The organism is Nocardia sp. NPDC050718, from assembly GCF_040654235.1.
Lineage (GTDB): Bacteria > Actinomycetota > Actinomycetes > Mycobacteriales > Mycobacteriaceae > Nocardia.
The window spans coordinates 70647-127757 of record NZ_JBFAHQ010000007.1 but is presented as its reverse complement, the minus strand read 5'-3'; the positions used below and the strand labels follow the sequence as shown (position 1 = coordinate 127757).

Genomic DNA, 57111 nt, shown 5'->3' with positions numbered 1-57111 from the left:
TTCAAGTCGTACTCCAGCGCCGACGTGGAAGCCGGATTCTCGCTGGGGGAGTGAGGCTTTCGCTCGCTCAGGCCTCGTCGAGAACCTGGGTGAGCTCGGCCCAGCTCTGCAGCAGCTTCGCCGCCGCGCCGCTGTCCACCGCGGCGGCGGCGCGCTCGAGCCCGCCGGTCAGGGCGGCGTCCAGATCCAGGTCGACGTCGCCCACGCCGCGCGAGAGGTCGTAGGCCACGATCGCCGCGGCCGAGTTGAGCAGCACCGCGTCGCGCACCGCGCCCGGCGTGCCCGCGAACATCTCGCGCGCGATGCCCGCGTTGACCACGGCGTCACCGCCGCGCAGCGCGTCCAGCTCGACGCGCGGGATCCCGAGCCGGGTCGGATCGAGCACGGTCTGCCGGATCCGTCCGCCGCTGACCACCCACACATCGGTGACGTCGGACGTCGTGATCTCGTCGAGCCCGTCGCGCCCGCGCACCACCAGGGCACTGGCGCCACGCTCGGCGAACACTCCCGCGATGACCGGGGCCAGGTCGACGAACGCGCAGCCGATCAGCCCCGCGCGCGGCTGGGCGGGGTTGGTGAGCGGGCCGAGCACGTTGAACACGGTCGGGATGCCGATCTCCTTGCGCGCCGGACCGGCGAAGCGCAGCCCCGAGTGGAACAGCGGCGCGAAACAGAAGCCGATCCCGGCCTCGCGCACCGACCGCGCCACCGACTCCGGGCCCAGCGCCAGCTTCACGCCCAGCGCCTCGAGCACGTCGGCGCCACCGGCCTTGGACGACGCGGCCCGGTTGCCGTGCTTGACCACCGGCACCCCGGCGGCCGCGACGACCACCGAGGACATGGTGGAGATGTTGACCGACCCGGAGCGGTCGCCGCCGGTGCCGACGATGTCGACCGCGTCGCCGTCGACATGCACCAGGCGGGCGTGCCCGAGCATGCCCGCGACCATGCCCGCCAGCTCGGTGGGGGTGGGGCCCTTGATCTTCATGGCGACACCGAAGGCCGCGATCTGGGCCGCGGTGGCGTTGTCGGTGAAGATCTCGTCGATCACCCAGGTGGTGTCGTCCGCGGCCAGGTCGCCGCCGTCGGCGAGGGTTCCGAGCACCTGGGGCCAGCTGCGCACGCTCATCTGCTCCGCATCTCCGTTCGACATCGCCATCGCGCAACTCTGATCGGGCGCGGCGGGGTAGCGCAAGCCTATTGCGCCGTTGGCAGAGTTTACGGCGCGGGACGGGGTGGTTGCAGCGCGTCCCAGCCGTCGGCGACGCCGTCGTGGCGCTGCGCGAGCCCGGCCATCCTGGATCGCTCCTGCGAACAGGTCAGCGGATCGAGGCGCTGCACCCGCTGCAGGACCACCGGCACCAGTTCGTCCACGGCGGTGTCCACGGCCTCGGCGCGCGTGTAGCCGTCGTATCCGGCGATCTCGGCGGCCGCGTCGATCCGGTCCGCGGGCAGGCGCAGATGGTGGCGCAGCACGGCGTCGGCGTCGCGGTCGAGGTCACCGGCGCGGTCCAGCGCCGCCGAGCAGGCCTCGGCGTCGTCGAAGCTCGACGCGACCACGACCAGATCGGTCCGCGCCGGGTCGAGCGACTCGCTCTGTCCGCCGAACAACCGCCGCCACATCCGCACCACGGCCATCGCCGCCTCCTCGTCTCAGGTTATCCACATCCAACGCTGTCACAATCGGTTGTCACGTGATCGTCGCCAACACGCCGACAGAGGTCGTAGACCCCCTCTGTGCGTGGGTTTTCCGACTCCCACGACAAACTTTCGTACCCGGGTACAGCTGTCGTACTACGAAGAGTCATACTTACCCCGTGACGACCGCAGTAGGCACCCCAGGATCGGCCATTACTCAGCGTGTGCATTCGCTGAACCGGCCCAACATGGTCAGCGTCGGAACCATCATCTGGCTGTCGAGCGAGCTGATGTTCTTCGCCGGCCTCTTCGCCATGTACTTCGTTGCGCGCGCGCAGGCGCACGGCAACTGGCCCCCGGAGCCGACCGAGCTCAATATGACGCTCGCCGTCCCGGTGACGGCCGTGCTGGTCGCTTCGTCGTTCACCTGCCAGATGGGTGTGTTCGCCGCGGAGAAGGGCGACGTGTTCGGCCTGCGCCGCTGGTACGTGATCACCCTGCTGATGGGCGCGTTCTTCGTCTTCGGCCAGGGCTACGAGTACTACCACCTCGTGCACGAGGGCACCACCATCTCCGGCAGCTCGTACGGCTCGGTCTTCTACATCACCACCGGCTTCCACGGTCTGCACGTGATCGGCGGTCTGATCGCCTTCGTGTTCCTGCTGATCCGCACCAAGATGAGCAAGTTCACGCCCGCGCAGGCCACCGCCGCGATCGTGGTGTCCTACTACTGGCACTTCGTCGACATCGTCTGGATCGGGCTGTTCGCCACGATCTACTTCGTCCGCTAGGCGCGGGCGCACAGCATTTGCACAAGTCGGTTCCGTCTACTCCAAAGGGACACAGATGAGTTCATCTCCCCCGTCGGCCCCCGAGCCCGCCGGCCCTGACAACGGTCAGGCCACCAAGGCGCGTAAGCAGCGTCGCGTTCGCCGTCGTATCGCGGGTGGCCTCGCGTTGCTGGTTGGTCTGGTCGGAGCCGGCTTCCTCGCCGCGGCGCTCACCCCCGCGCCCCAGGTCGCCACCGCGCACGAGGACCAGTCCGCGCTGATCCGCGAGGGCAAGCAGCTCTACGAGACCTCGTGCATCACCTGCCACGGCGCGAACCTGCAGGGTGTCGAGGACCGCGGCCCCAGCCTGATCGGCGTCGGCGAGGCCGCCGTCTACTTCCAGGTGTCCTCCGGCCGCATGCCGATGGTGCGCAACGAGGCCCAGGCCATGCGCAAGCCCGAGAAGTTCGACGCGCATCAGACCGACGCGCTCGGCGCGTTCGTCGCCGCCAACGGCGGTGGCCCCTCGGTGATCCGCGACGCCAACGGTGAGATCGCGCAGGAATCGCTGCGTGGCGACGACATCGCCCGTGGTTCGGAGCTGTTCCGCATGAACTGCGCCTCCTGCCACAACTTCACCGCCCGCGGTGGCGCGCTGTCCGGCGGCAAGTTCGCCCCGCCGCTGGCCGAGGCCAACGAGCAGCAGATCTACGACGCCATGATCACCGGCCCGCAGAACATGCCGAAGTTCTCCGACCGGCAGCTGACGCCGGAGGAGAAGCGCGACATCGTCGCCTACGTCAAGAACGCCGCGGAAGAGAAGTCGCCCGGCGGCTGGGACCTCGGCGGTTTCGGCCCGGCGACCGAAGGTCTGGCGATCTGGGTTATCGGCATCACCGCCGTGGTGGGTGCCGCGATGTGGATCGGATCTCGCACATGAGTGGACAGGAGCACAACGACATGGGTCGGGAACCGACCGAAGCCGAACTGGACGCGATGACGCGTGACGAGCTGGTCGAGCTCGGTACCGCGCGCGACGGCGTCGATGTCGCGTACCGCGGCGAGCGCTGGCCGGTGCCCGGCACCCGCGCGGAGAAGCGCGCCGAGCGCGCGGTCACCTTCTGGTTCGCCATCTCGGGTCTGGCCGCCGCCGCGCTGATCGGCGTCTTCCTGTTCTGGCCGTGGGAGTGGAAGGGCTACGGCGACGAGGGCCATGCCGCCTACTCGCTGTTCACCCCGCTGGTCGGTCTGACCTTCGGCATCTCGGTGCTGGTCATCGGTATCGCGGTCGTGCTGATCCGCAAGCGGTTCATCCCCGCCGAGATCTCGATCCAGCAGCGCCACGACGGCCCGTCCGACGAGGTCGAGCGGCGCACCCTGGCGGCCGAGCTGCAGGACGCGCTCGACACCTCCACCCTGGGTCGCCGCAAGATGATGCTCGGTACCGCGGGCGCCGGCGTCGGCGTGCTGGGTATCGGCGCGCTGCTGGTGTTCGTCGGCGGCATGGTGAAGAACCCGTGGGCCAAGGGCGACAAGTCGCCGCTGTGGGTCTCGGGCTGGACCCCGGACTACCCGGGCGAGACCATCTACATCCGCCGCGACACCGGTCGTCCGCAGGATGTCGTGCTGGTGCGCCCGGAGGATCTGGACGCGGGCGCCATGGAGACCGTCTTCCCGTGGAAGGAGAAGTGGCGCGGCAACGAGCACGAGACGCTGCAGTCGCTGCGCGGCATCCGTAACTCGGTCATGCTGATCCGTCTGCGCACCGCGGACGCGGAGAAGGCGATCAAGCGCAAGGGCCAGGAGAGCTTCAACTACGGCGACTACTTCGCCTACTCGAAGATCTGCACCCACCTGGGCTGCCCCACCTCGCTGTTCGAGCAGCAGACCAACCGCATCCTGTGCCCCTGCCACCAGTCGCAGTTCTCGGCGACCGAGTGGGGTAAGCCGGTCTTCGGTCCGGCCGCCCGCGCGCTCCCGCAGCTGCCGATCACCGTCAACTCCGAGGGCTTCCTGGTCGCCAACGGCGACTTCATCGAGCCGCTCGGCCCGGCCTTCTGGGAGCGTCGTTCATGAGCACTCTGGTGGCGAACCAAGCCAACGAGATGGACGAGCGGTATCGCGCCGCCGCGTTCATGAAGCGGTCGATCAACAAGGTCTTCCCGACCCACTGGTCGTTCCTGCTCGGTGAGATCGCGCTGTACGCGTTCATCATCCTGCTGCTGTCGGGTGTCTACCTGACCCTGTACTTCGACCCGTCGATGGCGCACGTCACCTACGACGGCGCCTACCAGCCGCTGCGCGGCGTCGGCATGTCGCGGGCCTACGAGACCGCGCTCAACATCTCCTTCGAGGTGCGCGGCGGTCTGTTCGTCCGGCAGATCCACCACTGGGCGGCCCTGCTGTTCGCGGCGTCGATCATCATCCACCTGTTCCGCATCTTCTTCACCGGCGCGTTCCGCAAGCCGCGTGAGGCGAACTGGGTGATCGGCTCGCTGCTGCTGATCCTGGCGATGTTCGAGGGCTTCTTCGGCTACTCGCTGCCCGACGACCTGCTCTCGGGCACCGGCCTCCGTGCCGCGTTCTCGGGTATCACCATCGGTGTCCCGGTCGTCGGTACCTGGCTGCACTGGCTGATGTTCGGCGGCGACTTCCCCGGCGACATCATCATCCCGCGCCTCTACATCGCGCACGTGCTGCTGCTGCCCGGCATCATCCTGGCGCTGATCGGCGCGCACGTCGCGCTGGTCTGGTACCAGAAGCACACCCAGTTCCCCGGCCCCGGCCGGACCGAGAACAACGTGGTCGGCGCGCGCATCGTGCCGGTGTTCGCCGCGGACCAGGGCGCGTTCTTCGCGTTCACCCTCGGCATCGTCGGCATCATGGGCGGCATCCTGCAGATCAACCCGATCTGGAACCTGGGTCCGTACAACCCGTCCCAGGTCTCGGCGGGTTCACAGCCCGACTTCTACATGATGTGGACCGACGGCATGGCGCGTCTGATGCCGCCGTGGGAGCTCTACCTGGGTCGCTACACGATCCCGGCGGTGTTCTGGGTCGCCCTCGTCATGGGCCTGGTGTTCACCCTGCTGATCGCCTACCCGTGGATCGAGAAGCGTCTCACCGGCGACACCACCGCGCACCACAACCTGCTGCAGCGTCCGCGCGACGTGCCGGTGCGTACCGCCATCGGTGCCATGGCCATCGCGTTCTACGTGGTGCTCACGCTGTCGTGTGTCAACGACATCATCGCGCTGAAGTTCGACATCTCGCTGAACGCGACCACCTGGATCGGTCGTATCGGCGTGCTGCTGCTGCCGCCGCTGGCCTACTTCGTGGCCTACCGGTTCTGCATCGGCCTGCAGCGCGGTGACCGCGCGGTGCTCGAGCACGGCATCGAGACCGGTGTCATCAAGCGCCTGCCGCACGGTGAGTACATCGAGGTGCACCAGCCGCTGGGCCCGGTCGACGACCACGGCCACGCGATCCCGCTGGAGTACCAGGGCGCCCCGGTGCCCAAGAAGATGAACAAGCTGGGTTCGGCCGGCAAGCCGGGCACGGGTAGCTTCCTGCGCCCCGACCCGACGGCCGAGTCGGACGCCTACTTCGCGAACGAGCACGCCGAGGAGCACAAGATGCTCACGGCCCTCGCCGAGGAGCAGGCCCGCGCCCACGGTGACGAGCCGCACGGTCACTGACCGCGCACCACGCACACGGGAAAGGCCCCGAGTCGACACGACTCGGGGCCTTTCCCGTTGTCCGGCAGCTCAGAGCCGCGGGGTGCGCCGGTAGGCCTCGATCGCCTCGAACTTGGCGAGGTTGTGCCTGGCGTCGGCCAGCGCGTCGTGCGCGTCGTCGGGGATCGGCGGCAGGTCGGGGCTGCCGTGCGCGGCCCAGTGCTGGCGCAGCTCGTTGGTGAAGCGCGGCATGCCCTTGGGCAGCGCGGTCATGTCACCCCAGAGCTGGCACAGCGCGACGTGGTCGTAGGCCGAGACCCAGGCCCACAGCTCCGGCTGCACGCTGGGGCGGGGCAGGAAGAACTTGAACAGGTCGTCACGGATCTGTTCCCTGGTGCGATACAGCGGCGATCCCGCGGGCGGCAACTTCGGCAGCACATGTTTGCGCACCCACGGACCGGCCCGTCCCGCGTCGAATTCGGTGGAGACCGCGTAGTACTCGCGACCGTCCTCGCAGACGACGCCGATCGAGATCAGATCGATCGTGGTGCCGTCCTCGATGAATTCCGAGTCGTAGAAATATCGCAGGGAGATCGCCTCTTCGTGCCGGTGGGCGGCCGAGCCCGTCCGGGGAGGACGACGCGGTCCGTGACCCACGATGGGTCGGGAGAAACCCTATGACGATGGTTCGGGCGCGCGACGAACGGGTAGCCGGTACGCCGGATATTCGCCCGGCGGCGAAAGCCGTATTCTGATCTGGTGACCTGGACCGTCGACGTACCCATTGACCGCCTGCCGGAACTGCCGCCGCTGCCCTCGGAGCTGCGTAGCCGACTCGACGCCGCCCTGGCCCGGCCCGCGCTGCAGCAGCCGTCCTGGGACGCCGACGAGGCCGCGACGATGCGCACCGTGCTGGAGAGCGTGCCGCCGATCTGCCTGCCCGCCGAGGTGGAGGAGCTCAAGACCCAGCTCGCCGCCGTCGCGCGCGGCGAGGCCTTCCTCATGCAGGGCGGTGACTGCGCGGAGACCTTCGCCGACAACACCGAGCCGCACATCCGCGGCAACATCCGCACCCTGCTGCAGATGGCCGTCGTGCTCACCTACGGCGCGAGCCTGCCGGTGGTGAAGGTGGCGCGCATCGCCGGGCAGTACGCCAAGCCGCGCTCCTCCGATGTCGACTCGCTCGGCCTGAAGTCCTACCGCGGCGACATGGTCAACTCCCTGGTCGCCGACGAGGCGCTGCGCCGCCACGATCCCTCGCGCCTGGTCCGCGCGTACGCCAACGCCAGCGCCGCGATGAACCTGGTCCGCGCGCTGACCACCGCGGGCATGGCCGACCTGCACCAGGTGCACGACTGGAACCGTGACTTCGTCGCCCAGTCGCCCGCGGGCGCCCGCTACGAGGCACTGGCCGAGGAGATCGACCGCGGCCTGCGCTTCATGACCGCCTGTCAGGTGAACGACCCGAGCCTGAAGTCGGCCCGCATCTACGCCTCGCACGAGGCGCTGGTGCTCGACTACGAGCGCGCGATGCTGCGGCTGAGCGAGTCCGAGACCGGTGAGCCGCTGCTCTACGACCTCTCGGCGCACTTCCTGTGGATCGGCGAGCGCACCCGTCAGCTCGACGGCGCGCACATCGCGCTGGCCGAGCTGCTGGCCAACCCGATCGGCCTCAAGATCGGCCCGACCACCACGCCCGATCAGGCGGTGGAGTACGTCGAGCGGCTCGACCCGCACAACGAGCCCGGCCGGCTCACCCTGGTCGCCCGGATGGGCAACGGCAAGGTGCGCGACGTGCTGCCGCCCATCATCGAGAAGGTGCAGGCCACCGGTCACCAGGTGATCTGGCAGTGCGACCCGATGCACGGCAACACCCACGAGTCGTCCACCGGCTTCAAGACCCGCCACTTCGACCGCATCGTCGACGAGGTGCAGGGCTTCTTCGAGGTGCACCACGCGCTGGGCACCCACCCCGGCGGCCTGCACATCGAGCTGACAGGCGAGAACGTCACCGAGTGCCTGGGCGGCGCGCAGGACATCTCCGACCTCGACCTCGAGGACCGCTACGAGACCGCCTGCGACCCGCGCCTGAACACCCAGCAGTCGCTGGAGCTGTCGTTCCTGGTCGCCGAGATGCTGCGCTGAGTGTCAGGACGAGCCCGGGGCGGTCAGCGATGACCGCGCCCGGGCTTCTCTTTGTCCTTGTCCGGGGCCGGATCCCTTCAAGGCAGGGCGGTGAGCGTCACGACGCTGCCCGCCTCCACATTCGAGTTGAAGCCCGGCACCTGGCCGATCACCAGTGAGCTGTCGGAGTCGGTGATGGACTTGACCTCCACCCGCAGGCCCAGCTGCTGGAGCTTGCTGCGGGCGTTGCCGACGGTCTGACCCATCACATTGGGCACCTTCACCGCGTTCGACACGATCAGCGTGACGCTGTCGCCGGACTGCAGGGTGGTGCCGACGGCCGGGTCGGTGCCGATCGCCTTGTCGCCCTCTACGCTCTTGTCGTACTGCACGCGGGTCTCGCGCACGGTCAGCCCGGCGCTGGTCAGTGCCCTGGCCGCCTCCTCGGCGGTCTTGCCGCGCACGTCCGGCACATTGACCGGCTGCGAGCCCTTGCTGCGGTACACCTTCACCTGGGCGCCCATCGGCAGGACGGTGCCCGGGGCGGGCTCCACCTTGGCCACCGAACCCTTCGGCGCGGTGCTGGGCGCTTCGCCGCTGTCGATCGGCTGCAAACCGGCGTCGCGGATCGCCTGGTTGGTGGTGCTGATCTGGTCGCCGGGCTTGATGTCGGGCACGCGCGGCTTGCCGTTGGAGATCAGCACCGCGACGGTGGAGTTCTTGGTGACCCGCGAACCGGCCGACGGATCGGTGCCGACCACCCCGCCCACCGGGATGGTGTCGGAGGACTTGTTGCGCAGCACCGTCTCGAAGCCCGCCTCCTGCAGCACCGCGACAGCGCGCTCGGAGTCCATGCCCGCGATCGGCGGCACGGCGGTGTAGCGGCCCACCCCGAGCCACCAGCCGCCGATGCCGACCAGCAGGGTCAGCGCGGTGACGATCGCCGCCCAGACCACGCCGGTCCGGCGCGAGGTGTTCTCGGTGGACGCGAACGGGTTGTGCTGCGGCGCGGGGGAGTGCGCGGACTGGTAGTCGTCAGGGCGCGGCCGGGGCGCGGTGACCACCCGGGTGTGCTGTGGCTGGGCGTGCGGCATCGGATGCGCGGCAACGGGATTCGGGGTGAGTGGACGCTCGCCGGGGTGGTGCGCGTCGCCGGTGCGGTAGCTCTCGCTGAGGTGCTCGGCCGAATCGCGGGGCGCGGGCACCCGGTACGGCGGCAGGTTCAGCTCCATGGCGATCATCTGCAGCTGCGCGGCCATCTCGTTGGCGTCGGCGTAGCGGCGTTCGGGATCGCGGGAGGTGGCCTTGGCGACCAGCGCGTCGAGTTCCGGCGGCACGCCACCGATGAACTGGCTCGGCGGCGGCACGTCGTTCTCGACCCGCTGATAGGCGACCGAGAGCGAGTTGTCGCCGGTGAACGGCACCCGGCCGGTGAGCAGCTCGAAGATCAGGATGCCGAAGGAGTACACATCGCTGCGGGCGTCGGCGGTGCCGGTGGTGACCTGCTCGGGCGCCAGGTAGGCGGCGGTGCCGAGGATGACGCTGGCCGAGGTGGTGTTGGCGGCGGCGACGGCGCGGACCAGGCCGAAGTCGGCGATCTTCACCTCGCCGGCGTCGGAGATCAGCACGTTCTCCGGCTTGATGTCGCGGTGCACCAGCCCGGCGTCGTGGGCGGTGCCGATGGCGCGCAGCACCGGCTCGGCGACGGCGCGCACCGCGTGCGGCGGCATCGGGCCGCGCTCGCGCAGCAGCTCGCGCAGGGTGCCGCCCTCGACCAGCTCCATGATCAGGAACGGGTACTCGCCGTCGACACCCTGGTCGTACACGGCCACCAGCGAGGGATGCTTGAGCTTGGCCACCGCCCGCGCCTCGAATTCGAAGCGGGTGAGGAACTGGGGGTCGCCGGCGAACTTCGGATCCATCACCTTGATCGCCACCGGACGATCCAGCCGGGTGTCGGTGCCCCGGAACACCATCGACATTCCGCCGCGAGCGATCGGCGCATCGATCCGATAGCGCCCTTCCAGCATCTGGCCGATCAAGTGATGTCCTCCGGCTTTCACAAACTTCGCACCCCTCGCGACACTGCGACAAGCGACCAGGCCACCGTGTGCGGCCCCCACGATCGTAACCGGGTCATGATGGCATGCCAGCCGATGCGCGCGAGGTCGCACGTACTACGGTTGTGCGGGTGAGTGCCTTCCCTTGCAGCGACGATGTGCTGCCCGACACCGAAACCATCGTCTCGCTCCCCGAGGCCGCCGACATACTCGGTGTTCCGGTCACCGCCGTGCACCAGCTGCTGCGTGACCACCAGCTCCTCGCGATCCGCCGCAACGGTGTCGCAGGCATTCCCTCCCGCTTCTTCGACGACAACGACGAGATCGTCCGGATGCTGCCCGGCCTCATCACCGTGATGCGCGACGGCAAGTACACCGACGAGGACATCCTGCGCTGGATCTACACCGAGGACGACTCGCTGCCCGGCCGCCCCGTCGACGCCCTGCACGGTCCGCTGGCCCGCGAGGTCGTCCGCCGCGCCGCCGCCGAGCCCTTCTGATCCCGCGGTCCTAGCGGCGCCCGGTCGCCTGCTCGTGTGCCCGGCGCCAGGCGGACGAGCGCAGCAGCCGCAGGCCGTTGAGGCCGACGATGACGGTCGAACCCTCGTGCCCGAGGACGCCGAGCGGCAGCGGCAGGTGCCCGATCAGGTCCCACAGGACCAGGACGCCGAGGAAGCCTGCCGCGATGGCCAGGTTGGCCAGCACCACCCGGCGTGCGCGCCGCGACAGCGCGATCACGGTGGGGATGGTGGTCAGTTCGTCGCGGACGACGATGGCGTCGGCGGTCTGCACCGTCAGGTCCGAGCCCGCGCCGCCCATCGCGATCCCCACGTGCGCGGCGGCCAGGGCGGGCGCGTCGTTGATCCCGTCACCCACCATGGTCACCCGGGACCCGTCGGCGGCCAGCTCGCGCACCGCCGTGACCTTGTCGTGCGGCAGCAACCCGGCCCGCACCGCACCGATGCCGAGCTGCCGGGCGAGCCGGTCCGCGGTGGCGTGATTGTCGCCGGTCAGCAGGACCGGCGCCCCGCCGGTGGACGCGGTGAGCGCGGCGACGGTGTCCGCCGCCTCGGGGCGGACCTGATCGGTGAAGCCGAGCACCGCCACCGGTTCGTCGTCGCGCAGCACGACCACCGCCGTGTGGCCACGGGACTGCGTCATCGCGACGATGTCCGCGGCGGTCGACGGTGGCGGCTTGACGGCATCGTGGCCGGCGGGTGCCGCCGCGGCGCGGGGATCGCCGTCGGCGAGCACGGCCGGTGAGCTCACGCGCACGAGGCTGCCGTCGACCAGCCCGGACACGCCGCGGCCGGGGTAGGCGGTGAAGTCGCGGACGGCCGGGAAGACCAGCCCGCGCTGTCTGGCGGCGCGCACGATCGCCGCGGCCAGCGGATGTTCGCTCGGGTGCTCGACCGCGGCGGCCAGTCGCAGGACCTGCTCCTCGGTGACCGCGCTGCCCGGCAGCGGCTGGATCGCCACCAGCTCCGGGGTGCCGCGGGTGAGGGTGCCGGTCTTGTCGAAGGCGACGACGGTCGTCGCGCCCAGCTGCTCCATCACCACCGCCGACTTCACCAGCACGCCGTGGCGGCCCGCGGTGGCGATGGCGGCCAGCAGCGGCGGCATGGTGGCCAGAACCACCGCGCACGGTGAGGCCACGATCATGAAGGTCATGGCGCGCAGCAGCGAATCCCGCAGCGCCGCACCGAGGATCAGCGGAACGGTGAACACGGCGAGGGTGGCGACGACCATGCCGATCGAATAGCGCTGCTCGATCTTCTCGATGAACAGCTGGGTCCTGGCCTTGGTGCGGCCCGCCTCCTCGACCAGCGCCGCGATCCGGGCGACCACCGAGTCCGCGGCCCGGCGCTCGACCCGGACCAGCAGCGCGCCGGTGCCGTTGAGCGTCCCGGCGAACACCTCGTCGCCGGTGGCCTTGTCGATCGGCAACGGTTCGCCGGTGATGGTGGCCTGGTCGACCTCGCTCGCCCCGTCGACGACCCGTCCGTCGGCGGCGATCCGGTCGCCCGGGCGGACCAGGATCACGTCACCGACCGCGAGATCGGCGGCGGCGACGGTCTGTTCGCCGTCGTCGGTGAGCCGGGTCGCGGTCTCGGGGGCGAGGGTGAGCAGGCCGCGGACCGAGTCCTCGGTGCGGGTGGTCGCCAGCGCTTCGAGCGCGCCCGAGGTGGCGAAGATGACGATGAGCAACGCCCCGTCCACGACCTGACCGATCGCCGCCGCCCCGAGCGCGGCCGCCACCATGAGCAGGTCGACGTCGAGGGTCTTGTCCCGCAACGCTTTCAGGCCCTCGAGTCCCGGTTCCCAGCCGCCGACGAGGTAGCAGGCCAGCAGCAGTGCCCACCACAGCCAGGCCGGTCCGCCGGTCAGCTTCGCGGTCAGGCCGAGCGCGAACAGCGCGATCGCCGCGGCCGCCCAGCGCATCTCGGGAATCGCGAACAGTCCGGTCCGCGCGGTCGATCCGCGCGCGGCGGTGACGGCGGGACGGGGCGGTGTGGCGGTGGACGAGACCACGGGGGCACCTCCGAGGCGGGGTAGCAGGGGACCCGAGAATAACAGATCATATGAAGAGATATTCATGTGCTAGGGTCCGCTAAACTCCACGCCATGGGACACGGTGTGGAAAGCGATCGGCCGGTGACCAGGCTGGACGCCGCGGCCGCCGCGCACGTCGCGACCACCCTGCAGGCGCTGGCCACCCCGAGCAGACTGCTGATTCTGTCCGAGCTACGCCAGGGCCCGCGCCCGGTCACCGAGCTCGCCGAGGCGGTGGGGATGGAGCAGTCCGCCGTCTCGCATCAGCTGCGGCTGCTGCGCAACCTGGGCCTGGTCACCGGGACCCGCGCCGGGCGCAGCATCGTCTACAGCCTCTACGACCAGCACGTCGCTCAGCTGCTCGACGAGGCCGTCTATCACAGCGAGCACCTGCGGCTCGGCCTCGCCGAGCGTCCCGAGATCGCGGGCTGAGCGGCGCGCGTCCGCCCGGGCGCGGAACCCTGTGTCGCGTGGGCAGACGCGATCCGGTGCGCACCCGACAAGCGTTCCACGGGCCGGTGCGGGTTCGCCAGGTCGCGGGCTCGTCGCCCGGATCAGCGTCGGACGGTGGCGAATCCCTTGGCGGCGAACAGGATTCGGCGATGAGTGGGCACCGTTGCCCGCCGGTCGAATACCTGGAAATCCGCCGCCTCGATGCGGTCGAGGATCTCGGCGTAGAGGACGGCCGCGGTACGGATCGCCGGGCGAACCCGTGGCTCGAGCAAGTCGACGCCCGGCTCGGCGCGGCGGTAGATGTCGCGATTGACCGCGATCAGATACGCCAGCGCCCGGCGCAGCGGCTGATCGACGCGACCTCGGGCGCGGCACGCGCGCAGGTGGGCTTCGTCGACGCCGAACGCGGCCAGTTCCTCGGTCGGCAGGTAGATCCGGTCGCGGTCGAGATCCTCGGCGACATCGCGCAGGAAGTTGGTGAGCTGGAACGCCTCGCCCAGCGCGGCGGCGGCCGGTTCCGCGTCGGCGACCGGGACGACCGTGCCGAGCACCGGCAGCAGTTGCAGACCGATGGCGGCCGCGGAACCGCGCATGTACGCGCGCAACTCGGTCATGGTGGCGTAGCGGGTGCGGTGGCCCGCGGTGCCCGGCACGTCCATGCGCATGGCGTCGAGGAACGTCCAGAAGTGGGTGTGCGCGATGTCGTAGCGGCCGATGGTGTCGGCGGCGGCGGTGAGGATCTGGCGGCGGCGCGGGTCGCCGCTGTCGATCTCGCCGTGTTCGAGGGCGAGGCGGAGCTGCTTCTCCACCAAGTCGAGGTGCTGGGCCGGGCTGATCGCGGCGGGGCCGTCCGGCGCCGCGACGAACGCGCCGTCGCGTGGGTCGAGCACGCGGGCCGGGTCGTCGGCGTGGTCGACGATGTCGTCCACCATGCGGGCGAAGGCGTAGAGCGCGTGCACCGCTCGTCGTCGCGGTGGGGTGAGCAGGGTGGTCGCCAGGTAGTACGTGCGACCGTGCTCGGCGGCGATGCGGCGGCAGCTCGCGTACGCCGCGTCGAGCGAGTCCACGGTGGCGTCGGGTCCGGTGGTCGGCGTGTTCTCGCCGGCCGAGCGGGTGGGACGCGCCGCCGGGTCGGCGGCAGCACCCGGACGCTGACGACTCATGCCCGGACGGTGGGCGCCGGTTCCCTGATGGCCCGGCGGGAACTGGCCGAGCGCAGGTGCAACGGGTCGACGTGGCGCAGCGACAGCGCGGCGACGACGGCGGCGAAGGTGGCCAGCGCGACGTGCCAGAAGTTGTACAGCCCGATCGACCCGTCCGGCTGGAACACCAGCATCAGCCAGGTGCACAACCCGACCAGCCACTGCAGCGTCACCGTCGACAGCGCGAAACCGGCGGCCAGCGCCAGCGGCCACGAGTAGTACCAGGGCAGCGCGGCGGGGGAGAGCAGCACGATCGCGACGAACGCGATCACGATGCCGAGCACGGCCTCGCGCTCGGAGTGCCGGAACCGCCACCAGATGGCGACCAGCAGGGCCACCAGGGCGAACTTGCAGAGTTCCCTGGTCACGCTGAGCACCGAGTCCAGCCGCAGCGGGGTCACCCAGGTGACCATGTGCGCCAGGATCGTCGGCAGCGAGAGCCAGTTGATGATCTTGTTCGAGCCCTGCAGCGCGGTGACCCAGCCGAACCCGACCCCCGCGATCGCCGAGGCGGCGCCGAACACCAGCGCGAACACGCCGACGCCGATACCGGCGATCTTGGCGAAGACGAACAGTGGGTGCGGCATGTCCGCCGACGGGCGGGCCGCGTCGGGATGCTTCTGGTCCTCGGACACTTCCGGATCGGTGACGCCCCGCTCGGCGGCGCGGCGTTCCTTCTCGTGCAGGATCCAGATCCACACCAGGAACGGCAGCGCGACGCCCGCGGTGGCCTTGATCGCGACGCCGATGGCGACCACGACGATGCCGGCCACATGGTGGCGCTCGAGTACCAGCGCGATGCCTGCGCACATCAGCCCAACCATCAGCATCTCGTTGTGCACGCCGCCGATCAGGTGCACCAGCACGAGCGGGTTGAGCACCGCCAGCCACAGCGCCACGGTGGGCTTACCGCCCAGGTGCTTGGTCAGGTACGGCACCGCCCACATCATCAGCGCCAGGCCGGGCAGCATGACGATCCGCAGCGCGATGGTGCCCGCGATGACGTTGTCGCCGGTGATCATGGTGAGCACGCGGCCGATGAGCAGGAACATCGGGCCGTACGGCGCGGTCGTTGTGGTCCAGACCGGGCTCACGTTGTCCAGCAGCACACCGGGATTGGCGACGGGACCCACCTGGTAGGGGTCGAAACCGTCGCGCAACAGCGCGCCCTGGGCGAGATAGGAGTAGGCGTCGCGGCTGAACATCGGCGCCGCGAACAGCAGCGGCGTGATCCAGATGCCGACGATGGCCCGCAGCTCGTTCAGCGTGACCTGCGCGCCGTCCTTGCCGAGGGTGTTGCGGCCCAGCCGAACCCACGCCGTGATCATCATCAGCACACCGAGCCAGATGACGATCGTCGAGAGCGCGTAGCCGTGGCCGAACCGCAGCCAGGACAGGTGCAGCGCCTCGAGCAGCGGGTCGCGCTTGCGCACCGCGCCCGCGCCGAAACCGCCGAAGGTGATCATCACCGCGCCGAAGAAGCCCATGACGGCCGCGTGACCTTCGGGACTGCGGACGAAGTCGCCCGCGGTCCGTAGCCGGGACCGGACGCCGGGATCGGTCCCGGTGGGCATGTGGCGCTGCGGCTCGAGGGTGCGCGTGGTGTCCATGGGGCCTACGGTCGTCTCAGGGGGCGGCATGTTCGGTCGGTCCCCCCGGATGGTCGGCGGTCGCAACCGCGAGCTGATAAGTCGGCCGTCAGTTTACGGCTTCACCTTGGAACACTAGCCCGGTGGTCGGTGGCGTTGCGCGTCCGGCTGCCGGTGATTCGTACCGCGGCCAGCTTGCCCGACAGCAACGTGGTGGGTACACCCACCCCCGGAGTGGTGCCGCAACCTGCGAGAACGACGTTGTCCACGCCCCTTGGCAGGTTGCGCGGCCGGAACGGACCGGTCTGGCGGAACAGGTGGGCCACCGAGAACGGTGTGCCCGCGATCATGCCCCGCGCCGCCCAGGTGACCGGGGTGTCGACGTGGTCGATCCGGAAATGCTCGGCGATGCCGGTGTAGCCGCGCCGCTCCAGCTCCGCCAGCAGCTCGCGCAGATAGGCGGGGGCGAGGCGGTCCCAGTCCAGCGGCGCGGCGTCCAGATTGGGGCACGGCGCGAGCAGCGAGAACGGTTCGTGCCTGCCGTCGGCCCGGTCGACGTAGAGCCCGGGATCGGTCAGCGCGGGCCTGGTCAGCAGCAGCGACGGGTCGCTCATCACCCGGCCGCGGCCGCGGCGCGCGGAGATCTCGGTGAAGGTCGTGGCCCAGGCGGCGCCGAAATCGATCGTGTGATGCGCCTGCACCGGCCACCGCGCGGCGACCTCGGCGGGCACGGTGCCATGCGCGACCACGGCCGACGGCGACGCCCGCAGCCCGCGTCGATACCGCAGACCGAACCGGGGCAGCGACCCGAGATCGGCGGTCAGCACGACGGCGTCGCAGGCGACAGCGCGGCCGTCGGCGGTGCGCACCGCCGATGCGCGGCGGCGGCCTGCGCGAGACCGGGGACGCCCGGTGCTCGAGTCCGGAGACCGTTCGGGCGACGACCCGGCGCCGGTCGTGTAGTCGACGCCGACGACCTCGGCCCCGAGCACGAGATTGCCGCCCGCCGCGGTGAACGCGTCGGCGAGCGCGTTGGTGATGGCGCGCATGCCGCCCTCGGGGAAGTAGACGCCGAGGCAGGTATCCATGTTGGGGATCGCGCCGTAGAGCGCCAGCGCCTTGTCCGGCACCGTGCCCGCGTAGAGCGCCTGGAAGGTGAACAGCCGGGCCAGCCGCTCGTCCCGCAGATAGGACCGCACCCGCGGCCCCAGCTTGCCGAAGCCGCCGAGGCGGGCGAGCGTGGTCAGCCCGGCCCGTGCGGACGCGCTGCGCACCAGGTCCAGCGGCGAATCGAAGTTCGCGTCCATGAACTCGGTGTATTCGGCGTCGTAGATCCGCCCCAGCCAGCCGCGCAGCCGCCGGTAGTTGCGGGCCTCGGCCGGTCCGCAGGTCGCGGCCACCTCGGCGGCCATCGCCTCGGCGTCGTCGAAGACGCGGATGTCGGTGCCGTCGGCGTAGCGCGCGTGATAGGCGGGCGCGAGGCGGTGGATGCGCAGGCCCACGTCTTCCCGCGTCTGCCCGACCGCGGCCAGCGCCTCGTCGATCAGCTCCGGCAGCGTGAGCACGGTGGCCCCGTTGTCGATCTCGTAGTCGCCGAACCGGTAGCGCCCGACCCGGCCGCCCGGATGATCGGCCCGTTCGAGCACGGTCACCTCGCGGCCAGCGCCGCGCAGATGCAGCGCGGCGGCCAGCCCGGCCAGCCCCGCGCCGACCACGACGACATGATTCGTCTGTCCCACAACGCTTCTCATCGCGGGCTCAGGCGGTGCGGCGGGTGGCGGCCAGCGCCATGTCGTGCAGTAACCGCTTGGCCTGCGCGGTGGCGCTGCTCGTGGCCACCGCGCGCAGGCCGGTGTCGGTGAGCTCGGTGATCCGGCGCTCGACCTCGTCGACCGCGCCGAGCTCGGTGAGCAGCGCGCGCAGCCGGTCGACCGCCGCGTCGTCGAGATCGGTGCCGAGCCCGGTGCGGATCAGGGCCGCGGGCTCCGGCTCCGCGCGCCGCAGCGCCTCCGCGATGAGCACGGTGCGCTTGCCCTCGCGCAGGTCGTCGCCGGACGGCTTGCCGGTGACGGCGGGGTCGCCGAACACGCCGAGCAGGTCGTCGCGCAGCTGGAAGGCGATGCCGACGTCGGTGCCGTAGGTGCGCAGCGCCGCCACCAGGGCGTCGTCGGCGCCGGCCAGCGCGGCGCCCAGGTGCAGCGGGCGCTCGATGGTGTACGCGGCGGTCTTGTACCGGTTGATCCGCAGCGCGGCCTCCACCGATTCGTCGCCGCCCGCCTCGCCGTTGATGTCGAGCAGTTGCCCGCCCAGCACCTCGGTGCGCATCCGCGCCCAGACCGGGGCGAACCTGGCCAGCGCGGCGGGGGCGAGCCCGGCCTCGTGCACCAGGTCGTCTGCCCAGGCCAGGGCGAGATCGCCGATCAGGATGGCGACGGCCCGGCCGTACTCGGCGCCGTCGCCGGGCCAGCCCGCCGCGCGATGCCGGTCCTCGAACTCGATGTGCACGGTCGGGTAGCCGCGCCGGGTCTGCGAGGAATCGATGATGTCGTCGTGCACCAGCGCGCACGCCTGCACCAGTTCCAGCGCCGCGCAGGCGGTGAGCACCGCGGCCGCGTCCGGTCCGGCCGGATCGCCGCCGGCGCCCAGCCAGCCGGTCCAGGCGAAGCCCGGCCGGGTGCGCTTACCGCCCCGGATGACGAACTGTTCCAGCGCCAGGGCGGCGTCGACGAAGACCGGCCCGAGCGGCTCGACGATCTCGCGCCGCGAGGCGAAGAAATCGGCAAGCACCTGCTCGACCGCGGCGACGAACGCGGGCGTGCCCGGCGTGAGCGTGGCGAGATCGACCGTCTCCGACGTGTCGGCGACGGACCGGGACAGCGGGGTACCGATTCCGGCGGACAGGGTGGCCTCCAGGTGCGGGAGTGGGCGAGCGGATGGACGCCGATCGCACGCGGCGGCGCGATCACCGGGGTTCTGTCGCAGAATACGCGGGTGGCGCGGGGGTGTCGTCGGCGCACAGGGCCGCTGCGACCGACCCCACACCCGGCGTTTCGGCGGCGTCTGAGTGGCGCGCAGGCCACGTTCAGCGGACTTGACGGTCGAGCGGCTGGTCCGTGCCCGATTTCGGGTGGCCGCGGCCGTCGATTCCCGGTCGGCGCCGCGGCGTCGGGGCGCACCACTACACTGAACCGGTGACATTCGACGATGGACGGGGACGTTCGACCCCTGATCGACCCGCCCGGAAGCAGTCGATCGTCTCGAACACCCCCTCGGTGGTGCAGAGCCTGCGTGCCCACTCGGGCAGCGGCGTGCCCTTCTCCGTGGAGTTCAACCCGCCCCGCGACGCGGCGGGCGAGGCCCGGCTGTGGCGCGCGGTCCGCGAGTTCGAGTGCATGCACCCGGCCTATGTGTCGATGACCTACGGCGCAGGCGGCTCCACCAAGGACCGCACCGTGCGGATCACCGGTGAGCTGGCCACCGAGACCACGCTGCTCCCCGTCGCCCACCTCACCGCCGTCGGGCACAGCATCGACGAGCTGCGCGCGCTGGTCGGCTCCTACGCCGACTCCGGCATCCGCAACCTGCTCGTCCTGCGCGGCGACCCCCCGGGCGATCCGCTCGGCGAGTGGCGCAAGCATCCCGAGGGCGTCGAGTACGCCGAGGAACTGGTCCGCATCGTGCGCGACCTGGGTGATTTCCACGTCGGTGTCGCCTCGTTCCCGCAGGGGCACCACCGCTCGCCCGACCTCGACCACGACACCCGGCAGCTGGCCGCGAAACTGCGTGCGGGTGCGGAGTATTCGATCACCCAGATGTTCTTCGACGTCGAGCACTACTTGCGGCTGCGCGACCGGGTGGTGGCGATGGACCCGGTCGAGGGCGCCAAGCCGATCATCCCCGAGCTGATGCCGATCACCTCGCTGCGCACCGTGCAGCGTGCCGAGGAGCTGTGCGGTCGTCCGCTCGAGCCGTCGGTGCTGGCCCGGCTGACCCGCGCCGCGGGCACCGGCCCGGAGGAGGACAAGGCGGCCGTGCGCGCCGAGGGCATCCAGATCGCCACCGAGATGGCCCAGCGCCTGATCGACGAGGGCGCCCCCTGCCTGCACTTCATCACCCTGAACTTCGCGAAGGCGACCAGCGAGGTCCTCACCAACCTCGGCTACGGCGTGACGGCGGCCCCGCTCAGCGCGTGAGCGTCAGCTCGGTCCATACCCGCTCCCAGTTCCTGGTCATCGCCGGATAGACGATCAGGTACCGGAACGGCTTGATGAAGGCCATGTAGGCGCGCCCGAACCATCCGTTCGGTTTCACCAGCACCGCCATCTGCAGGTGGTAGCCGGGCCCGTCGTCGTCGGGCACCCACCCCAGGTGCATCACCCCGTGCATGGTGCCGTTGGCGATCTCGGCGGCGTATTCGTCGTCGAGGGTGTACAGGCTGGTGAACGGGCTGTCCGCGTCCTCGGGACGGGGCGTCTCCCGCAGGTCGGCGGGCAGCCGATCCCGCAGCGAGGCCACCCGCGTGCCCGTGCCCGCCGCCTCCCGATCCCACCCGAACACCTCACCGAGCTTCCAGCGGATCCTGAACAACACCCCGGTGACGCCGGACGACTCGGAGGCCCGTGCCGCCTGCAACGCCCGCAGCAATGCCGGAAAATCCCCGGCCCGCCCGCCCGGCGTCCGAAACCGCCACACATCCTCGACCTCGAAATCCGGCGTGATCCCGTGAATGCGCCACGCCCGCCCGCTGTGCGCCACTGTCGGAACTCGCATGAGAACCCTCTCTCCGTACGGATGCGTATGGAAAGAGCGTACCCCTGTTGTACGCCTGCGTATAGATCCGATCCGGGCAGCGGTGGAGTGTCGGCGCGTGCGGGCCGCGGACACGTTCGTGTCCGAGTCGACACGACTCCGGGCAATTCGTACAGCAACGGCGCGGCACACCAGACTCGCCGAACGCTGTTGGCGCATCACGGAATTCGTGACCTAGGGTGCCCGGCATGCCCAGTTACCTGCACGAAGGTGTCCTGGAATTGTTCCGCGCGGATCTCACCTTGGCCGCCACCCTCATCGCCGATGTCTGCGATGTCCCCGTTCCTGGCTACACCGGAGCGACCACCGAGCAATGCGACTTCTCCGATATCGGCCCCAAGGAGTTCCGTGGCGATCTCGCGCTGAGTCTGCACGACGCCGACGGTGTGGCCGTCCTCGGCATCTGCGTCGAGGTCCAGCTCTCGGAGAAGCCGCACAAGCAATGGAGCTGGCCGGTCTACCTGACCACCCTGCGCGCCCGATTGCGCTGTCCCGTAGTGCTTCTGGTCGTCGTGCCCAACACCCGCGTGGCCGCCTGGGCGGGCGCACCGATCGATATCGGCCACCCGGGTTTCGCCCTGCGCCCCCTCGTCGTCGGCCCGGACCGCGTGCCGCTGGTGACCGACCCCATGGAGGCCGCGTCCTCCCCGGAACGCGCCGTCCTCTCGGCCATGGCGCACGGCAACGGACCCCACTCCGACGAGGTCTTCACCGCCCTCCTCGTCGGCCTGACGAAGACCGACGACGAACGTGCGCGGATGTACCATGACCTGGTCGATGAGGTGTTGTCCGAGGCGGCCAGCCGACGGTTGGAGGAATTGATGACGATGACCTACGAATACCAGGGCCGGATCGCCCGCAAGTACGTCGAGCAGGGCCGACAAGAAGCCCGCGAGGAAACCACAGCCGCCAATATCCTCACCATCCTCCGTACCCGTCGAATCGCGGTCTCCGATGCGCAGCGAGCGCGGATCGAGGGTTGCCGAGACCTGGCTCAGCTCGATACCTGGCTGACCCGCGCGATCGACGCCGCCACGACCGCGGACATCCTCGACTGATCGCAGTCCCCTCCGATGCACGTCGTTCCGTGACACGAGGAGTGGTGACGATCGACTACGAGGATGAAGACTGGCTGTCCCGCGAGTGCGGTACAGCCAGGCGAATGGAAGCCCAGGCCGAAGGGTTCGCGCAAGGTGCTGCCGAAGCCACCGCGGACAGTGTGATCACTGTGCTCACGGTGCGTCGACTCGCTGTTTTCGAGGCGCAGCGAGCTCGGATCGAGCAGTGCCGAGATCTGATTCAGCTCGACCGGTGGCTGCGTCGTGCGCTCGAGATCGAATCCGCTGCCGAGATCTTCGACTGAGCGCACGCGCTCGGGGGTGCGGGCGGGCATCGAGACACCCCGGTTTGGTCAGGTGGTTGCGTTGCCACATGTTTCGCGGGCGTTGGAAGGTGGGCCGCAGCGTGTCGCGATCCCACCTTCCAACGGACTCAGGCCGCGCGGGCGGGGCGAAGGCCCCAGGCGTCGGCCAGGAGGCGGTGGGACTCCAGGCGGTCGTGGTGGTGGTGGGTGATGGTGGTGACCAGGAGTTCGGTGGCGTCGGTGAGGGTGGCGAGGGCCTGGAGGCGTTCGGTGACGGTGTCGGGGGTGCCGACGATCTGGGCGGCCAGGCGGTCCTCGACGAGGCGGAGCTGGTCGGGGGTGAGCGGGGCGGCGGTGTCGGGGTCGAGGTATTCGCTCGCGCCGGAACCGCTGCGGATGCTGTGCACCCAGTGGCCGTAGGTCCCGGCGTGGTGGCGGGCGGTGGCCTCGTCGGCGGCGACGACCACGTCGGCCGAGACGATCACGTGCGGTTCGGCGAGGGTGGCCGAGGGCCGGAAGGCCGCCCGGTACGCCTCGACCGCGTCCAGCGCGGTACCGGGAGCGACGTGGTAGGCCGCGGCGAACGGCAGCCCGAGGCGACCCGCCAGTTCGGCGCTCTCCCCGGCCGTGCTGCCGAACAACCACAGCTCCACCTCGGCGCCCTCACCCGGAACGGCGTGCAGCGCAACATCGTTGGAGCCGACGTAGCTGCCCGCCAGCAGCGCGCGCACCTCGCCGACCTGCTCGGGAAAAGCCTGCGCCTCCGCGCCCGGCTGCTGCAGTGCCGCGAGCGAGGCGATGAACTTGGACCGGTCGGTGATCCCGCGCGGATCGAACGGCGGCGGCACCACCACCCCGTCACGGATCTCGGTGCGCCCGACGAGGGCGTCGAGCACCGGCCGGCCGCCCTTGGTGGTCGAGACCTCGGCACCGAACTGACTGCGCCGATGCCCGGACCGGCCCAGCCCCAGATCCAGCCGGCCCGGGGCCACCGCGTCGACGGTGCCGAACGCCTCGACGATCGAGGCGGAGGTGTGGTGGCCCACCTGCACCGCGCCGGTGCCGACCCGGATGCGCGAGGTGGCGGCGGCGACGAGGCCGAGCAGGGTCAGCGACGACGAACTGGCCACCGACACGAAGTGGTGCTCGGCCAGCCAATACCGGTGGTAGCCCCACTGTTCGGCCCGCCGGGCCAGATCGAGGGTGTTGCGCACGGCCTGCGCGGCGGAGGACCCGGCGCTGATCGGCGAGAGGTCGAGGATCGACAGCGGAACGGTCACAGCGTCGGATCCTGTTCTCCCGCTTCGATCGCCACCCGCAGCCGGTTCTCGGCCGGCGCGACCGGGCATGTCGCGTAGTCGGTGAAGGCGCACGGCAGGTTGACCGCCCGGTTGAAGTCCAGCGTCACGATGCCGTCGGCCTCGACCGCCCCGATCGCCAGCGACCGCGCCGCCGGGTAGGTGGTGACGCCGCTGGTGGCGTCGGTGAACAGCACTTTCAGATCCGCGGGCGTGCCGAAGGCGACGAGCGTCTCGGTGGTGTCGCCGATCCGGAATTCGACGATGCCCGCGGCACGGTGGTGGTGCTCGAGCCCGTCGACGACCGCGCCGGTGGTGACGGTGCGCGCGGTGTCGAACGCGGTGAACCGTCCGGTGACGACCCAGCGCGGATCGGCGGCGTAGGCGGGGACCCCGGTGAACGCGGCCAGCGTCGGCGCGGCCGGGTCGTGCACCCGCACCGCGAACTGCCCGGAGCGGCGGATCACCTCGAAGACCCGCTCCTCGTTGAACACACTCAGTCCGGGCGCGCCCTCGGCGGGGACCAGGATCTGCACGCCGCCGATCCGCTCACCGTCGACATCGAGCCGGTCGGCGGGCTGGGCGGTGATGAACACCTTCTCGTCGGTCACCCACCAGGTGCCGGGCAGGCCGTCGATGCGGGCGGGGCTGTCGGTGAGCCAGTGCAGGCCGGCCAGGCTGAGCCAGCCCAGCGGGTCGCGCAGGCCGTCCTCGCGGGCATCGTGCCAGCGGTGCCAGTCGTCGGTGAACGTGGTTGCGGTGCTGGTGGTATCGACGGTGATCGTCATGACGCGCGTGCTCCTTCGGCGACGGTGGGGTGATGGGGATGACGCAGACCGAGGTGGTCGCGCAGCGTGGTGCCCTGGTACTCGGTGCGGAAACTGCCGCGTTCCTGCAGTTCCGGCACCACCCGGTCGACGAATTCGTCGAGCCCGGCGGGCGTGAGGTGCGGGACGAGGATGAAGCCGTCGGCCGCGTCGGACTGCACGTAGTGGTCGATCTGCTCGGCGACCTGGACCGGGGTGCCGATGAACTGCTGCCGCGCGGTGACCTCGATGATCAGTTCGCGGATGCTCAGGTTCCCGGCCTCGGCCTGCGCGCGCCACGCCTTCGCCACGGCCAGTGGATCTTTCGCGTGCCGCACCCGGCCGCGGGTGATCTCGGTCGTCGTGTCGGGCTCGAGGTCGGGCAGCGGGCCGTCGGGGTCGTAGCCGGAAAGGTCACGGCCCCACACCTGTTCGAGGAAGGCGAGGGCGGTCTGCGGGCTCACCTGCTGGTAGCGGATGTGCCTGGCCCGCTCGTGCGCCTCGGCCTCGGTGTCGCCGAGCACGAACGTCGCCGCCGGGAAGACCAGCAGTTCGTCGTGGGAGCGGCCGTATTTCGCCAGTCTGCCCTTGATGTCGGCGTAGAACGCCTGCCCGGCCTCGAGGGTGCCGTGCACGGTGAAGATGGCGTCGGCGGCCTCGGCGCCGAACTCGCGGCCCTCGTCGGAATCGCCCGCCTGCAACAGCACCGGATGCCCCTGCGGGCTCGGCGGCAGCACGAACGGCGCCTCGAGGTCGAACTGGCTGCTGCGCACGGCCGTGGCGGGCACGTCGTCGGCGAAGACGCCACGCTCCCGGTCGATCACCAGCGCGTCGGCGGGCCAGCTGTCCCACAGTGTCTTGGTCGCCTGAACCACCTCGGCGGCGCGGCGGTAGCGGTCGCGGTGCTCCAGATAGCCGCCGCGCCGGAAGTTCTCGCCGGTGAACGCGTCGGAGGAGGTGACGACGTTCCAGGCGGCGCGTCCGCCGGAGAGGTGATCGAGCGAGGCGAACTGCTTGGCCAGCTCGAACGGCTCGTTGTAGGTGCTGTTGATGGTGCCCGCGAGCCCGAGCTTCTCGGTGACCGCGGCGACCGCGTTGAGCACGGTCAGCGTGTCCGGCCTGCCCACCACGTCGAGATCGTGGATGCGGCCGCGGTGTTCGCGCAGCCGCAGGCCCTCGGCGAGGAAGAAGAAGTCGAACAGACCGCGTTCGGCGGTGCGGGCCAGGTGCTCGAAGGACGCGAAATCGACCTGCGACCTCGACGCCGGATCGGCCCAGACGGTGGTGTTGTTGACGCCGGGGAAGTGCGCGGCGAGGTGGACTTGCTTGCGTGGCTTCGTGCTCACAGCGCGGCTCCCTGCGTGCTCTGGGCGTAGCGACTGGTCGGGCGGGGGAGTCCGAGGCGCTCGCGCAGCGTGGGGCGCCGAGCTGTCGCGGTGGCCTCGGGATCGACCGCACCGGCGCCGGATCCGATCGGGCGGAGTGCGGTCAGGGTGGCGTGCAGCGCCAGTGGGCGCAGGACGACGCCGTCGGCGATGTCGTCGGCGGCGATCGCGGCGAGCAGGTCGCGCAGCTCGGCCGCGGTGCCCACCTGCCGCAGGCCGGACGGGTCGCCGGTCGTGCCCGCCCATCGGTCCAGCTCGTCGACCTCGGCACGGGCGAGCTCGGCCGAATCGGCCAGGTGCACCGGCAGATCCAGCAGGACGCGCACCGTGTCGGGATCACGGCCCGCCGCGGCGACGGCGGCGCGCAGGGCGACGCGGCGGTCGGCGGCCGTCGCCGTATCGGGCGCGCTGATCCGGAGCAGGTCGGCGCGCCGGACCGCGACATCGGTGGCCGCGGTCTCGTCGGCGCGCACCGTGACCAGGGGCTGGCCCTGCGGCGAGCGCGGGGTGATCGACGGGCCCTTGACTGAGAAGTGGTCACCGGCGAAGTCGATGTAGTGCAGGCGATCCCGGTCGATGAACCGGCCGGTGGGGACGTCGCGGATCTCGGCGTCGTCCTCCCAGCTGTCCCACAGCCGGGTCACCACCTCGACCGCGTCGTCGGCCTCGTGCCACAGGTCGGCCGCGTCCTGGACCAGCTTGCGGCCGAACGCCTTCGCCTCGGTGGCGGTGGTCGAGACACCGACTTCCCAGCCGGCCCGGCCCAGGCTCGCGAAATCGAGCGCGGCGATCGCCTTGGACACGTGGAACGGTTCGGTGTGGGTGACCGGCGCCTGCGGGATCAGCCCGATCCGGTGGGTGCGCGGCGCGACGCGGGCGGCGATGGCGACGGCGTCGAGCCTGCCGCGGGTCACCGCGGTGCCGCCGTCCTGCAGGCCGAACGCGTCGGGCAGGAACACGGCGTCGGCGCCGAGCTGTTCGGCACGCGTCACCACCTCGATCCAGTAGCCCGCCGTGAACAGGTCCTCGGCACGCGAGTCCGCGCGTCGCCAGGACGCGGGATGCGTTCCGGTGCCCGCGGTCTCGATACCGAGGAACAGGGCGTTCTCGCTCATCGGGTGAGGTCCTTTCCGTCGAGAGGGTCGATCCGCACGCCCGGCGTGGGGATCGCGGCGAGCAGTTCGCGCGTGTAGTCGTGCCGCGGATCGGTGAACAAGGTGGCGGTCGGGCCCGTCTCGACGATGCGACCGTGCCGCATCACCGCCACCCGATCGCTGATCTGCCGGACGACGGCCAGATCGTGGGAGATGAACAGATAGCCGAGCGCGAGTTCCTGCTGCAGCCCGTCGAGCAGGTCGAGGATCTGCGCCTGCACCGAGGCGTCCAGCGCCGAGACCGGCTCGTCGAGCACCAGCAGGTCCGGCCGCAGGGCCAGGGCGCGGGCGATGGCGACGCGCTGGCGCTGGCCACCGGACAGTTCGGCGGGCCTGCGCGCGGTGAACTCGCCCGACAGCGCGACCTGGTCGAGCAGTTCGCCCACCCGGCGGGCGCGCGCGGCGCGGTCGCCGACGCCGTAGGCGTGCAGCGGTTCGGCGATGATGTCGCCGACCTGCCAGCGCGGATCCAGCGACGAGTACGGGTTCTGGTACACCACCTGGAAGCGCCTGCGCAGCTCGCGCAGCCTGCGCCTGCGCGCGCTGGTGAGGTCGTGCCCGTCGAAGGTCACGGTGCCGCTGTCGGGTTCGGTCAGCCGCAGCGCGATTCGCGCGGTGGTGGACTTGCCCGAGCCGGATTCGCCGACCAGCGCGAGTGTCTCGCCCCGGTCGAGGGTGAACTCGACATCGTCGACCGCGGTGACATCGGCCGCGTGGAACCGCTTGTGCAGGGCCCGCACCGACAGCAGCGGCGAGTCGGCTCTGGTGCGCGGCGGCCGGAATTCGGCGGGCGCGAGCGCGGGGGAGGCGGCCAGCAGCCGGCGCGTGTACGGGTGCTGCGGATGGGTGAGAACCTGTGCCGCCGGGCCGGATTCGACCACCTCGCCCCTTTCGAGCACCACCAGCCGATCGGCCCGCTCGGCGGCGACGGCCAGATCATGGGTGATCAGCAGCACGGCCGTGCCGCGGGCGGCGATCCGTTCGGCCAGCCGGTCCAGCACCTGCCGGGCCACCGTCGCGTCCAGCGCGCTGGTGGGTTCGTCGGCGATGATCAGCTCCGGACCGCAGGCCAGCGCGATGGCGATCAGCACCCGCTGGCGCTGGCCGCCGGACAGCTCGTGCGGATACTGCCGGGCGCGCAGCTCGGGGCGGTCGAGGCCGACTTCCGTGAGCAGGTCCAGGGCCCGCAACCGGGCGCCGCGCCGATCGGCCAGCCGATGCACCAGCAGTGCCTCGGCCACCTGATCGCCCACGCGCAGGACCGGATTCAGCGAGAGACCTGGGTCCTGGGGCACCAGCCCGACCCGGGCGCCGCGCAGGCGTCGCAGGGCCTTCTCGTCGCTGGGGTCGACCGGCTCACCGGCGAACTCGATCCCGCCGGAGACGTAGCGCGCGGATTCGCCGAGCAGGCCGATCACCGCGTGCGCCAGGGTGGACTTGCCCGAGCCGGATTCCCCGACCAGCGCCACCACCTCGCCGCGGCCGACCTCGATCGAGGCGCCGCGCAGGGCGTCGACCGGGCCGGAACTCGCGCGGTACGCGATGCGCAACTCGTCGACCCGCAGGAGGGGACCGGTCGGTGTCGCGGAAGCGTCCGTTGTGGTGTGCGTGGCCGCCGATTCGCTCATCGGGTCTCCGCCTTTCCGACATATCGGCCGAGGCGCTGTGCCGAGAGCACGACCGCGACGATGACCAGACCCGGCAGCGTCGTCAGCCACCACGCCGAGGCGAGGAAGTTGCGACCCTCCGAGATCAGCGAACCCCATTCGGGGGTGGGTGGTTTGGTGCCGTAGCCGAGGAAGCTCAGCGAGGACACCGCCAGTACGGCCATGCCGAATTCCACGGCCGCCAGCGCCAGCACCGGCTGGAACGCATTGGGCAGCACGTGCTTGGCGAGCACCGCGTACCAGCGCACCCCGGACGCGTGTGCCGCCTCCACGTACGGCGCGTGCCGCACCCGCAGCACCTCCGAGCGCATCAGCCTGGCGAAGTTCGCGATGAGCGAGATGCCGACGGCCAGCGCGACATTGCGGGTGCCGAAGCCCAGCGCGGTCACCAGCGCCAGGGACAGCAGCAGCGCGGGGATCGAGAGCAGCACGTCGACGACCCGCATGATCGCGGTGTCGACGATCCCGCCCGCCGCGCCGGAGAGCAGCCCCAGCAGCGAGCCGACCACCAGGGCGATGCCGACGGCGGTCAGGGTCGCGGTGAGCGAGAGCCCGGCGCCGTGCACCATCCGGGTGTAGAGGTCGCGGCCGAGATTGTCGGTGCCGAACCAGTGCGCCGCGCTGGGCGCCTGGAACTTCTCGGCGGGCACGCCGGTCAGCGGGTCGCCGGGCGCGAACACCGACGGCGCCACCGCCCAGCCGATCGCGACGGCGAGCACGAGGACCGCGAGCGCCAGGCCCAGATGTCCACGGACCCAGCGCGCGAGCTCGGCGGCCCGTCGCGTCCACGCGGTGCTGTCGTCGGCCGTGCCGGGCCGCTCGGCGACCGAGCCACGGCGCACGAGGATGTCAACCATGGGTGTTCCCTTCGGTCTCGGTGGGGTCAGGCACTGTGCGCCGCCTTCGCGGCGACGTCGGCCTCGGTGTCGGGGAGCGCGCCGGAACGGGCCTTGGCACGCCTGCTCCCGGCGCCGGTGATGCGCGGATCGAGCAGGGGATAGAGCAGATCGACCGTCAGATTCACCACGACGAAGATCAGCGCCGAGAGCAGCACAACGCCCTGCACCACCGGGATGTCCTGATTGAGCACGGCGGTCTGGGTCAGCCTGCCCACCCCCGCGCGGGCGAACACCGACTCCACCACCACCGAGCCGGCCAGCATGGTGCCGACCAGCACGCCGGCGATGGTGAACGCGGGAACGGCGGCGAGCCGGGCGACGTGGCGCCGCTGCACCCACCAGCGCGACGCGCCCTTGGCCAGCGCCACCTCGGTGAACGGCTGCCGCCAGGTCTGCTGCAAGCCGGCCGCGAGGACCTGGGTGATCACCGCGCCGATCGGCAGCGCCAGGGTCAGCGCGGGCAGCAGGGTGCCGCGCAGCCCGGTCCCACCGAACGCCGGGAACCAGTGCAGCCGGAAGGAGAACAGCTGCAACAGGATCAGGCCGGTCCAGAACGTCGGCACCGACACACCCAGTGGCGGCAGCGCGCTGAGCGTGTTGCGCAGCCACGGACGACGGGTGTAGGTGGCGGCGAAGGCCAGCACCACGCCGCCGAGGGTGGCGAACAGCAGAGCCAGCGCCGCCAAGCCGAGGGTGGCGGGCAGCACGTCGAGCAGGGCGTCGGTGACCGGCTGCCCGGTGCTGATGGACCGGCCGAGATCACCGGTCACCGCGTTGCCCAGCGCCGTCACGTACTGCTCCCACAGGGGCTTGTCCAGCCCGTAGCGGGCCTGCAGTTCCGCGATCGCCGCCTTGTCGACGGCGCTGCCGGGGCCGCCGCCGTCGGCGGCCATCGACACCGGGTCGGCGGGCAGCAGATACAGCACGACGAAGGAGATGGTGAACGCCGCCCACATCACCCAGATCGCCTGCAGCACGCGCGAACCCACATAGCGGCCCATGGCTAGCGCCCGCTCAGCCAGGTGTCGAAGAACTGCAGCCGGGCCGAGGCCTCGAACTTCAGGTCCTGGGTGTTCGCGGCCGCGCCGATCGCCTGCGACAGCTCGACGGTCGGGACGTAGAGGCCGTTGTCGAGGATCTGCTGCTGCGCGGTCTTGATCAGCGCGGCGCGGGCCGCGGGATCGTTGGTGGCGAGCTGCTTGTCCAGGGTCTCGTCCAGCGCCGGGATCGGACCGCGCGCGTTGAGGTTGCGGCCGGTGAGCGAGAACGAGGTGCGCAGGATGTCGCCGTCGGCGCGGGTGGAGTTGCCGTAGAAGGAGTCGTAGTCCTTGGAGTTCATCTTGGCGGTGCTCTCCGGGCCGGAGACCAGATCGAGCTTCAGCTCCACGCCCACCTGGCGCAGCTGCTGCTGCACCAGCTCGAGGATCGCCTGGTTGCCCGCGAAGACCTGGCTGAAGGTCACCGAGAAGCTCAGGCGCTCACCGTTCTTCGCGCGGATGCCGTCGGCCCCGGGCGTCCAGCCCGCCTGGTCCAGGATCGACTTGGCCTTGGCCGGATCGTTGGGCAGCTTGGCCGAGAGATCGGCGTAGGCGGGGGTCGCCGAGGCCAGCGACGAGGTCGCGAACTTGAACTGCGGGCCGAGCACGGTGTCGACGAGCTGCTGGCGATCCAACGCGGGCAGCAGCGCCTGGCGCACCGCCGGGTCGCGCAGGGGTCCGCGATTCACGTTGAGCTGCAAACCGAACGGCGTGCCGGGGTTCGAGGTGGACAGGATCCGGCCGCCGACTGCCTCGATCTGCGGCGCGTCCTGGGGCAGCGCGTCGCTGATCGCGTCGAGCTGGCCGGAGACCAGACTGCCGGTGCGCACGCCGGACTCGGGGACGACGGTGAATTCGATCCGGTCCAGGTAGGCCTCGCCCTGATGCCCGAACACCGCCGAGCCCCAGCGGTATCCGGCCCGCTTGGCCAGGGTCACCGAGACGTCCTGCTTGTAGGCCGCGTAGGTGAACGGGCCGCTGCCGATGTTGTCGCCGGCGCACCGGGCCTCGGCCGGTTTGGCATTGGTCGCCTGGGCCAGGATGCCGAGCTGCGGGGTCGAGGACGCCTGCAGGAACTGGGCATTGGGCTGGCTGAACTCGACCCGGGCGGTGAGCTTGTCGACCGCGGTCGTGCCGACGTAGTTGGTCAGGTAGCTCGCACCGAGCGGCGCCTTCGCGCCACCGAGCTTGATGATCGCGTCGAAGGTGTCGCGCACCGAATCCGCGGTCAGCGGGGTGCCGTCACTGAACGTGACGCCGTCGGCGAGCTTGAAGGTGAACACCTTGGCGTCGGGGCTGACCTCCCAGCTCTGGGCCAGCCACGGCGTGATCGCGCCGGTCTCGGGGTCCTGATCGGTGAGCGAGTCGACGATCTGGCGGGCGACATAGATGGTCTGGTTCGACCCGGCCTGGGCCGGATCCGAGCACGACGGCGCCTGGGACAGCCCATAGCGCAGGGTGCCGCCGGGCTGGGGCGGACCGGCCTGCCCACCCGAGCCGCCGGTGTCGCTGCCGCACGCGACCACGGAGGTGGCGACAGCCAGGACGCCGGCGACGGCGGCGAGACGATGACGGGGACCGATCACGGGGTGACTCCAGGAAATTCGCGGCCTGCGGCCAGGGGATTGAGGGGAAGACGGCGGCGCGGTTCGGGCGCCACCTCGGCCTGGAACAGCGCGAGGCTGCTCAGGTAGTCGGAGTCGGTCACGGGGACGATGCCGGTGATCGGGTCGGGGACCCGCACTGCAGAATCGCCACTGTTGCTCCTCCATCGAACCCGGCGGAAGCACCCACACCCGGAACGGGCGGGTTGCTGCGACGTCGTGGAGCCAGGTCTCTCGGTCGCTCTGGATGGTTGTGACCGGCCACAGGGGCCGGTACCGAATCAGCATGTGGCACTGCCGCGATACTTCACAACGGTAAGGATCAGTGTGAGCGCAGAGCTTGGAACCGGGACGGCGCTGGTGCACACTGTCCGCGACGCGCCGACGAATCGGTGCGCCTCACCTGCGGGGATTCCGCCGGATACCGGCGTAGCGTCGGATGTCTCCGCGTCGATGAGGAGTGCGTCGTGACCGAGCCGCGTCGTTGCACCACCCTGACCACGCTGGCGGCCTGCGCCGCCGCGCTGCTGCTGGCCGCGCCCACCGCGGCGGCCGCGCCCGCGACGGTAACCAGGGATGCGCCCGCCGTACGGACCGCGGGCCCCGGCGACCTGCTCGGCGCGTACCGGACCGTCGTCGACACACTCGAAACGCTGGGCATCCAGCCGTTCCTCTACCCGACGGTCGCCGCGAACTGCGGCGGCGACGGCCTCGGCCTCGTGCCCGCCGTCGCGGGCGCGGTGCCCGGACCGTGGCCCGCCAACAGCGTGCAGGTCCCCGGCCTCGACCTCACCGCCGTGAAGTCGGGGCAGACGATGTTCACTTTCCTGCCCTACGGCCTGTCGCCGGACACCGCCGCCACCGCGACCTCCGGTATGCAGGTGGCCTGGCTCAACATCAGCACCGGCCGCGGCGGGATGGCCTCGATGGGCTCGATCGCCGACGTGGTGCGCGCCCTGGTCCCGCCCGAGGTCCCGGTCGAACTGCGCCCGATCGCCGAGACCGCCATCCGCGACTTCCTCTTCGCCGCCATCCCCGTCGGCGGCGTCCGCGCGGTCCCGGTCGACACCGGCCGCGGCACCGTCCTGGCCGCCGTCTTCGGCACCACCGACAATGCGGGCCGCTCCTGCTTCTTCTTCCCGACCATCGGCATCACCGAGGTCCCCTGAGCCGCGTCACCGGTCAGGAACGAAGAAGCGCCGATCGGTGGTGTGCGCCTACCGTTCTCGGCATGGACAGCAGCACTGCGACGATCGCAGTCATCGGAACGGGTCGGGTCGGTACGGCGGTGGGGACGGCGCTCGCCGCGGCGGGACGGCGGGTCGTCTACGGGTCGCGCACGCCGGGTGACGGGCGGGTCGGGGTCGCCGAGGCACTCGCCGAGAGCACGGTCGTGCTGGTCGCGATTCCGGCCGAGGCCGTCGACGGTCTCGCCCGCGAACACGCGGCCGCGCTCGACGGCAAGCTGGTGCTCGACGCCACCAACGGTTTCGGCGCCGGACCGGCCAACGCGGCAGCCACCTTCGCCGAGCACGCGCCGACGGCCAGATACGCGCGGGCGTTCAACAGCCTGGGCGCGGAGGCCTTCGCCGACCCGACGTTCGACGGTGCGCCCGCGGACCTGTTCTATTCGTGTGCGGCCGCGGACCGCGCGGCGGTCGAGGATCTGGTCGTCGCGGTCGGGCTGCGGCCGGTCTTCGTCGGCGAAGGCAATCACGAGGTCGTCGACGGCGTGATGCGGCTGTGGCTGACCCTGGCGATGGGGCAGGGGAGGGGCCGCGAGTTCGCGTTCCGGATCGTCGACCGCTGAGCTCAGGCCTGCTGTGCGCTGACGGTCTCCGGGGCGACGAGGGGGCGCTGCTTCCAGCGCAGAGTGCCGGTGCGGTGGCGGTAGTGCGAGCGGGTCCACAGCGCGAGGTAGTGCGCTACGCCCAGCGGGTGGGCGATCGCGGAGGTGAGGTCGGTGCGGGTGGGGGCACGGCGGGTCTCGGTGGCGCGGGCGGCGAGGCGGCCCGCCACGGCGGCGAGGTAGCCGAGCAGCCCGGCGCGGCGGACCCGGCCGCGGGCACACAGTGCCGCCAGTGGGGGAATCCAGTAGGCCAGGGCCGCCAGGGCGCCCACCGCGGCGCCCGTGTCGACCCGGCCGCCGTAGGCCGACCACAGCCAGCGGGTGTAGCCGTCGGTGAGTTCGGCCGCGCCGGTGTACATCCGGGTGCGCGCGCTGGGTCCCGCCGCGACCAGGGCGGTGCGATGCCCGGCCCGGCGCAGCGCCCTGGCCAGGTCGAGATCCTCGGTGGCGCTGGCGGCGACGGCCGCGTGCCCGCCACCGGCACGATAGGCCGCGGCGTCCACGGCGAGGAACTGCCCGCACGCGACCGCGGTCGACGGGCGCAGACTGTGATTGGCCGGACCGACCGGCAGCGTCGACGCCCACGCCCACGCCAGCAGCGGCTGGACCAGACGCTCGGTGGTCGAGGCCGACTCCTGCACCGGCCAGGCCGACACCAGACCGGCTCCGCGCCTGCGCAATTCGGTGACCGATGCGGCGACGGCGGACGGGGCGAGCCGGACGTCGGCGTCGACGAAGACCAGGGCCGCCGCGTCGGTGCGGGCGGCGAGCCGGGCGCAGGCGGCGGCCTTGCCGGTCCAGCCGGGCGCCGGGTGGGCGGCCGAGCGCAGCACGGTGAACCGGTCGTCACCGCCGACCGCGGCCAGGGCGGCCTCGTAGGTGCGGTCGGTGGAGGCGTCGTCGAGGATCAGCACGCGCAGCCGGGGGACGCCGGTCTGGGCGCGCAGGTCGCCGATGAGTTCGGGCAGGCGCTCGGCTTCGTCGCGGGCGGGCACACAGACCGTCACCGGTTCGATCACGCCGGCCACCCGGCGCGGCAGGCTGCGCAACGTGACCAGGTTGTAGGCGGCGGTGGTCGCGCCCAGCGCGGCGAGACCGGTGCCCGCCCAGGTCAGGTAGCGGCCCGCCGCGCCCATGTCAGCGGCCCAGCCTGCGGCCGGCGATGTCGCGCCAGATCTCCTGCGGTGAGAAACCACCGCGCGGCGCGTTCGGCGGGCCGGGGTTGCGGTCGCGGAAGGCCAGCCCGGCGATGAGCGCGGCGACGGCGAGGGTGATGCCGCCGACGATGCCCGCCCAGCCCGCGAACGAGCGGGTGTTCGGGTCGGCGTACTTCACCTCGGCGCGCAGGGTCGAGGTCTCGCCGGCGGGCAGCTTCCAGGACACGGTGTTGTCGCCCTCGCGGGTGCCGTTGGTCTTGGCGACGCGCGCCGGGAAGGCGATGGAGAACTGCACGTCCGAGCCCTGCGGCGGCACCGACTCCAGGTCGACGCGGCCCTTGAGGCTCACCAGATCGCCGGTGCGCTGGAACTCGAGGGTGAACATGCCCTGGGTCTGATCCGACAGGCCGCCGAGCTGGCCGACCTCGCCGAAGGTCAGATCGTCGAAGAACACCTGGGTGCCGACGAAGCCGTCCTGGTTGTAGTTCTCGATGCGCACCTTGGCGGCCAGCTGGTCCGGTGCCTTGAGCTGCGGGCCCTTGTCGGTGGGGCCGGTCGGCACCACCGCGGCGACGATGCGCCCCGACACCCGGTCGTTGGACGACACGCCCATCGACACCTGCACCCGCAGGCACCCGGCCAGCGCGGGCACCAGCAGCGCCAGCAGGACGGCGACCGCGGCGACGCGCCGCGCGGGCACGCGACGACGTGGCGACGGAGTGGGCATGTCGGCGACGAGACTCGGCTGCACGGGTGACATCGTGCCAGGCCCGGGCCCGAGAACCCACACGACGGGCCCACCGGGTCGCGCGCATCCGCGCCGAACAGGCATTTCCCGCCGGATTCGGGTACTCCGCCGACTCAGCGCGCGCGGTCGCGGGACAGGTCCCGCGCACGCAGCAGCAGCGGGACGCCGAGCGGCGCGAGCCCGGCGAGACCCCAGCAGGCGGAGGCGGGCAGGCCGAGGAACACCGCGTGGGCGAGGCCCGAGCCGAGCCAGGTCCAGACGAACACCGCCACCGGCACCGCCACCGACGGGTCGTGCGCGGGCGGCACCCGGCGGTCGAGCACGGTCAGCAGCACCGCCATCAGCGTGGCGACCAGCGCCCAGCCGAGGTAGTTGGTGTACGGGATCTGGGGGAGACCGGGCAGCCCGGCATCGGTGACCGCCCAGGTCCACTGACCGTCGGCCACCATCTGCGGATCGAGGAACAGATCCCAGCCGACCGCCCCGACCACGAAGAGCCCGGCTCGGCCCGCCGCGCCGCGCACGAGCACCCCCGCGACGATCCAGATCGGATAGAGCCCGCCGGTCCAGGCCAGCGGGACCACCAGCGGCACCTCGGCGAGCGCGGGTCCGATCCGGTCGACGGCATAGGCGTAGGCGCCGAACGGGAACCCGGTGGCTGTCCCGACGATCTCGGCGGTGAGCCCGAGCCCGGAGACGATGACGAAGAACCCGGCGGCCCAGCGCCCGCCCCGCGTCGTCGCCGCGTGCGCGAGCGCGGTCGCCGCCGACAGCGCGACGACGACGATCGTGATCCGGTCACGGATCACGCCCGCGCTCAACGGATACGCGATCTGGACCAGGACCAGCAGGATCGCCGTGGCGGTCGGCAGCGCCCGCGCGGGCTCGGCCCGCAACCATCGACCGAACACCGCCGCGCCCTGTCCGAGCCGGTCGACGAGCTGGTGGCCCCGGGTGCCGATCATCGGTGTCGCTTGTCGGTCACGAGGGACGACGGTGCCGCGCCGCGCGCCGCGAGTCCGGCCCTCATCGCCCGCGCGACAGCGAGAACCGGCGGATCCGGCGATCGCCGAGCACGAGCCGCGCCGCGCTGCGCCCACTGGCACCGGAGACGCCGCCGCCGGGATGGGTCGACGCGCCCGTCAGATACAGCCCGGGCGCCCCCGGCACCCGCTGCCCCGACAACTCCGGCAGCGGCCGCCACAGCATCATCTGATCCAGCGACATCTCCACGTGCATGACATTGCCGCCGCGCAAACCCATCTCGCGCTCCAGATCGACGGGTGTCTGCACGAACCGCTGCCGCACCGACGACGCGAAGCCGGGCGCGTACCGCTCGACCTCCGCGACGATCCGGTCGGCCTCGTGTTCGGCGTGGTCGGCCCAGTCGCTGCCGTCGGCGAGCGCGTACGGATGCCACTGCGCCCACAGCGACAGCTGGTGCTCGCCGGGCGGCGCGATGGTGGGGTCGAGCGCGCTGAAGCTCATCGCCAGCACCACCGGTCGTGGCGGCAGGTCACCACCGGCCGCGGCACCGTGCGCGCGCCGCAGCTGATTCCGGTCCGAGACGAGGAACTGCAGGCCGCGGGCGGATTCGGCGGTCGTGGCGCCGGGATAGTCGGGGAGCCGGTCGGTGGCCAGGCGCACCACCATGCCGATGCCGGGGCCCACCCGGATGCGGCGCTGCCAGTCGTCCAGGGTGTCCGCGTCGAAGTCGCCCGCGCGCAGCAGCTCCAGGGTCGCCAGGATGTGCGAACCCGCGATCACGGTGTCGGCGCGCAGATTCCGGCCCGCGGCGGTGGTGACCCGCCAGCCGTCGCCCGTGCGGCGCAGGGCGGTGACGGCGTCGCCGGTGTGCAGCTCGCCGCCGTCGGCGCGCAGCCGGGCGATCAGGGCCGTGCTGAGCGCCCCACTTCCCCCCACGGCCCGGCCGGGCGGCAACGTGTGCATGAGCGCGGCGAAACCGGCCATCGGCGCCGAGCCGGGTTCCGACATCGGCGGGCCCGACTGCGCGCCGAACCAGGCCAGTGACGCCTTGAGGCGTTCGTCGTCGAACCAGTAGTCCAGCAGCGCGTCCCCGGTCTGCAGGAACTCCCGGGACAGGGCGCTGCCGCCCGCGCGCGCGTCCAGCCCCCAGAACGAGCGCACGAGCCTGCCCGGCGTCGGCGGACCGCCGAACGCGCGCATCACCCGCGCGCTGCGCTCGCCCCACACCCCGACGAAGCGGCGGTAGGCGTCGGCGTCGCGCGCGCCGCAGGCCGCGGCGATCGAGGCGCAGGTCTGGTCGAGATCGCGATGGAAGACGATCGGCGGGCGCACGCCGTCCGACGGCGTGAAACCCCAGGGATCGCAGTCGATGTAGCGCAGCCCGAACCGGTCGAGTTCGAGCTCCTCGATGATCCCGGTGTGCCGGATCATGATGTGCGCCGAGGACCCGCGATCCACCAGGTGGCCGGGGAACCGCTCGACCGTCGAGACCGCGCCGCCGGGCACCTCGTCGCGTTCGAGCACCTGCACCCGCTGTCCGGCCCTGGCCAGGTAGCAGGCCGCGACCAGCGCGTTGTGCCCGGAACCGACGACGACCGTCGTGCCTGCCGTCCTCACGCGCCGGACGCGGGCAGCGGCAGCCGCCGTCCCAGGATGGCGAACGGCCTGGTGTCGCCCGCGAACACGAAATTGCGGATCACGTCGGTGAATCCGGCCCGCCGGTACAGCCGCCAGGCCCGGTTGTCCTCCTCGGGCACCTCGGGCGTCGACAACAGCACCGCGGCCTCGGTGCGGTCGGCCAGCAGCCGCTCGAGCAGCGTCGAGCCGATCCCGCGGCCCTGCGCGGCCGGATGCACGTGCAACTCGGTGAGTTCGAAGTAGTCGGCGAGCAGTTCGCGGGCCGCGGCCTCGGGCCAGCCGCAGCGGCGCATCCCGGTGTGCACCTGCTGATGCCACCACTGCCGCGGCGCGCCGCTGTAGCCGTAGGCGATCGCGAGGATCGGGGCGGTGCGCAGGTCGACGGCGCCGGAGTCGTCCGGCAGCACGGCGGCCACGGCACGCCAGCCCGCCCGGGTGGTGTGCTCGGTCCACATCGGGGCGCGGTGATGCTCGGTGCCGCGTGGATAGTCCATGGCGGCGACATACACCGACAGGGCGTCGTGCAGGCGCGCGCGCAGGGCGGCGACGCTGAGGTCGACGACGACGGGTGCGGGGGTGTGATTCGGCTTGACGGCTGTCATGGCTCTCGTCGATGGCGCGCTGGCGCGGAAGTTGTCGGTGGGTGTCCCTATATTCAATCTCAATTCAAACGTTCGAATGCTTGTTCGATCTGTGCGAGGGGCGAAAGGGGCAGCAGATGGCTGGTCGCAACGATGGTCGGGAGCACGCGGGGCACGACGGTCGCGCGGGCGGGCTGCTACGTCAGGCCGACGCCCTGCTCACCGATTCGGCCTGGGAACACGACCCGGGTGAGCGGTTCCGCACCGCCTACCTGGCGGCCCTGCGCGGCGCGGGCGCGATGATCGCGCTCACCGGCGCCGATCGGGCGCCCCGGGCGCGCTCGCGCAGCGCCTGGGTGCTGCTGCGGCGCGCGAGTCCCGAGTTCGCGATGTGGGCGGACTACTTCGAGGCGCACTCGCAATTGCGGGCCGATCTGGAGGCCGGGCTGGACCGCGCGGTCACCGACACCCGCGCCGACGAGTTCTGCTCACGGGTGGGCGCATTCCTCTACGACATCGACGATGCGCTGGTCGCCGCCGCCAAGACACGCCCGCAGCCGAGTCGCGACCGGGACATGACCGCTTAGTTATCACCGAGTAGGTGGTACGGCTTCGATCGAACTCGTATCATGGGGAGCAGATAGCCGCCAAGGTCGGCTACCCGTCGCCTACCCGGAGGCGACCAGCCACGCCTAGTGCCGGGGGAGGTACCGTGCCACTCTCCGAGCACGAGCAGCGCATGCTCGAACAAATCGAGAGCGCTCTCTATGCTGAGGATCCGAAGTTCGCCTCGTCCGTCCGCGGCGGACGTCTTCGCTCCACGTCGAGTCGACGCAGACTGCAGGCGGCGGCATTGTTCGCCATCGGCCTGTTCCTGCTCGTCGCCGGCATCGCCGCCCCGTTCAAGCCGGGCGGCTTCCCGATCATCAGCCTCGTCGGATTCATCGCCATGTTCGGTGCCGGCGTGCTGCTCATGATCGGCAACTCGCGCAGGTCCGCTCGGCCGGACTCGACCGAGACCCCCGGCGCGGGCTCCGGCCCCACGGGCGGCTCGACCGGACGCGGCGGTCGTCCGCGCAAGTCCGGCGGCTTCTCCGAGCGGATGGAAGATCGCTTCCGTCGAAGGTTCGAGCAGGAGTAACTCGGCTGTAGCCGAGACATCACGGCATCGAAGGCGGCGCCGCACCCGATCGGGTGTGGCGCCGCCTTCGCCTGTTTCACGGTGGTGGGGCCGCCGGATCGATGGTCAGGGCGGTTCCCCCACTTTCCCCACCGTTCCCCACCGCGCCCCCACAGCCCGCGCCGCCGCTGGTGGCACCTGCGATGTTTGCTGAACGTTGTCGGAACCACGGGTTGCCGACCCGCGCGGGTTGCCCGAACACGCGATAACACCGAATCTCGGTGATAGCTGGCATGACCTGCGGAATTGTGTTGGCGGGGAGCGAGATCACCCGGGGTTTCGATTGAAAGTGGGGGAAAGTGGGGTAATGTGGGTCGCGCACTACAGGAGAGGCCGTACGGCGAGGTGATCCAGTAGGGAGGTGGCCGAGATGTTCCTCGGTACCTACACCCCCCGCCTGGACGACAAAGGGCGACTGACGTTGCCTGCGAAGTTTCGAGACGAACTGGCGGGAGGGTTGATGGTCACCAAAGGTCAAGACCACAGCCTGGCCGTGTACCCGAGGGACGAGTTCACCGCGCTCGCGCGGCGGGCCGCCGCGGCGTCTCGAAGCAACCCGCAGGCAAGGGCTTTCGTCCGAGCGCTGGCGGCGGGCACCGACGAGCAACGTCCGGATGCACAGGGCCGGATCACGCTGTCGCCGGACCATCGACGCTATGCCGATCTCACGCGAGATTGCGTGGTGATCGGTTCGGTCGACTTCCTCGAGATATGGGACAAGCAGGCGTGGGAGTCCTACCTCGCCGAGCACGAGGAGGACTACGCGCAAGCCAGAGACGAGTCGCTGGGCGGGATCTTCTAGCTCGGAGCACGCGAGTGCTGCGAGGCCTCTGCCCGGGCGCGGACCCTGACGTACTTCCCCGACGCCAGGTGCCGCGCCTCGGTCAGAGACCTCGACGCATTCGCCGGTTCCATCGCAAGGGCGGTGGAACGGCTTCATTCAGACCGCAATCTCATTCGAAAAGCACTGTGTGGCAAGGCGACCCGTCTGCGACGCGAGGCAGTATCCCGGGAGGTCGAGGTGAACCATGACACCGAGAACCCCCGTCATGTGCCGGTCCTGCTCGAACGCGCCGACGAACTGCTCGGCCCCGCGCTGAGCGAACCGGGCGCCGTCTACATCGACGCGACGCTCGGCCTCGGCGGCCATGCCGAACACTTCCTGCGCACCTATCCGAACGCGCACCTGGTCGGGCTCGACCGCGACACCACCGCGCTGAAACTGGCGGGCGAGCGGCTCGCGCCCTACGCCGACCGGATCACGTTGGTGCACACCCGCTACGACGGCATCGCCGACGCGCTGAGCCAGGCGGGCCTGCCCGAGATCGCCGCGGTGTCAGCGATTCTGATGGACCTCGGGGTGTCGTCCATGCAGCTCGACGAGGCCGATCGTGGCTTCGCCTACTCCGTCGACGCGCCGCTGGACATGCGGATGGACCCGACCACCGGCCCGACCGCCGCCGACGTGCTCAACACCTACAGTCACGGCGACCTGGCCCGGGTGCTGAAAACCTATGGCGACGAACGGTTCGCGGGCAAGATCGCCTCCGAGGTGCTGCGCAGGCGGGCGGTCAAGCCGTTCACCACCAGCGCCGAGCTGGTCGAGCTGCTCTACGACACCATCCCGGCCGCGGCGCGGCGCACCGGCGGTCATCCGGCCAAGCGCACGTTCCAGGCTCTGCGGGTGGAGGTCAACGGCGAGCTCGATTCGCTGCGCGCGGCGCTGCCCGCGGCGCTCGACTCGCTGCGCGTGGGCGGGCGGATCTGCGTCATGTCGTACCAGTCGCTGGAGGACCGGCTGGTCAAGCAGGAGTTCGCGCCACGGATCGTGTCCAGATCGCCGATGGACCTGCCGGTCGAATTGCCCGGCATGGGACCGGAATTCCGGATGCTGACCCGAGGTGCGGAGAAGGCGACCGAGTCCGAGATCGAGGTCAACCCGCGATCCGCGCCGGTGCGGATGCGCGCGGCCGAACGGATCGCGGAGAGGTCAGGGAGGACACAGGAGGGGACACGATGAGCGTGCGGACGAGCACCGTCGCCGTGCCGGGGCGTACGGCCCGTCGCGTCGAGGCGGCAGAACGGGTGAAATCCGGTGCCGCGCAGCGGGCCTACGCGCGCAAGCGCACCAGGGAGCAGCTGCTCGACGGGATCGAGCTGCCCGAGCGGGCCTCGACGATGGCCGGGCGGATCCCGTTCGTCACCGCCATCATCGGATTGCTCGGCTGCGGCCTGGCGCTGACCCTCCTGCTGACTACGCGCGCCGCCGAGGACAGCTACCAGCTCGGCGACGCCAGGACGGTCAACCGCAAGCTCGCCGACGAGCGGGCCGCGCTCCAGCGTGAGGTCGCCGCCGCCGACTCCGCGCCCGAATTGGCCGCGCGCGCCAGGGAACTGGGCATGATCCCGGCCAAGGACCCGGCCCGGCTGGTGCTCGGCCCCGGCGGTGAGGTGACCGTCATCGGGACGCCGACGCCCGCGCAGGGTGCGCCGGTGCCGCCGCTGAACGGTCCGCCGACCACCACGCCGAACCCCGCGCCGGGCCATGCTCAGGCGCAGGGTGAGCGGGTGGTTCCGGTGCAGCCGGGCGCCTCGACCACTGGTCCGGCCACGCCGAGCGGTACCCCGGCGAACGTGCTCGCCGCGCCCGCGGCTCAGGGCGCGGCGCCCGCCGCGCCGCAGGCCCCGGCCGTCGCGCCGCAGCCCGCCGTCGCTCCGGCGCCTGCTCCGCTGGCCCCGGCCGACGCCGTCCCGCCCGCCGACGCACCCGCACCCGCCGACGGTCCGGCGCCCGCACCCGCCGAAGGTCAGGCACCCGCACCCGCCGAGGGCACGGCGCCCGCACCGATCGCCCCGGTCACCGTGCCTGACCGGGTCGACGTCGCCGCCCCCAACGACCAGGGCGAACCGGTCGCACCGGCCGACTCGCCGCCGCCCGCCCCGGGCGTCGCGGCCGGCCTACCCGGCCGGGTCGCGGGGCCGCCGAGCGAGTCACCGCGGATCGTCGCTCCGGAGGGCGGTCGATGAGGCAGAGCGGGCCCGCGTCGCGACAGCGACGCGGGCCGGTCTCGTCGAGGGCCCGCCGATCGGGGTCGCTCTCGCCGGACCGGCCGATCCGGTTGCGCCTCGGCGTCGGCCGGGTCACCCTGCTGGCGACGCTGGCGGTGGTGGCACTGCAACTGCTCTACATCCAGAGTCTGGCCGCGCCCGCGCTCTCCGCGCAGGCCGCGTCCCAGCGCACCACCAAGGAGACCGAGGCCGCCGTGCGCGGCCCGATCACCGACCGGCACGGCAACCAGCTCGCCTTCACCATCACCGCGAAAGCGCTGACCTTCCAGCCGGTCCGGGTGCGCCAGCAGCTGGCCGACGCCAAGAAGACCAAGCCGAGCGCGCCCGACCCCGAGCAGCGCCTGAAGGACATCGCGAAGTTCGTCCACGAGAAGCTCGGCGCCGGGGCGCCCAAGGAAGAAGAGCTGCTGGACAAGCTGCGCAGCGACAAGACCTTCACCTACCTGGCCCGCAATGTCGATCCGCGGGTGGCCTCGGAGATCCAGGCCAAGTTCCCTGAGGTCGGCGCCGAACGTCAGGACCTGCGCGAATACCCCGGCGGCGCCCTGGCGGCCAATGTGGTGGGCGCGACCGGCTGGGACGGGCACGGCCAGATCGGCCTGGAGTCCGCGCTGGACTCGGTGCTCGCCGGCACCGACGGTTCGCGCACCTACGATCGCGGGTCCGACGGCGCGGTGATCCCCGGCAGCTATCGCGACCAGCAGCCCGCGGTGAACGGCTACGGCGTCGAGCTGACCCTCGACGAGGACATGCAGTACTACGTCCAGCAGCAGGTGCAGCAGGCCAAGCAGCTCTCCGGCGCGTCCTCGGCCTCGGCGGTGGTGCTCGACGCCAAGACCGGCCAGGTGCTGGCGATGGCCAACGACAACACCTTCAATCCCGCACTGGGACCACAGCATTGGGCCTCGGCCGACATGAGCAACCCCTCGGTCGCCGAACCGTTCGAGCCCGGCTCGGTGAACAAGATCGTCACCGCGGCCGCCGCCATCGAGTACGGGCTCACCACGCCCGACGAGGTGCTGCAGGTGCCCGGCTCGATCCGGATGGCGGGGGTCACCGTCAACGACGCGTGGCAGCACGGCACCGCGCCGTACACGACCACCGGCATCTTCGGGAAGTCCTCCAACGTGGGCACTCTCATGCTCGCGCAGCGGGTGGGTGAGGATCGCTTCGCCGACATGGTCGACCGCTTCGGGCTCGGCAAGCGCACCGGGATCGGCCTGCCCGGCGAGAGCCCCGGCCAGGTGCCCGCGCGCGATCAGTGGTCCGGCGGCACCTTCGCGAATCTGCCCATCGGCCAGGGCCTGTCGATGACGACCCTGCAGATGACCGGCATGTACCAGGCCATCGCCAACGACGGCCTGCGCATCCCGCCGCGCATCGTCAAGGCCAGGATCGCCCCCGACGGCACCCGCACCGAGGAACTGCAGCCCGACGGCGTGCGGGTGGTGAGCCCGCAGACCGCGAACACGCTGCGCACCGTCTTCCAGGCGACCGTGCAGAAGGACCCGATGGGCTACCAGATGGGCACCGGCGCCCCGGCCGCCATCGAGGGCTATCAGGTGGCGGGCAAGACCGGCACCGCGCAGAAGGTCGACCCGGGCTGCCGGTGCTATTCGTCCTCGTCGTTCTACATCACCTTCGCCGGGATGGCGCCCGCCGACAACCCCCGCTATGTGATCGGCATGATGCTCGACGCGCCGATCCGCAGCTCCGACGGCAGCGGTGGCGGGTCGGCCGCGCCGCTGTTCCACAGCATCGCCTCCTGGGCGTTGCAGCGTGACCGCGTGCCGCCGTCGCCGGAGCCCAAACGGCTGGTGCTGGAGGCCGGGCTCTAACTCCTCCGCCTAGGCACAACCCGCGTTGTCCATCCGACACCGCGCGTCGGTAACCTGACTGCTCGTCTCGCCCACGCGCTCGATCACTCTCAGAGAGGAGCCTTGTGCCCGCGCAGTCCAGCCCGCACGCGCTCCGGCCCACCACGCCGCCGTCGACGTCGCTGCGGGCCCTGCTGGACCTCACCGGCGCCACGGTGGCGACCCCGGTGACCACCGAACCGACCGTCACCGGCATCGAGCAGCGTTCCAACGCGGTGCGCCCCGGTGACCTGTTCGCCGCGCTGCCCGGCGCGAACGCGCACGGCGCGCGCTTCGCCGCCGACGCCATCGACCGCGGTGCGGTGGCCGTGTACACCGACGCCGCAGGCGCCGCCCTGATCGGCGAGGTCGCCGTGCCGGTCCTGGTGCGCGAGCGGCCGCGCGCCGTGCTCGGTGAGCTCTCGGCCGAGATCTACGGCCACCCGAGCGACCGCCTGCGCATCATCGGCATCACCGGCACCTCCGGCAAGACCACCACCTCGTACCTGGTGGAGGCCGGGCTCGCCGCGGCGGGCCTGTCGACCGGGCTGATCGGCACCATCGAGACCCGCATCGGCGGCAGGCGGGTGCCCAGCGCGCTCACCACCCCCGAGGCGCCGCAGCTGCACGCGATGTTCGCCGCGATGGTCGAGCAGGGCGTGCAGGCGGTCGTGATGGAGGTCTCCAGCCACGCCCTGGCCCTGGGCCGGGTCGACGGCGTGCGCTTCGCCGTCGGCGCCTTCACCAACCTGTCCCAGGACCACCTCGACTTCCACGCCGACTTCGAGGACTACTTCGCCGCCAAACGCAAGCTCTTCGACGCGGATTCGCCGGTCGCCGCGCGCACCGCGGTGATCTGCGTCGACGACGAGTGGGGCACCCGGCTCGCCGGCGATCTCACCGCGCCGGTCACCGTGTCGACCACCGGCCCGGCCACCTGGCAGGTCACCGGTGACGTCGACGCCACCGGCGGCGAGCAGGAGTTCACCGCGGCGGGCCCGGACGGTGAACTGACCGTGCGGCTGCGGCTGCCCGGCCGCTACAACGTCGCCAACGCCCTGCTGGCCGTCGCGACCTGCGCCGCCGCCGGGGTCGATCCGGCCGTCGCCGCGCCCGCGCTGGCCACCGTCGACGTCCCCGGCCGCATGCAGCGGGTCGAGCGCGGCCAGGACTTCCTCGCCGTCGTCGACTACGCGCACAAGCCCGCCGCGGTCGAATCGGTGGTGGCCACCCTGCGCGGTCACCTCACCGAGGCCGGGCACGGCAGGCTGGCCGTCGTCGTCGGCGCCGGTGGCGACCGCGACGCGGCCAAGCGCCCGCTGATGGGCGCGGCCGCCGCGCGCGGCGCCGACCTGCTGATCGTCACCGACGACAATCCCCGCACCGAGGACCCGGCGGCCATCAGGGCCGCCGTGGTGGCCGGTGCGCACGAACTCCCGGCCACCGACCGCGGCGAGATCCGCGAGATCGGTGACCGCGCGGCGGCCATCGCCGCCGCCCTCGCCTGGGCGCGGTCCGGCGACGTGGTGCTCATCGCGGGCAAGGGCCACGAGGCGGGTCAGGAGATCCAGGGCGTCAAGCATCCCTTCGACGACCGCGAGGTGGTCGCGGCGGCGCTGGAAACCCTGCAGACACGACACAGTCCGCAGACGGACTCGGAGGACTTGACGGTTTCATGATCGAGATGACACTGCGGGAGATCGCGGACGTCGTCGGCGGCGAGCTGCACGACGTACCCGACCCTCAGGCACTGGTGACCGGTTCGGTCGAATTCGATTCGCGCCGAATCGGTTCCGGCGATCTGTTCCTCGCGCTGCCGGGCGCCACCTCCGACGGACACGACTACGCCGCCGCCGCGGTGGCCGCGGGCGCGGTCGCCGTGCTGGCGGCCCGGCCGGTCGGCGTGCCCGCGATCGTCGTGGCGCCGGACCGCGGTTCGGTCCCGGCGACCTCGGTCGCGCTGAGCGCCGACGCCGACGGCTCCGGCGCCGCCGTCCTCGCGGCGCTGGCCGAGCTGGCGCGCGCCAGCACCGAGCGGCTGGCCGCGCGCACCGGGCTGACCGTCGTCGGCGTCACCGGGTCCTCCGGCAAGACCTCGACCAAGGACCTGCTGGCCGCCGTGCTGGCGCCGCTGGGTCCGGTCGTCGCCCCGCCCGGGTCGTTCAACAACGAGCTCGGGCACCCCTGGACCGCGCTGCGCGCCGGCCTGGACACCAAATTCCTCGCGCTCGAGCTGTCCGCCCGCGGACCCGGTCACATCGCCGCGCTGGCGCGCATCGCCCCGCCGCGCATCGGCGTCGTGCTCAATGTCGGCACCGCGCACCTCGGTGAGTTCGGCAGCCGCGAGGCCATCGCCCAGACCAAGGGTGAGCTGGTCGAGGCGCTGCCCGCCGAAGGACTGGCCGTGCTCAACGCCGACGACCCGAACGTCGCCGCCATGGCCTCGCGGACGAAGGCGCGCGTGGTGAAGGTCGGTCTGGCCGGTGACGCCGACATCCGCGCCACCGACGTGGTCACCGACGAGCAGGCCCGCGCCCGGTTCACCCTGCACGCGCGCGGCGAGTCCGTGCCGGTGCGGCTGGCCGTGCACGGCGAGCACCAGGTCGGCAACGCGCTGGCCGCGGCCGCCGTCGCGCTGGAGTGCGGTGCCGACCTGGCCACCGTCGCGCAGGCGCTGTCGGGCGCCACCGCGGCCTCGGCGCGCCGGATGGACGTGCGCACCACGGCCGAGGGCGTCACTGTCATCAACGACTCCTACAACGCCAACCCGGACTCGGTGAAGGCCGCGCTCAAGGCGCTGGTCACGCTGGCCAAGGCGGGTGAGGAGCCGCGCCGCAGCTGGGCCGTGCTCGGCGAGATGGGCGAGCTCGGCGACACCTCGGTGATCGAGCACGACGCGATCGGCCGCCTCGCGGTCCGCCTCGACGTCGACCGTTTGATCGTGGTGGGCACCGGACGGCCATCCCGGGGAATGCACCAGGGCGCGGTGATGGAAGGCTCATGGGGCGAGGAGTCGATCCTCGTGCCCGATATCGAGGCGGCGATCGCGCTGCTCGACGACGAGATCGCCGCGGGCGATGTGGTACTGGTCAAGGCGTCGAAGGCGGTGGGCCTGTGGGCCGTCGCCGAGCACCTGACCAGGGCAGGGGAAGGTAGCACGGAGGCGGCTCGATGAGGCAGATTCTTTTCGCGGCGGGGATCGCACTGGCGGTGTCGATCCTGTTGACGCCGTTGCTGATCCGGGTCTTCGCCAGACAGGGCTTCGGCCAGGAGATCCGGGTCGACGGCCCGGCCAGCCACCAGGCCAAGCGCGGCACCCCCACCATGGGTGGCGTCGCCATCCTGATCGGCATGTGGGCCGGTTACCTCGGCTCGCACCTGATCGGCATCGGCTACGACGCCGAGGGCCCGACGGCCTCGGGTCTGCTGGTGCTCGGGCTGACCACCGCGCTCGGCGTGGTCGGCTTCCTCGACGACTTCATCAAGCTGCGCAAGCAGCGCAACCTGGGCCTGTCGGCCGCGGGCAAGTACATCGGCCAGATCGGCGCCGCGGTCCTGTTCGCGGTGCTGGTGCTGCAGTTCCGTGGCCAGAACGGGCTCACCCCGGGCAGCAAGCACATCTCCTATGTGCGCGACATCTCGACGGTGTCGATGGGCGCGATCGTGTTCGTCGTCTTCGTCTGCCTGCTGGTGGTGGCCTGGTCCAACGCGGTCAACCTGACCGACGGCCTGGACGGTCTGGCCGCCGGTTCGATGAGCCTGGTGCTCGGCGCGTACGTGATCATCACCTTCTGGCAGTACCGCAACGCGTGCTCCACCAGCCCCGAGGCCGGCTGCTACGACGTGCGCGACCCGCTGGACCTGGCGCTGGTGTGCGCCGCCGCGGCCGCCGCGTGCATCGGCTTCCTGTGGTGGAACGCCGCGCCCGCCAAGATCTTCATGGGCGACACCGGTTCGCTGGCGCTGGGCGGCATGCTGGCCGGTCTGTCGGTCACCACCCGCACGGAGCTGCTGATGGTCGTCATCGGCGCGCTGTTCGTCGCCGAGGCGGCGTCGGTAGTGTTGCAGGTGGCGGTGTATCGCACCACCCGCAACCGCTTGTTCAAGATGGCGCCGTTCCATCACCACTTCGAATTGAGCAAGTGGGCGGAAACCACGGTGATCATCAGGTTCTGGATCCTGGCCGGCATCGCCGCCGCCGTGGGTCTCGGACTGTTCTACAGCGAATACCTTTCGCAGGTCGGGTGAGGACGAACATGGTCGAACACTCTCCCCGCGCCCTCCGTTCCCCGGGCCCCATGCTCGAATTCCTGCGTGGCCGTGACGTTCTCGTCGCGGGCTGGGGCGTCTCCGGGCGCTCACTGATCGAACCGCTGCGCGATATCGGCGCGCATCCGGTGGTCACCGACAGCGGCGCCAAGGCGCTGGCCGAGGCCGCCGAACTGGGTCTCGAGGTCGCCACCAGCGTCGAGCTGGAGAACGCCGATCTGAGCCGGTTCGCGCTGGTCATCACCAGCCCGGGCTGGCGGCCGGACTCGCCGGTGCTGGTCTCCGCTGTCACCGAGGGCATCCCGGTCTGGGGTGACGTCGAGTTCGCCTGGTGGGTCGACCAGGCCAGGATCTATGGTCCGGTCCGCAAGTGGCTGGTGATCACCGGCACCAACGGCAAGACCACCACCACCAATATGACGCACTCGATCCTGCGTGCCGCCGGCATCGCCAGCGTGGCCTGCGGCAATATCGGCCTGCCGATCCTGGACGCGCTGCGACGCAATCCCGGCCCGCAGGTGCTCGCGGTCGAGCTGTCCTCGTTCCAGCTGCACTGGGCGCCGTCGGTGCGCCCGGAGGCCGGGGTCGTGCTCAATGTCGCCGAGGACCACCTGGATTGGCACGGCGGCCTGGACGCCTACGCCGCCGCCAAGGCGCGCGCGCTGACCGGGCGGGTCGGCGTCGTCGGCCTCGACGATCCGGTGGCGGGCTCGCTGGCGCGCAAGGCCAAGGCCCGGCGTACCGTCGGCTTCCGGATCGGGGTGCCCGCCGACGGCGAACTCGGCGTGGTCGACGGCAAGCTGCTCGACCGCGCGTTCACCAAGGCCGCGATCCTCGCCGAGACCTCCGACATCAGCCCGCAGGGCCCGGCCGGCATCGCGGATGCCCTCGCCGCCTCCGCGCTGACCAGGGCGATCGATGTGGCGCCGCAGTTCGTGAAGGAGGGCCTGGCCGAGCACAAGGTGGGCCCGCACCGCACCGCGTTCGTCCGCGAACTGGGCGGGGTCGACTTCATCGACGACTCCAAGGCCACCAACCCGCACGCCGCGCGCGCCGCGATCCTGGCGCACCCGCACGTGGTCTGGGTGGCGGGCGGCCTGCTCAAGGGCGCGAGCGTCGACGACCTGATCGAGGAGGTGGGCGACCGGCTGGTCGGCGCGGTCCTGTTCGGTGCCGACGCGCCGGTGATCGCCGCCGCATTGGCGCGACACGCACCCGAGGTCCCGGTCATCGAGCTGGATGCGCGAGACGATGCAGGCATGGAGTCGTCGAGATCCCAGCGTGCCGAAGCGGTCATGGGCCGCGCGGTCCGCGCCGCGGCGGGTCTGGCCCGCGCCGGAGACACCGTGTTGCTCGCCCCCGCGGCCGCCTCCCTGGACATGTACGACGACTACACCCACCGCGGACGCTGCTTCGTGGACGCGGTGACGGCACTGGAAGACGGTGACATCGGGCGGGCCCTATGACAGAGACGCGGCGGACCGGCTGGGCGGGGGAGCGCTTCGGCGCTTGGCTGGCCCGTCCGCTCGCGTCCTTTCACCTGATCGTCACCATCGCGACCCTGCTGACCGTGCTCGGCCTGGTCATGGTGCTCTCGGCGTCGAGTGTCGAGGCGTACGCCGGTGGCGGGTCGGCGTACGCGCTGTTCATCCAGCAGGCCATGTTCGCCGCGCTCGGCGCCGTCGCCTTCTACATCGCGCTGCGGCTGCCGCTGCGGCTGCTGCGGCAGTGGTCGTTCCCGATCTTCAGCATCTCGGTGCTGGCGCTGGTGCTGGTACTCATCCCCGGCATCGGCGCCATCCACGGTGGCGCGCGGCGCTGGTTCGACATCGGCCCGCTGTCGATCCAGCCGTCCGAGGTCGTCAAGGTGACGCTGGTGGTGTGGGGCGCGCATCTGCTGGCTTCGCGGCGCGGCGCCCAGCTCAAGGACATCCTGGTGCCGCTGGTGCCCGCCGGTCTGCTGGTGTGCCTGCTGGTGGTGCTGGAACCGAACCTGTCGACCACCATCGCGCTCGGCATCGTGCTGATGGCGCTGCTGTGGTTCGGCGGGCTGCCGGTACGGCTGTTCGTCGGGATCATGGTCACCGGGGTGGTCGCGGCGTCGGTGCTGGCGCTGTCGGCCGGGTATCGCTCCGATCGGGTGCGCGCGTTCTTCAACCCCGGTGACGACCCGCAGGGCGTGAACTATCAGGCGCGCCAGGCCAAGTACTCCCTCGCCGACGGCGGCATCTGGGGCCGCGGCCTCGGCCAGAGCCGCGCGAAGTGGAGCTACCTGCCCAACTCGCACAACGACTTCATCTTCGCCATCATCGGCGAGGAACTCGGATTCCTCGGCTGCATGCTGGTGCTGGCGCTGTTCGCGCTGTTCGTCTACGCGGGCATCCGGATCGCGCTGCGCTCGGTCGACCCGTTCCTGCGGCTGCTCACCGCGACCGCCACCACCTGGATCACCGCGCAGGCGCTGATCAACATCGGCTACGTCGTGGGGCTGCTGCCGGTGACCGGTCTGCAGCTGCCGCTGGTCTCGGCCGGTGGATCCTCGCTGGCCATCACGCTGTTCATGTTCGGCATCATCGCCAGCGCCGCCCGGCACGAACCGGAGGCGGTCTCGGCGCTGCAGGCCGGGCAGGACGGCCGGGTGAGCCGGATGCTGCGGCTGCCGGTGCCCGAGGTGTACACGCCCTTCAAGGCCGACGCACCGCGCAGGCCCGCCCCGAAAGCCAAGGCCGAGCGGCCGCGTCCGGCCGCGCGCCGCGAGAGCCCGGCCCCGCGCCGTCGACGCGCCCCCCAGAGCCGCGGCACCAGTTCGCTACGGTCGACCCGAGCATGGGAACCGACCTATCCGATGCCACACGCGAAAGAACGAGGTAGATCCAAGTGAGTCACCCGCGTCCCGGGTTGTCGGTGATCGTCGCAGGCGGAGGCACCGCAGGCCATATCGAACCCGCGCTCGCCGTCGCCGACGCCCTGCGCGCGCTCGACGCTTCGATCCGGGTGACCGCGCTGGGCACCGAACGCGGTCTGGAGACCAAGCTGGTTCCCGAACGCGGATACCCGCTCGAGCTGATCCCGCCGGTGCCGTTGCCGCGCAAGCCCTCCGCCGACCTGCTGCGCCTGCCCGGCCGGGTGCGCGCCTCGGTGAAGGCGACCAGGGCCGTCATCGACGAGGTGCAGGCCGACGTGATCATCGGCTTCGGCGGCTACGTCGCCCTGCCCGCCTATCTCGCCGCGCGCGGTGGCCTGTTCGGCCGCAAGCGCGCCGTGCCGGTGGTGGTGCACGAGGCCAACGCCAAGGCGGGCATCGCGAACAAGGTCGGCGCCAAACTCGCCGCGAAGGTGCTTGCCGCGGTGCCCGATTCGGGCCTGGCCGACGCCCAGGTCGTCGGCATCCCGGTGCGCGCCTCCATCACCGGTCTGGACCGCGCGGCCCTGCGCGCCGAGGCCCGCGCCCACTTCGGCCTGCCCGCCGAGGGCCCGGTGCTGCTGGTGTTCGGCGGATCGCAGGGCGCGCGCAGCCTCAACGAGGCCGTCTCCGGCGCCGCGCCGCAGCTGGCGGCCGCGGGGATCGCGGTGCTGCACGCGCACGGCCCGAAGAACAGCGTCGAGGTGAGCACCGCCGACGCGGACGCGCCGTATGTCGCCGTGCCGTACCTGTCCCGGATGGATCTGGCTTACGCCGCCGCCGACGCGGTGGTCTGCCGCTCCGGCGCGATGACCGTGGCCGAGGTGTCGGCGGTCGGGCTGCCCGCCTTCTACGTGCCGCTGCCGCACGGCAACGGCGAGCAGGAGTTCAACGCCAGGCCCGTGGTCGCGCAGGGAGGTGGCAGAATTGTCGCCGACGCCGACCTGACCCCGAAATACGTGATCGATGAGGTGATTCCGCTGCTGCTCGACCCCGCTCGACTCGCCGAGATGAGCCGCGCCGCCGCAGGCGCGGGCCATCGCGACGCTGCCGACACGGTGGCCCGGATCGTCACCGAGGTCGCCCGATGAGCGGCGAGGAACTCGCTACGGCGCTGCCGCCCGAACTCGAACGGGTGCACATGGTCGGCATCGGCGGCGCCGGCATGTCCGGCATCGCCCGGATCCTGCTCGCCCGCGGCGGCGCGGTGTCCGGCTCGGACGCGCGCGAGAGCCGCGGCGTGCTGTCGCTGCGGGCACGCGGCGCGCAGGTCCGCATCGGCCACGACGCCGACGCGCTCGACCTGCTGCCCGGCGGCCCGACGGTCGTCGTCACCACCTACGCCGCGATCCCGAAGACCAATCCGGAACTGGTCGAGGCGAATCGGCGCCACATCCCGGTGCTACTGCGCCCGACCGTGCTCGCCGCGCTGATGCGCGGGCACAAGACCCTGCTGGTCTCGGGCACGCACGGCAAGACCTCGACCACCTCGATGCTGATCGTGTCGCTGCAGCACTGCGGCGCCGATCCGTCGTTCGCGGTCGGCGGCGAGCTCAACGAGGCGGGCACCAACGCCCACCACGGCAGCGGTGACATCTTCGTCGCCGAGGCCGACGAGTCCGACGGCTCACTGCTGCAATACGACCCGGACGTCGCCGTGGTCACCAACATCGAATCCGATCACCTGGACTTCTTCGGCACCGACGAGGCCTACATCCAGGTCTTCGACGACTTCGCCGACCGGCTCGCGCCGGGCGGTCTGCTGGTGGTGTGCCTGGACGATCCGGGCTCGCTGGCGCTGGCGCATCGGGTCGCCCCGCGACTGCGTGAGCGCGGTGTGGAGGTCCTCGGCTACGGCTCCGGCGACCTGTCGGCGGCCCCGGTGCCCGTGGGCGCGCGCCTGATCGATTGGCAGCCGCGCGATGTCGGCGGCATCGTCGAGTTCGAGCTGGCGGGGGAGAGCACCCCGCGCACGGTGCGGCTGTCGGTGCCGGGCAGGCACATGGCGCTCAACGCGCTGGCCGCGCTGCTGGCCGCCAGGGCCACGGGCGCCGATATCGACGAGATCGTGCAGGGCCTGGAGGGTTTCGGTGGCGTGCACCGCCGGTTCCAGTTCACCGGCCGGGAGAACGGCGTGCGCGTCTTCGACGACTACGCCCACCATCCCACCGAGGTACGCGCCGTGCTCGAGGCCGCCGCCCAGCTGGTCGCCCAGGAGGCACGCGACGGCGCGCGGACCACGCGCGGCCGGGTGATCGTGGTGTTCCAGCCGCATCTGTACAGCCGCACCGCCACCTTCGCCACCGAGTTCGGCGCCGCGCTGAGCCTGGCCGACGAGGTGGTCGTGCTCGACGTCTACGGCGCGCGCGAGGAGCCGCTGCCCGGCGTCAACGGTGCGCTGGTGGCCCAGGCCGTGACGAGCCCGGTGCACTACCAGCCGGACATGTCGAAGGTGGGCAAGCAGGTCGCCGCGCTCGCGCAGCCCGGCGACGTCGTGATCACCATGGGCGCCGGCGATGTCACCATGCTCGGCAGCCAGATCCTCGACGGCTTGCGCGCCCGGCCGCAACAGGGCGGCCGGTGAGATTGCCGATGCCCGCCGCGCGCGGGTGGCGCGGCTACCGCCTCTGGACGGTGGTCGGTCTCCTCGTGGTGACGGTGCTCGTTGTTCTCGCCTGGTTCACCCCGGTGTTGTCCGTGCGTACCGTGCGCGTCGACGGCTTGGTCGCGGTCTCCGAGGAGGAGGTCCGCGCACGGCTCGAAATCCCGGACGGCCGTTCGATGTTGCGCATCGACACCACCTCGATCGCCCAGCGCGTGGCCGCGATCCCGAAGGTGCGTTCGGTCCGGGTCCAGCGCACGTTCCCCTCCACCGTGCTGGTGAGCGTGGTGGAACGAACACCGGTGCTGTACATCGAATCACCGGACGGCGCGCACCTGATCGACGCCGAGAGCGTCGAATTCGCGATCGAGCCCGCATCGCCGATCGGGGTGCCGAAGCTGCTCACCGAGGGGTCCTTCACCGGGCCCGCGGCGGCAAGGGCCGCGGTGGATGTGCTGGTCACACTGCCACCCGCGCTGTCGGTGCAGGTGGGCGAGGTTGTCGCGCGGTCGATTTCGGACGTCTCGTTGAACCTACGTGACGGTAGGAAGGTAGTGTGGGGCGGCACGGGCGACGGCGAGCGCAAAGCTGCCGTCGTGTTGCCGCTGCTGACCCGTGAGGGGACCGTGTTCGACGTGTCGAGTCCGAATCTGGTCACGGTAAAGTGAGCGACACTCTTTGTGGCACAAGATTCTGGCTCTCGTCTCGGCGCGCCTGCGCCGGGATCGCAGTGGCTGCGAATAGCGTTCCGCAGCAGTCGGATACTTGACATAACGCCAACCCTATGGTTGAGGTTGAGGGTTTAAGATCGAAGGAAGGCGAGAGCCCATGACGCCCCCGCACAACTACCTTGCGGTGATCAAGGTCGTCGGTATCGGCGGCGGCGGCGTGAACGCCGTCAACCGAATGATCGAACAGGGACTCAAGGGAGTCGAGTTCATCGCGGTCAATACCGACGCCCAAGCCCTGCTGATGAGCGATGCCGACGTCAAACTCGATGTCGGCCGCGAGCTGACCCGCGGCCTCGGTGCCGGTGCCGATCCGGAAGTCGGCCGCAAGGCCGCCGAAGACCACAAGGACGAGATCGAAGAGGTGCTCAAGGGCGCCGACATGGTCTTCGTCACCGCGGGCGAGGGCGGTGGCACCGGTACCGGTGGCGCGCCCGTCGTCGCCAGCATCGCCCGGAAGCTGGGCGCGCTGACCATCGGTGTCGTCACCCGGCCGTTCTCGTTCGAGGGCAAGCGCCGTGGCAACCAGGCCGAGGTCGGCATCAACCTGCTGCGCGAGTCCTGCGACACGCTCATCGTCATCCCGAACGACCGGCTGCTGCAGCTGGGCGACGCGGCGGTGAGCCTGATGGACGCGTTCCGCTCGGCCGACGAGGTGCTGCTCAACGGTGTCCAGGGCATCACCGACCTGATCACCACCCCGGGTCTGATCAACGTCGACTTCGCCGACGTCAAGTCCGTCATGTCCGGCGCCGGTTCGGCGCTCATGGGCATCGGCTCGGCGCGCGGTGAGGGCCGGTCGGTGAAGGCTGCGGAGACGGCGATCAACTCGCCGCTGCTCGAGGCGTCGATGGACGGCGCGCACGGCGTGCTGCTCTCGATCGCCGGCGGCTCCGACCTCGGTCTGTTCGAGATCAACGAGGCGGCCTCGCTGGTGCAGGAGGCGGCCCACATCGAGGCCAACATCATCTTCGGTACGGTCATCGACGATTCGCTGGGCGACGAGGTGCGCGTCACCGTCATCGCGGCCGGTTTCGACGGTGGCGGCCCGTCCCGGCGGGCCGCGCCCGAATCGCACACCCGGGTCGGGTCCGGCCCGATCGGTGCCGGTCGGGCGGGCGAGGTCGGCCAGGCGCGCACGAGCGAGGCGCCGGTCCGGGCGACCGAGCCCGCCACCAGCGGGGTGTCGAGCGGGCGCACCAGCGCGCCGAGCTACCGCGACACCGAGCGCTACCGGGAATCGGAGCGGCAGAGGGTCACCGAGCAGGCCATGAACCGCGTCAACAACCCCGACCAGGGCGACGACGGTGACGATGACGACGACATCGAAGTGCCGATCTTCATGCGCCGATAGGCAGAGACAAACGAGAAGCGGGGGGGGGGGACGCCGTGCGGGGGGGGGTGGTGTTTTAGGGGGGGGGGCCGCGGGGGGCGCCGCGGGGAAAAGTGGTGGTGGG

General features: G+C 71.3%; 52 protein-coding genes and 1 riboswitch (1 of these 53 cut by a window edge). Of the genes, 28 read left to right on the top strand and 24 right to left on the bottom strand.

Translation table 11 applies throughout. The features are described from left to right. A protein-coding gene (locus AB0H54_RS27885; protein ID WP_218717263.1) for an Lrp/AsnC ligand binding domain-containing protein crosses the window boundary here: on the top strand, positions 1–54 show its 3' end. 222 nt of this gene lie to the left of the window's left edge; 54 of the gene's 276 nt are visible here — the last part of the coding sequence; its start codon lies off the left edge, out of view; the stop codon is at positions 52–54. A gap of 13 nt (positions 55–67) precedes the next feature. On the opposite strand, the gene trpD is transcribed toward AB0H54_RS27885, so the two are convergent. Both trpD and AB0H54_RS27875 read right to left on the bottom strand, forming a co-directional pair. Continuing rightward, on the bottom strand, positions 68–1129 hold the full coding sequence (trpD, locus tag AB0H54_RS27880) for an anthranilate phosphoribosyltransferase (protein WP_355280113.1): 1062 nt from the start codon (positions 1127–1129) through the stop codon (positions 68–70). Between the two features lie 89 nt (positions 1130–1218). After that, positions 1219–1638 carry a hypothetical protein gene (locus tag AB0H54_RS27875; protein WP_357349253.1) on the bottom strand — a complete coding sequence of 140 codons (420 nt, stop codon included), beginning with the start codon at positions 1636–1638 and terminating at the stop codon, positions 1219–1221. Positions 1639–1817: 179 nt separating this feature from the next. Here AB0H54_RS27875 and AB0H54_RS27870 point away from each other — a divergent pair, with 179 nt between their 5' ends. Genes AB0H54_RS27870 through AB0H54_RS27855 form a run of 4 tightly spaced genes read left to right on the top strand, consistent with a single transcriptional unit; the run spans position 1818 to position 6106 of the window. Continuing rightward, a complete protein-coding gene (locus tag AB0H54_RS27870) occupies positions 1818–2429 on the top strand; it encodes a heme-copper oxidase subunit III (RefSeq protein ID WP_355280117.1) in 612 nt (203 codons plus the stop codon). 55 nt (positions 2430–2484) lie between these two features. Beyond that, on the top strand, positions 2485–3348 hold the full coding sequence (locus AB0H54_RS27865; protein WP_357349251.1) for a cytochrome c: 864 nt from the start codon (positions 2485–2487) through the stop codon (positions 3346–3348). Continuing rightward, positions 3345–4484 carry a ubiquinol-cytochrome c reductase iron-sulfur subunit gene (locus tag AB0H54_RS27860; protein ID WP_357349249.1) on the top strand — a complete coding sequence of 380 codons (1140 nt, stop codon included), beginning with the start codon at positions 3345–3347 and terminating at the stop codon, positions 4482–4484. Before AB0H54_RS27865 ends, AB0H54_RS27860 begins: the two co-directional genes overlap by 4 nt. Further along, complete coding sequence (locus AB0H54_RS27855) at positions 4481–6106, top strand: cytochrome bc complex cytochrome b subunit (RefSeq protein WP_357349247.1); 1626 nt, start codon at positions 4481–4483, stop codon at positions 6104–6106. Before AB0H54_RS27860 ends, AB0H54_RS27855 begins: the two co-directional genes overlap by 4 nt. 69 nt (positions 6107–6175) lie before the next feature. On the opposite strand, the gene AB0H54_RS27850 is transcribed toward AB0H54_RS27855, so the two are convergent. After that, the gene (locus tag AB0H54_RS27850; protein WP_357349469.1) at positions 6176–6673 is read right to left on the bottom strand and encodes a polyadenylate-specific 3'-exoribonuclease AS; all 498 of its coding nucleotides are present in this window, start codon (positions 6671–6673) and stop codon (positions 6176–6178) included. 171 nt (positions 6674–6844) lie between these two features. Here AB0H54_RS27850 and AB0H54_RS27845 point away from each other — a divergent pair, with 171 nt between their 5' ends. After that, positions 6845–8230: a class II 3-deoxy-7-phosphoheptulonate synthase gene (locus AB0H54_RS27845; protein WP_355280124.1), complete on the top strand. Its 1386-nt coding sequence runs from the start codon at positions 6845–6847 to the stop codon at positions 8228–8230. A gap of 77 nt (positions 8231–8307) precedes the next feature. On the opposite strand, the gene pknB is transcribed toward AB0H54_RS27845, so the two are convergent. Further along, complete coding sequence (pknB, locus tag AB0H54_RS27840; RefSeq protein WP_357349467.1) at positions 8308–10239, bottom strand: Stk1 family PASTA domain-containing Ser/Thr kinase; 1932 nt, start codon at positions 10237–10239, stop codon at positions 8308–8310. Positions 10240–10400: 161 nt separating this feature from the next. Here pknB and AB0H54_RS27835 point away from each other — a divergent pair, with 161 nt between their 5' ends. After that, positions 10401–10769, top strand: coding sequence for an Rv2175c family DNA-binding protein (locus AB0H54_RS27835; RefSeq protein WP_357349245.1), 369 nt, complete (start codon positions 10401–10403; stop codon positions 10767–10769). Positions 10770–10779: 10 nt separating this feature from the next. On the opposite strand, the gene AB0H54_RS27830 is transcribed toward AB0H54_RS27835, so the two are convergent. Further along, the gene (locus AB0H54_RS27830) at positions 10780–12801 is read right to left on the bottom strand and encodes a heavy metal translocating P-type ATPase (RefSeq protein WP_357349243.1); all 2022 of its coding nucleotides are present in this window, start codon (positions 12799–12801) and stop codon (positions 10780–10782) included. A gap of 93 nt (positions 12802–12894) precedes the next feature. Here AB0H54_RS27830 and AB0H54_RS27825 point away from each other — a divergent pair, with 93 nt between their 5' ends. Then, on the top strand, positions 12895–13254 hold the full coding sequence (locus tag AB0H54_RS27825) for a metalloregulator ArsR/SmtB family transcription factor (RefSeq protein WP_355280132.1): 360 nt from the start codon (positions 12895–12897) through the stop codon (positions 13252–13254). A 122-nt stretch (positions 13255–13376) separates the two neighbouring features. On the opposite strand, the gene AB0H54_RS27820 is transcribed toward AB0H54_RS27825, so the two are convergent. The 4 genes from AB0H54_RS27820 to AB0H54_RS27805 form a co-directional block, all read right to left on the bottom strand. Further along, a complete protein-coding gene (locus AB0H54_RS27820; RefSeq protein ID WP_357349241.1) occupies positions 13377–14438 on the bottom strand; it encodes a phytoene/squalene synthase family protein in 1062 nt (353 codons plus the stop codon). Continuing rightward, positions 14435–16051 (bottom strand): alpha-(1->6)-mannopyranosyltransferase A, encoded by a 1617-nt coding sequence (locus AB0H54_RS27815; RefSeq protein ID WP_357349465.1) that lies wholly within the window; start codon positions 16049–16051, stop codon positions 14435–14437. Before AB0H54_RS27815 ends, AB0H54_RS27820 begins: the two co-directional genes overlap by 4 nt. 137 nt (positions 16052–16188) lie before the next feature. After that, positions 16189–17817, bottom strand: a complete 1629-nt coding sequence (gene crtI / locus AB0H54_RS27810) for a phytoene desaturase family protein (protein ID WP_357349239.1) — start codon at positions 17815–17817, stop codon at positions 16189–16191. 7 nt (positions 17818–17824) lie between these two features. Next, positions 17825–18853, bottom strand: coding sequence for a polyprenyl synthetase family protein (locus AB0H54_RS27805; protein WP_355280188.1), 1029 nt, complete (start codon positions 18851–18853; stop codon positions 17825–17827). A gap of 485 nt (positions 18854–19338) precedes the next feature. On the opposite strand from AB0H54_RS27805, the gene AB0H54_RS27800 reads away from it, so the two are divergent. Beyond that, entirely contained in the window at positions 19339–20259 is a 921-nt protein-coding gene (locus AB0H54_RS27800; RefSeq protein ID WP_355280189.1) for a methylenetetrahydrofolate reductase, read from the top strand. Here AB0H54_RS27800 and AB0H54_RS27795 read toward each other — a convergent pair. Next, on the bottom strand, positions 20249–20836 hold the full coding sequence (locus AB0H54_RS27795; protein ID WP_357349237.1) for a DUF2867 domain-containing protein: 588 nt from the start codon (positions 20834–20836) through the stop codon (positions 20249–20251). The two genes, AB0H54_RS27800 and AB0H54_RS27795, sit on opposite strands and share 11 nt — an antisense overlap. A 227-nt stretch (positions 20837–21063) precedes the next feature. Between AB0H54_RS27795 and AB0H54_RS27790 the strand changes: the two genes are divergently transcribed. Both AB0H54_RS27790 and AB0H54_RS27785 read left to right on the top strand, forming a co-directional pair. Beyond that, the gene (locus AB0H54_RS27790) at positions 21064–21933 is read left to right on the top strand and encodes a hypothetical protein (protein WP_357349235.1); all 870 of its coding nucleotides are present in this window, start codon (positions 21064–21066) and stop codon (positions 21931–21933) included. Between the two features lie 44 nt (positions 21934–21977). Beyond that, positions 21978–22238 (top strand): hypothetical protein, encoded by a 261-nt coding sequence (locus tag AB0H54_RS27785; RefSeq protein ID WP_357349233.1) that lies wholly within the window; start codon positions 21978–21980, stop codon positions 22236–22238. A gap of 128 nt (positions 22239–22366) precedes the next feature. Here the strand turns inward: AB0H54_RS27785 and AB0H54_RS27780 are convergent, their stop codons facing one another. From AB0H54_RS27780 to AB0H54_RS27740, 9 genes are read right to left on the bottom strand one after another with little or no spacing between them, the layout of a single operon-like run. After that, positions 22367–23518 carry an LLM class flavin-dependent oxidoreductase gene (locus AB0H54_RS27780; protein WP_357349231.1) on the bottom strand — a complete coding sequence of 384 codons (1152 nt, stop codon included), beginning with the start codon at positions 23516–23518 and terminating at the stop codon, positions 22367–22369. Beyond that, positions 23515–24324: a DUF1684 domain-containing protein gene (locus tag AB0H54_RS27775; protein ID WP_357349228.1), complete on the bottom strand. Its 810-nt coding sequence runs from the start codon at positions 24322–24324 to the stop codon at positions 23515–23517. Before AB0H54_RS27775 ends, AB0H54_RS27780 begins: the two co-directional genes overlap by 4 nt. Continuing rightward, entirely contained in the window at positions 24321–25688 is a 1368-nt protein-coding gene (locus AB0H54_RS27770) for an NtaA/DmoA family FMN-dependent monooxygenase (protein ID WP_357349226.1), read from the bottom strand. The genes AB0H54_RS27775 and AB0H54_RS27770 overlap by 4 nt, the downstream gene beginning before the upstream one ends. Continuing rightward, positions 25685–26842 (bottom strand): LLM class flavin-dependent oxidoreductase, encoded by a 1158-nt coding sequence (locus tag AB0H54_RS27765; RefSeq protein WP_357349224.1) that lies wholly within the window; start codon positions 26840–26842, stop codon positions 25685–25687. Before AB0H54_RS27765 ends, AB0H54_RS27770 begins: the two co-directional genes overlap by 4 nt. After that, positions 26839–28509 carry an ABC transporter ATP-binding protein gene (locus tag AB0H54_RS27760; RefSeq protein WP_357349222.1) on the bottom strand — a complete coding sequence of 557 codons (1671 nt, stop codon included), beginning with the start codon at positions 28507–28509 and terminating at the stop codon, positions 26839–26841. Before AB0H54_RS27760 ends, AB0H54_RS27765 begins: the two co-directional genes overlap by 4 nt. Next, positions 28506–29405 (bottom strand): ABC transporter permease, encoded by a 900-nt coding sequence (locus AB0H54_RS27755; RefSeq protein WP_357349220.1) that lies wholly within the window; start codon positions 29403–29405, stop codon positions 28506–28508. The genes AB0H54_RS27760 and AB0H54_RS27755 overlap by 4 nt, the downstream gene beginning before the upstream one ends. A gap of 26 nt (positions 29406–29431) precedes the next feature. After that, positions 29432–30448, bottom strand: coding sequence for an ABC transporter permease (locus tag AB0H54_RS27750; RefSeq protein ID WP_357349218.1), 1017 nt, complete (start codon positions 30446–30448; stop codon positions 29432–29434). Positions 30449–30450: 2 nt separating this feature from the next. Beyond that, positions 30451–32070, bottom strand: a complete 1620-nt coding sequence (locus AB0H54_RS27745; RefSeq protein WP_357349216.1) for an ABC transporter substrate-binding protein — start codon at positions 32068–32070, stop codon at positions 30451–30453. After that, on the bottom strand, positions 32067–32228 hold the full coding sequence (locus AB0H54_RS27740) for a hypothetical protein (protein WP_357349214.1): 162 nt from the start codon (positions 32226–32228) through the stop codon (positions 32067–32069). The genes AB0H54_RS27745 and AB0H54_RS27740 overlap by 4 nt, the downstream gene beginning before the upstream one ends. Before the next feature lie 21 nt (positions 32229–32249). Then, a riboswitch (SAM riboswitch) is annotated at positions 32250–32342 on the bottom strand. Between the two features lie 213 nt (positions 32343–32555). Between AB0H54_RS27740 and AB0H54_RS27735 the strand changes: the two genes are divergently transcribed. Together AB0H54_RS27735 and AB0H54_RS27730 are read left to right on the top strand one after the other, a co-directional pair. After that, on the top strand, positions 32556–33257 hold the full coding sequence (locus AB0H54_RS27735; protein ID WP_357349212.1) for a hypothetical protein: 702 nt from the start codon (positions 32556–32558) through the stop codon (positions 33255–33257). After that, positions 33215–33898: an NAD(P)-binding domain-containing protein gene (locus tag AB0H54_RS27730; protein ID WP_357349463.1), complete on the top strand. Its 684-nt coding sequence runs from the start codon at positions 33215–33217 to the stop codon at positions 33896–33898. Before AB0H54_RS27735 ends, AB0H54_RS27730 begins: the two co-directional genes overlap by 43 nt. 2 nt (positions 33899–33900) lie before the next feature. Here AB0H54_RS27730 and AB0H54_RS27725 read toward each other — a convergent pair whose 3' ends face one another. The 5 genes from AB0H54_RS27725 to AB0H54_RS27705 all read right to left on the bottom strand — a co-directional run bounded on the left by AB0H54_RS27725 (position 33901) and on the right by AB0H54_RS27705 (position 39069). Further along, positions 33901–35073 carry a glycosyltransferase gene (locus AB0H54_RS27725; protein WP_357349210.1) on the bottom strand — a complete coding sequence of 391 codons (1173 nt, stop codon included), beginning with the start codon at positions 35071–35073 and terminating at the stop codon, positions 33901–33903. A gap of 1 nt (position 35074) precedes the next feature. Then, complete coding sequence (locus AB0H54_RS27720; RefSeq protein ID WP_355280191.1) at positions 35075–35821, bottom strand: DUF3153 domain-containing protein; 747 nt, start codon at positions 35819–35821, stop codon at positions 35075–35077. A gap of 134 nt (positions 35822–35955) precedes the next feature. Then, on the bottom strand, positions 35956–36807 hold the full coding sequence (locus AB0H54_RS27715; protein WP_357349208.1) for a carotenoid biosynthesis protein: 852 nt from the start codon (positions 36805–36807) through the stop codon (positions 35956–35958). Positions 36808–36868: 61 nt separating this feature from the next. Then, positions 36869–38446 (bottom strand): NAD(P)/FAD-dependent oxidoreductase, encoded by a 1578-nt coding sequence (locus tag AB0H54_RS27710; RefSeq protein ID WP_357349206.1) that lies wholly within the window; start codon positions 38444–38446, stop codon positions 36869–36871. After that, positions 38443–39069 carry an N-acetyltransferase gene (locus AB0H54_RS27705; protein ID WP_355280165.1) on the bottom strand — a complete coding sequence of 209 codons (627 nt, stop codon included), beginning with the start codon at positions 39067–39069 and terminating at the stop codon, positions 38443–38445. Before AB0H54_RS27705 ends, AB0H54_RS27710 begins: the two co-directional genes overlap by 4 nt. Positions 39070–39185: 116 nt before the next feature. On the opposite strand from AB0H54_RS27705, the gene AB0H54_RS27700 reads away from it, so the two are divergent. The 15 genes from AB0H54_RS27700 (at position 39186) to ftsZ (ending at position 57008) form a co-directional block, all read left to right on the top strand. Then, on the top strand, positions 39186–39635 hold the full coding sequence (locus AB0H54_RS27700) for an SAV_6107 family HEPN domain-containing protein (RefSeq protein ID WP_355280167.1): 450 nt from the start codon (positions 39186–39188) through the stop codon (positions 39633–39635). Between the two features lie 125 nt (positions 39636–39760). Further along, positions 39761–40189: a DUF3040 domain-containing protein gene (locus tag AB0H54_RS27695; protein WP_355280169.1), complete on the top strand. Its 429-nt coding sequence runs from the start codon at positions 39761–39763 to the stop codon at positions 40187–40189. A gap of 409 nt (positions 40190–40598) precedes the next feature. Then, positions 40599–41030, top strand: a complete 432-nt coding sequence (gene mraZ / locus AB0H54_RS27690; RefSeq protein WP_357349461.1) for a division/cell wall cluster transcriptional repressor MraZ — start codon at positions 40599–40601, stop codon at positions 41028–41030. Positions 41031–41249: 219 nt separating this feature from the next. Next, positions 41250–42248: a 16S rRNA (cytosine(1402)-N(4))-methyltransferase RsmH gene (rsmH, locus tag AB0H54_RS27685; RefSeq protein ID WP_357349203.1), complete on the top strand. Its 999-nt coding sequence runs from the start codon at positions 41250–41252 to the stop codon at positions 42246–42248. Further along, complete coding sequence (locus tag AB0H54_RS27680) at positions 42245–43255, top strand: hypothetical protein (protein ID WP_357349202.1); 1011 nt, start codon at positions 42245–42247, stop codon at positions 43253–43255. The genes rsmH and AB0H54_RS27680 overlap by 4 nt, the downstream gene beginning before the upstream one ends. Beyond that, a complete protein-coding gene (locus AB0H54_RS27675) occupies positions 43252–45135 on the top strand; it encodes a penicillin-binding protein 2 (protein WP_357349200.1) in 1884 nt (627 codons plus the stop codon). The genes AB0H54_RS27680 and AB0H54_RS27675 overlap by 4 nt, the downstream gene beginning before the upstream one ends. A 104-nt stretch (positions 45136–45239) precedes the next feature. Then, positions 45240–46832, top strand: a complete 1593-nt coding sequence (locus tag AB0H54_RS27670; protein ID WP_357349198.1) for a UDP-N-acetylmuramoyl-L-alanyl-D-glutamate--2,6-diaminopimelate ligase — start codon at positions 45240–45242, stop codon at positions 46830–46832. After that, entirely contained in the window at positions 46829–48328 is a 1500-nt protein-coding gene (gene murF / locus AB0H54_RS27665; protein WP_357349196.1) for a UDP-N-acetylmuramoyl-tripeptide--D-alanyl-D-alanine ligase, read from the top strand. Before AB0H54_RS27670 ends, murF begins: the two co-directional genes overlap by 4 nt. Continuing rightward, positions 48325–49401 (top strand): phospho-N-acetylmuramoyl-pentapeptide-transferase, encoded by a 1077-nt coding sequence (mraY, locus tag AB0H54_RS27660; protein WP_218716002.1) that lies wholly within the window; start codon positions 48325–48327, stop codon positions 49399–49401. The genes murF and mraY overlap by 4 nt, the downstream gene beginning before the upstream one ends. Positions 49402–49451: 50 nt before the next feature. Beyond that, on the top strand, positions 49452–50888 hold the full coding sequence (gene murD, locus AB0H54_RS27655) for a UDP-N-acetylmuramoyl-L-alanine--D-glutamate ligase (RefSeq protein WP_355284878.1): 1437 nt from the start codon (positions 49452–49454) through the stop codon (positions 50886–50888). Then, on the top strand, positions 50885–52303 hold the full coding sequence (gene ftsW, locus AB0H54_RS27650) for a putative lipid II flippase FtsW (protein ID WP_355284867.1): 1419 nt from the start codon (positions 50885–50887) through the stop codon (positions 52301–52303). Before murD ends, ftsW begins: the two co-directional genes overlap by 4 nt. Beyond that, complete coding sequence (murG, locus tag AB0H54_RS27645; protein ID WP_357349194.1) at positions 52300–53415, top strand: undecaprenyldiphospho-muramoylpentapeptide beta-N-acetylglucosaminyltransferase; 1116 nt, start codon at positions 52300–52302, stop codon at positions 53413–53415. The genes ftsW and murG overlap by 4 nt, the downstream gene beginning before the upstream one ends. After that, positions 53412–54908 (top strand): UDP-N-acetylmuramate--L-alanine ligase, encoded by a 1497-nt coding sequence (gene murC / locus AB0H54_RS27640; protein WP_355284861.1) that lies wholly within the window; start codon positions 53412–53414, stop codon positions 54906–54908. The genes murG and murC overlap by 4 nt, the downstream gene beginning before the upstream one ends. 8 nt (positions 54909–54916) lie before the next feature. Next, on the top strand, positions 54917–55594 hold the full coding sequence (locus AB0H54_RS27635) for an FtsQ-type POTRA domain-containing protein (protein WP_357349192.1): 678 nt from the start codon (positions 54917–54919) through the stop codon (positions 55592–55594). A 160-nt stretch (positions 55595–55754) separates the two neighbouring features. Next, complete coding sequence (gene ftsZ / locus AB0H54_RS27630) at positions 55755–57008, top strand: cell division protein FtsZ (RefSeq protein WP_357349190.1); 1254 nt, start codon at positions 55755–55757, stop codon at positions 57006–57008. The last annotated feature ends 103 nt before the right edge of the window (positions 57009–57111 follow it).

Coding starts and splice junctions, on each gene's coding strand:
- trpD (WP_355280113.1), bottom strand. CDS start 1,129: ATGAGCGTGCGCAGCTGGCCCCAGGTGCTCGGAACCCTCGCCGACGGC.
- AB0H54_RS27875 (WP_357349253.1), bottom strand. CDS start 1,638: ATGGCCGTGGTGCGGATGTGGCGGCGGTTGTTCGGCGGACAGAGCGAG.
- AB0H54_RS27865 (WP_357349251.1), top strand. CDS start 2,485: ATGAGTTCATCTCCCCCGTCGGCCCCCGAGCCCGCCGGCCCTGACAAC.
- AB0H54_RS27860 (WP_357349249.1), top strand. CDS start 3,345: ATGAGTGGACAGGAGCACAACGACATGGGTCGGGAACCGACCGAAGCC.
- AB0H54_RS27855 (WP_357349247.1), top strand. CDS start 4,481: ATGAGCACTCTGGTGGCGAACCAAGCCAACGAGATGGACGAGCGGTAT.
- pknB (WP_357349467.1), bottom strand. CDS start 10,239: ATGCTGGAAGGGCGCTATCGGATCGATGCGCCGATCGCTCGCGGCGGA.
- AB0H54_RS27825 (WP_355280132.1), top strand. CDS start 12,895: ATGGGACACGGTGTGGAAAGCGATCGGCCGGTGACCAGGCTGGACGCC.
- AB0H54_RS27820 (WP_357349241.1), bottom strand. CDS start 14,438: ATGAGTCGTCAGCGTCCGGGTGCTGCCGCCGACCCGGCGGCGCGTCCC.
- AB0H54_RS27815 (WP_357349465.1), bottom strand. CDS start 16,051: ATGCCCACCGGGACCGATCCCGGCGTCCGGTCCCGGCTACGGACCGCG.
- crtI (WP_357349239.1), bottom strand. CDS start 17,817: ATGAGAAGCGTTGTGGGACAGACGAATCATGTCGTCGTGGTCGGCGCG.
- AB0H54_RS27795 (WP_357349237.1), bottom strand. CDS start 20,836: ATGCGAGTTCCGACAGTGGCGCACAGCGGGCGGGCGTGGCGCATTCAC.
- AB0H54_RS27790 (WP_357349235.1), top strand. CDS start 21,064: ATGCCCAGTTACCTGCACGAAGGTGTCCTGGAATTGTTCCGCGCGGAT.
- AB0H54_RS27775 (WP_357349228.1), bottom strand. CDS start 24,324: ATGACGATCACCGTCGATACCACCAGCACCGCAACCACGTTCACCGAC.
- AB0H54_RS27765 (WP_357349224.1), bottom strand. CDS start 26,842: ATGAGCGAGAACGCCCTGTTCCTCGGTATCGAGACCGCGGGCACCGGA.
- AB0H54_RS27760 (WP_357349222.1), bottom strand. CDS start 28,509: ATGAGCGAATCGGCGGCCACGCACACCACAACGGACGCTTCCGCGACA.
- AB0H54_RS27755 (WP_357349220.1), bottom strand. CDS start 29,405: ATGGTTGACATCCTCGTGCGCCGTGGCTCGGTCGCCGAGCGGCCCGGC.
- AB0H54_RS27750 (WP_357349218.1), bottom strand. CDS start 30,448: ATGGGCCGCTATGTGGGTTCGCGCGTGCTGCAGGCGATCTGGGTGATG.
- AB0H54_RS27725 (WP_357349210.1), bottom strand. CDS start 35,073: ATGGGCGCGGCGGGCCGCTACCTGACCTGGGCGGGCACCGGTCTCGCC.
- AB0H54_RS27720 (WP_355280191.1), bottom strand. CDS start 35,821: ATGCCCACTCCGTCGCCACGTCGTCGCGTGCCCGCGCGGCGCGTCGCC.
- AB0H54_RS27715 (WP_357349208.1), bottom strand. CDS start 36,807: ATGATCGGCACCCGGGGCCACCAGCTCGTCGACCGGCTCGGACAGGGC.
- AB0H54_RS27705 (WP_355280165.1), bottom strand. CDS start 39,069: ATGACAGCCGTCAAGCCGAATCACACCCCCGCACCCGTCGTCGTCGAC.
- AB0H54_RS27700 (WP_355280167.1), top strand. CDS start 39,186: ATGGCTGGTCGCAACGATGGTCGGGAGCACGCGGGGCACGACGGTCGC.
- mraZ (WP_357349461.1), top strand. CDS start 40,599: ATGTTCCTCGGTACCTACACCCCCCGCCTGGACGACAAAGGGCGACTG.
- AB0H54_RS27680 (WP_357349202.1), top strand. CDS start 42,245: ATGAGCGTGCGGACGAGCACCGTCGCCGTGCCGGGGCGTACGGCCCGT.
- AB0H54_RS27675 (WP_357349200.1), top strand. CDS start 43,252: ATGAGGCAGAGCGGGCCCGCGTCGCGACAGCGACGCGGGCCGGTCTCG.
- murF (WP_357349196.1), top strand. CDS start 46,829: ATGATCGAGATGACACTGCGGGAGATCGCGGACGTCGTCGGCGGCGAG.
- mraY (WP_218716002.1), top strand. CDS start 48,325: ATGAGGCAGATTCTTTTCGCGGCGGGGATCGCACTGGCGGTGTCGATC.
- murD (WP_355284878.1), top strand. CDS start 49,452: ATGCTCGAATTCCTGCGTGGCCGTGACGTTCTCGTCGCGGGCTGGGGC.
- ftsW (WP_355284867.1), top strand. CDS start 50,885: ATGACAGAGACGCGGCGGACCGGCTGGGCGGGGGAGCGCTTCGGCGCT.
- murC (WP_355284861.1), top strand. CDS start 53,412: ATGAGCGGCGAGGAACTCGCTACGGCGCTGCCGCCCGAACTCGAACGG.
- AB0H54_RS27635 (WP_357349192.1), top strand. CDS start 54,917: ATGCCCGCCGCGCGCGGGTGGCGCGGCTACCGCCTCTGGACGGTGGTC.
- ftsZ (WP_357349190.1), top strand. CDS start 55,755: ATGACGCCCCCGCACAACTACCTTGCGGTGATCAAGGTCGTCGGTATC.